Source organism: Micromonospora sp. NPDC000089 (assembly GCF_042899365.1).
GTDB lineage: Bacteria > Actinomycetota > Actinomycetes > Mycobacteriales > Micromonosporaceae > Micromonospora.
The window spans coordinates 55,723-112,164 of sequence record NZ_JBIAZT010000016.1 but is presented as its reverse complement, the minus strand read 5'-3'; the positions used below and the strand labels follow the sequence as shown (position 1 = coordinate 112,164).

The following is a 56,442-nucleotide window of genomic DNA, read 5'->3' as shown; positions in this document are numbered from 1 at the left end:
CGCTGTCTCCTCGGTCGGCGCGGCCCGGTGGCCGCGGCTGAACCTGGGACGGAGCCGGCCGGCCGGTCTCGACATCCTCGCCCCGGCGTTCTCGAGAAATTCTGCCGTGACCCGGGTCTCCGTTCCGGGCGACGCCGCCGTCAGCGCCCGGCGGCGGTCACTGCCCGGCGGGTTCCGCGTGCCGGCGCAGGATCCTGGTGGCCGTACCGGTCAGCGGCCGGCCCGGTTCGGTGGCGTCGACCAGCCGCTGGTGGGCCGGGCCGGCCGGGACGTGGTCCAGGTTCATCAGCAGACCGACCGCCCGCTGGATCAGATCCCGGCTGCGCCGTCGGCGTACTGGGCCCGGTCGACGGCCTCGCCGGCCTCGCTGCGAGGACGAGCAGCTCGTCGGTCAGGTCGCGCGACGACGGGTCGGGCAGGGCCGAGGACATCGGAGATCTCCTTGCCCGGGGTGCCCACGTCGGGCAGGGTCAGGCACCCCCGACTGCCTTGGCCACCAGGGCCGCGGCCACGTCGCGGACCTTGCGGTTGGAGTCCTGGGAGATCTTGGACAGCAGCGTGAACGCCTGGTCCGGCGAGCACCGCCGCTGCCCCATGATGATCCCCTTGGCCTGCTCGATCACCGCCCGGCCGCGCATCGCCTCCTGCATCTGCCCCGCCAAGGTGGCGGCGCTGTCGTACAGGTGGGCGTTGGCCAGGGCCACCGCCGCGTACGCCGCGAAGCCGTCCGCGGCGGCGACCGCCGCCGCGTCGAAGGCGTGCGGCACGTCGCCGTAGATGTTCAGCGCCCCCACCACCGACTGCTGGATGGGCAGCCCGATCGACAGCGAGCTGGCCACCCCCGCGGCCCGGGCTCGCTGCGCCCAGACCGGCCAGCGCTCCTCGGCGGCCATGTCGGGCACCGAGATGTGGTCACCGCTGGCGGAGGCGTCCAGGCACGGGCCGTGCTGCTGCTCGTACTGCCACTCGTCGAGTCGGAGGGCGAGCTCCCCGGTCGAGGTCACCGTGCGGGCCGCACGGCCCCGGATCAGGGTCACCGACACGTCCCGGGCGCCGGGAATGCTCCGGTTGGCCAGCTCGGCCACCCGCTGCAACATGCCCTCCAGGTTGGTCTCGTCCAGCCTGATCCGGCCGAGCTCGACGAAGGCGTCGGCAGGATCGACGGTCGAGGAAGACCCAGGAATCATGGCCGCTGCGGTACCCAGCCGTCCGCCCGCTCACACACCTCGGCCGAACGGGCCGCGGAAAGGGGAACAGACATGACGCCTCCGCGGAGTGGTCGGCTCGTGGCCACCCGTCCGGTCACGGACGGTGGACCACCCGGAGGGCGCATGTCTTGACCCTGATGGCTACCCGTACGTACCCCACGCGCCGCCACCCGTCCGACGGGACGCTGATTGCCGACCCGAACGGTCGACCGGCGGTCATAGCTCCCGTCCCCCGGCAGCGGCCTGCGTAGGTTCGGGAGGTCAGCAGGCAGCCGAGCGGACGAGGGGGCGGCCGGGCAGCGGTGGTAACGCGGACTCATCGCCCGTCGCCCGGGCTGCTGGTCAACCTGGTCGCTTCGGCCGGTCTGCTGGTGGCGGTGAGCGTGGCCACCCGGAACCGTCCCGCGGCGCGGTGGGAGCAGGACCTGTTCGGCCTGCTCAACCACCTTCCCTCGGGCGTGACGTCACCGCTGTTCCTGCTCATGCAGGCCGGCTCCTACCCGGCGGTGTACGTCGCCACGGCAGCGGCCGTGATCGCCCGCAGGGTCGGTACGGCGTGGCGGCTGCTGCTGGCCGGCAACCTCGCGTACTGGCTCGCGCTGGTCGTCAAGATCGCGGTGGCCCGGCAGCGGCCGGCGGCGCTGCTCACCGACGTGGTGTTGCGGGACACCGTCAGCGGGCGGTACGGATACCCCTCGGGGCACGTCGCGGTCGCCACCGCCCTGGCGCTCGTCGTGGCGCGGGCCGGCGGCGGTCGGTGGCGCCGCGCGGCCTGGGTGCTGATCGGCGGGGTCGCCGTCGCGCGGATCCACGTCGGTGCGCACCTGCCGGTCGACGTGGTCGGTGGGTTCCTCGTCGGTTGGCTCGCGGTCTGCCTGACCCGTCTCGTGGTCGGCGAGGTCGGTCCGCAACGGTCGGCGCCCGCCCTACGGCTGGCGTTGCGCCGCCGGGGGATCGAGGTGGCCCGGCTGGAGCCGGTTCGCGGCGACGCCCGCGGGTCGCAGCCGTGGCAGGCGGTCACCACCGACGGGCGGCGGCTGTTCGTGAAGGTCACCGGCGGCCAGCAACGCGACGCCGACTGGGCCTACAAGCTCTACCGGCGGCTGCGGTACCGCAACGTCGCCGACGCACCGCCGTATCTGAGCGCCCGGCAACAGAGCGAGCACGAGGTCTGCCTGACCCTGCTGGCGCAACGTGCCGGGGCCCGGGTGCCGGACGTGGTGACGACCGCGGTCCTGGCCGGTGGCGAGGCGGTCCTCGTGCAGGAGTTCGTGGCCGCCGTCGCGCTGCAGGACCTGGTGGGGCCGCTACCGATCTCCGCCGTGCGGGACGCCTGGGAACAGGTGGCGCTGCTGCACCGGGCCGGCATCGCGCACCGCGATCTGCGCGCCGCGAACGTGCTCGTCGGCGGGGATCGCGCGTACCTGGTGGACTTCGGCTTCGGTATCGACGACGCCCGGGACGACCAGCTGGCCCGCGACGTCGTCGAGCTGATGGTCGCGCTGTCCACCCGGGTCGACCCCGCCGGCGTGGTCGCCGAGGCGGTGCGGTGCCTGGGGCCCGAGGCGGTCGCGGACTGCGTACCGTTCCTGCAACCGCCGGTGCTCTCCCGCGCCGGCCGCGGCGCCGTGCACGCCGATCACGACATGCTGGCGCGCCTGCGCGCCGAGATCATGCGACGTTGCCCGCACCGCGAGCTGCCCGCGGCCAAGGTGGTCCGGATCGGCCCCCGCGGCGTCGCGGAACTACTGGTCCTGGGCGTGGTCGTGCACCTGGTGCTCGCGCAGCTCGGCGAGGTGCGCGTCGCGGCGCGGCTCCTGCTGCACGCCAACCCGATCGCGCTCGCGGCCACCCTGCTCGGCTCAGCGCTCACCTACCTGCTCAGCGGTGTCGTGCTGCGGTTGGCCACGGCCAACCGGGTTCCGCTGCGCGAGGCCACCCTGGTGCAGGTGGCCGCCTCGTTCGCCAACCGGCTGGCACCCGGCAGCCTCGGCGGCGCCGCGCTCAGTCTGCGCTACCTGCATCAGAAGGGTCTCAGCACCGCCGCGGCGGCCACCGCCGTCGCCGTGGCCCGTACCGCCGGAGTGGTGTCGGTCGTGGTGCTCCTGCCGGTGCTGCTGCCCTTCGCCAGGCAGCCCGCCCAGGTCATCGCCCACGACGCGGCCAGGGCGTTACCGATTCTGCTGGCCGTCATCGCCGCGGTGCTGCTCCTGGCGGCCGCCCTCGCCGCGCCCGGCCTGCGGCGCCGGGGCCGCGCGGCGGCCGGCGAGGTCGTCGCCGCCTTACGGGCGTCGACCCGCCAGAAAGGCCTTCGGCGGCTCGTCGCCGCCTCCGAGGCGCTCACTCTCACCTACGCGCTGTGCCTCTACGTCGCGCTCCTCGCCGCCGGCCTGCCGTTCGACCTGGCGGTCGTGCCGCCGGTGGTGCTGGTCAGCGTCGTCGGTGAGGGAGTGGCCACCGCCGCGCCCACCCCGGGTGGGCTGGGCGCCACCGAGGCCGCGCTCGTGTCCGGCCTGGTGCTCTACGGGGTGCCGCTGGACACCGCCATCGCCGGCGTGCTGATCTACCGCCTCGCGACCTTCTGGCTGCCGATTCCGCCGGGCTACCTGGCCCTGCAGGTGATGAACCGGCGCCGGCTGTTGTGACGCAGCCCCCTGCTTCTGCGCCTCGTGAGCGCAGCCGTCCTGGCCGCCGACCCGGCCTAGGCTGGGGAGATGATCCGCGAAGAGCTGCTGCGGCTGCGGGTGGACGCGGAGGCCGAGGCGGCGACGCTCGCCCGCGACCTGGAGGCGCTGTTCGCCGCATCCCGGGACTCGAACGCCGACGACGAGCACGACCCCGAGGGCGCCACCATCGGCTTCGAACGTGCCCAGCTGATCGCGCTGCTGGGCGCCGCACGGGCGCGGATCGCCGACGTGGACGACGCGCTGCGCCGGGTGGAGGCGGCGACCTACGGGGTGTGTGAACGGTGCCGGCAGCCGATCGCCGAGGAGCGACTCGCCATCCGGCCGTTCGCCCGCTGCTGCGTCGCCTGCGCGTAGGGCGCCCGTCACATCATATGCAACGCAACGTCGCGTTGCGTTAGGCTGTTCGGCATGACCGCGCACCGCTCCGGCTCGGCCGGCGCCACCATCGTCCGTGACCCCGCTGACCAGACCGACGCCACCGCGGCAAACCCCGCGGCCGGGGGCCAGCCACCGACACTGCCGCCCACCGCGGCGGCCCGGCTCGACGCGGTACGCGCGACCGGTCCCGTCTTCACCCCCACCTCGCCGCTGACCGGCCGGCCCACCGCGGCCGTACCGTCGAGTGGCCCGGCCGACGTGGCGGCCGCGTTCGCCGACGCGGCCGACGCCCAGCGGGCCTGGGCGGCGCTGCCGGTCGCCCACCGGGCGGCCGTGCTGCTGCGCCTGCACGACCTGGTCCTCGACCGGCAGGCCGAGGGGCTGGACCTGATCCAGCTGGAGTCGGGCAAGGCCCGCCGGCACGCCGTCGAGGAGGTCCTCGACGTGGCGATCAACGCCCGCCACTACGCGCGTCGCACCGCCCGGCTGCTGCGTCCGCGCCGACGCTCCGGCGCGCTGCCGGTGCTCACCCGCACCCGTGAACTGCGGTCCCCGGTGGGCGTGGTCGGCGTCGTCTCACCCTGGAACTACCCGCTGTCGCTGGCCGCCGCCGAGGTGCTGCCGGCCCTGATGGCTGGCAACGCGGTGGTGCACCGGCCCGATCCGGCCACCATGCTGACCGCCCTGTGGCTGCGCGCGCTCGCCGTCGAGGCCGGCCTGCCCGCCGCGCTCTGGCAGGTCGTCGCCGGGGAGGGTGCGGAGGTCGGCCCCGAGATCACCGCCCGCGCGGACCTGGTCTGCTTCACCGGCTCCACCCGGGTCGGTCGCGAGGTCGCCGCGCAGGCCGCCCGCCGGCTGGTCCCCGCGTCGCTGGAGCTGGGCGGCAAGAACCCGCTGCTGGTGCTCGACGACGCCGACCTGGACCAGGCGGTGGAGGGCGCGATCCGGGCCTGCTTCGCCAGCGCCGGGCAGCTCTGCGTCTCGATCGAGCGGGTCTACGTGGCCGACCGGCTGCACGACGAGTTCCTCCGTCGGTTCGTGGCCCGGACGGCCACCCTGCGGCTGGGCGTCGGCGGCGACTTCGAAGCCGACCTGGGTTCGCTGGCCTCGGAGCGCCAGCTCGCCACGGTCACCGCGCACCTGGCGGACGCCGTCGGTCACGGCGCCACCCTGCACACCGGCGGCCGGCACCGCTCCGACATCGGCCCGTACGTGGTCGAGCCGGCCGTGCTCACCGGCGTCACCCCCGACATGACGATGTACGCCGAGGAGACCTTCGGCCCGGTCGTCGCCGTCTACCGCTTCCACACCGACGACGAGGCCGTCGCCCTCGCCAACGACACCGTGTACGGGCTGAACGCCAGTGTGTTCAGCGGATCCGGCGCGCGGGGCGAGGCGGTCGCCGCCCGGATCGACGCCGGCAGCGTGAACGTCAACGACGGCTACTCGGCGGTCTGGGGCAGCATCGACGCGCCGATGGGCGGCTGGAAGGACTCCGGGCTGGGCGGCCGGCACGGCGACGAGGGGCTGCTCCGGTTCACCCGGGTCAAGACCGTCGCCCGGCAGCGCGGGCTCGCCCTCGCCCCGGCGTACCACCGCCCGGGCGCGGCGACCGCGGCCTGGACCCGGCGGATGACCGCGGCGCTGCGGCTGCTGCGCCGCACTGGTCGGTGAGCGCCGCCGAGCCGGCCGGCGGCGCGCGGTCCGGTCGCGGCCCGCGCGGCGCGGCGGCCATCCACGCCGCCGTGCTCGGCCTGCTGGCCGACGAGGGGTACGCCCGGCTGACCGTCGAGGGCGTGGCCCGCCGCTCGGGGATCAACAAGACCACTCTCTACCGCTGGTGGCCGTCCAAGCCGGCGCTGGTGGCGGCCACCTTCCGGCACGCCGTCGCGCGGGACCTGCCGGTGCCGGACACCGGCTCGCTCCGCGGCGACCTGGTGGCCCTGGTGCGGTCGAAGGCGTCCTTCCTCGGCGAGGGGCCCGGCCGGCTCGCCGCCGACGTGCTCGCGCACACCGGCGCCGATCCCGAGCTGGCTGGCCTCGCGGACGAGGTGCTCGGCCAGCACTGCGCGCACGTCGCCGAGGTGACCGCCCGGGCCCGCGCCCGGGGCGAGCTGACCGGCCCGGTGGACGACCATCTCCTGGCCGACCTGCTGCTCGGGCCGGTGTGGTTGCGGGCCGTGGTGACCCGGCGTCCGCTGTCGGAGGCCGACGCGGACGCGCTGGTCGACACCCTCCTGGGCGGGCTGGCCCCGCCCCGCGTCGGCTGAGGGCGACCCACGCTCCGCAGTGGTCTAGCCGGTGAGACCCATCCGCTCGGCCGCCCGGTCCGCGGCCTCGGGCCCGGCGAGCTGACGCAGCAGCAGGAGACCGTCGACGAGCACTATGGCGGCCTCCGCCTCGGCGCGTCGATCGGCGGGATCACCGGTCAGCAGTGCCTCGGCCCACCCGATCCACTCCTCGACCAGGCGCGGCACGACCGTCCGGTACGGGGCGCGGCCGCCGGCCGCCAGCCCGTTGGCCTCGAGGAACAGGGCGAAGACGGGGTCGGCGGCCGGTCGACTGAGCACCGGCCAGGCGGCCCGCGCGAGCGCCCGGTGGTCGGGTACTGGTGCGGTGAAGGCGGGCGCGAGCGTCTCACGCAGCCGGCCACCCAATGCCAGCAGGACGTTCGTGGCCAGGTCGTCCACGGTCGGGAAGTAGTAGACGACGACGCGGTCGCTGGCGCCGAGACGCCGGGCCACCTGACCGAAGGAGAGCCGGCTCAACCCTTCGGCGAAGGCGGCGTCGAGCGCCCCCTCGAGGATCTCCTCCCGGGAGTACTTGTGGCCCACGGCTTGATCATACCGAGCACCAACGCTATTTTGTAGTGACCACTACAAAAGCGCGTCGTTCGGAGGTCGTCATGTCATCCCTGACCGCGGCGGAGGCCGCAGAGCTGTTCCGCCGACCCCCGCAACGCCTCCTCGACGTCGGGGCGGGCGAGGTCGCCTACCGACGGGTGGGCGAGGGCCCGGACGTGCTCTTCGTCCACGGTTGGCCGGTCAGCGGGGCGACCTACCGGACGTTGCTGCCCCACCTGGCGGCGCACGTCACCTGCCACCTCGTGGACCTGCCCGGTGCCGGGTCCAGCCGGTTCGACGCCACGACCCCGCTCAGCATCGCCCAGCACATCCGCACCGTCCGTGCGCTGCCGGACCTGCTCGGGCTGACCGATCTGGCGGTGGTGGCGCACGACAGCGGCGGGCTGATCGCCCGCCACGCGCTCGCCGCCGACCCACGGGTACGGGCCATGGCGCTGCTGAACACCGAACAGTCGGCCGGGCTGAACCGACGGTTCCGCGCCTTCCTCGCTGCTGGACGCCTACCCGGTTTCGCGGCGGGCCTGGGCTGGGCGCTCAGATCGCCATGGATCCGGCGGCAGCCGCTGGTGCTCGGCGGCGCGTTCGCCGACCATCGGCTCCTCGACGGCGAGTTCGACGAGTTCTTCATCCGCCCGCTGCACGAGATCCCGGCGCGACGGCAGGCGGCGGTGCGCGTGCTGCGCAGCTTCGAGCCCCGGCTCGTCCACGAACTCGCCGGCCTGCACGCGCGCATCGACGTTCCCGTCCGGCTGATCTGGGGTGACCGTGACCCGTTCTTCCCGCTGGGCTGGGCCGAGCAGATGGTCGACACCTTCCCGCGAGCCGACCTGGTGACCATTCCGGGCGCCGGCCTGTTCGTGCACGAGGAGCGCCCGCGGGACGTCGCGACCGCGCTCCTCCCGACCGTCACCGGGTGACCAGACCGATCACCGGGACGGAGCCGAACTGACGGTGAGAGGTCCACCAATGTCGTCGTGGCGCCGGGGTGCGGGACGACGTCCCCGGCACCGCTCGATCAGGACGGCCCCTGATGTCGGGGCCGTCCTGATCGTGGTCACTGATACGAGTCGTCGGACAGTGCCTGGTTTTCTGCTCTCGCAGGCGAGAGGTGGTCTCCGACGGCCGAAACGTGATCTTCGAGAAACGGCAGTAGGGTGCGCAATGTGGAGCTGGAGATGCGCCATCTACGCTACTTTCTCACCCTGACCGAGGAGCACAGCTTCACTCGGGCCGCGAAATCCCTGGGTATCGCACAGTCGGCCCTGAGTACACAGATCCGACGTATCGAGCGGCATCTCGACGTCGAACTCATCCGGCGCGGTGGACGGCGTATGGAACTCACCGCCGCTGGCGAGGAGCTGGCCCGGCAGGCACGTGTCGTACTCGCCGCCGTTCGCGGGGCCGAGGAGGCCGTACGGGCGGAGGCGGGCCTGCTGCTGCTTCGCATGGCGTGCTACCGCACCGCCTGGTGGCCACACGAGTTGGCCCGCATCGTCCAGGAACGGGATCGGAACCTCCGGGTACGCGCCGGGACCGTCGACACCGACGACGCGGTACGGCAGCTCGCCAGCGGTGGGTTCGACCTGTGCGTCGGTGCCGACTTTCCGGCGCTGCCGCTGGCTCCGCCGGAGCCGCTGCGGTTCCGGGAGCTGATCCGCGAGCCGGTGTGGGTGGCGCTACCGGCGGCTCACCCGTACGCGCAGGCCGACCACGTACCGCTCACCGCGCTGGCCAGCGACGACTGGCTGGTGCAACCGACCGGCTCGTACCTGCGCCGCGCCACCGAGCAGCTGTGCCAGGACGCCGGTTTCGCACCCAGGGTGGTCGCCTGCGGTGACTCCTGGGAGCTGTCGAAGCTGTTGGAGCAGGGGCGTGGGGTGACCCTGTGCTCGCCGTTGGCGTCGGCCGGCGACGGTTTCGTCATCCGTCCGGGACGACCGCCTACCTGGCGGCGGATCTTTGTGGCGTGGCGTTCGGAGACGGTCACACCGTCGACCGTGGATGCCGTGTGTGCCGCGGTACACGAGCTGCACGCCCGCCACGCGGTCCAGGTGCCGGAATACCCGCGGAGCGACGGCGAGCCCGGCGGCCACTGAGCCGCGTCGCGTCCGAGCCGGCAGGGGGACCCATCACATCCGAGTCCGGGTGCACCCGATCGAACAGATGTTGGACGAGCCCCGCCGAAGCCCCCGATGCTGATCCTGCTCGCCGGTCGACAACGAGGGCCGGTGAAACCGGCCGCCCGAGCAGCGGCATCGCCATTTCACCGGTGCCATCGGGCGGCATTCTGACTCAGCTCTTCGAAACGATGACTTCCGCATGAAGGTGTACAAGGTCGTGACCGAACGCGACCGGTTCTTTCTGGGCAAGTACGACGCCGAGAAGATGGAGGAGGTGCTGAATGTCTACGCCCAGGAGGGCTGGACCCTGATCAATGCGCTGTCCGCCGAGAACGGCTGGAAGAGCTTCTCCACGCAGCTCATGCTCATCTTCGAGCGGGACGCCTGACGCACCGGTCAGGACGACCGAGCCTGCGGCCGCAGCGTCATCGTGTGACAGCAGGCCGCCCGGCCTTGCGTCATGATCCGCGCTGGCGCGGCTGGTCGTTCGTAGCGCCGCCCCCGCCGACGTGGACGACACCAGCAGAACCGGGGGTTGCCCCCGGCACGGATGTGGGGGAAAGCCGCCTTCTACCACCTACGTAGCGCTCATAGCGTGAGGTCGATGAAGGGCCGCCGCAGGGGTGGCCCTGGTCTTCCTCAGGAGTCGCTCATGGCACGGAGCTTGCGTACCGCCCTGATCGCTTCGCTGGTCGTCGGCTGCGTCACCGTCGCGTCCGCGGCACCCTCGTACGCCTCCCGCGACGCCGCACCGCCGGCCCGGCCGGACGCCCACGGGCCGGCCCGGCTGAGCCTGCCGGCGCCGACCGGGCGGTATCCGGTGGGCACGGTCGACCTGCATCTGATCGACCGCTCCCGCACCGACCCGTGGCTGTCCACCCCGACCCCGCGCGAGCTGATGGTCAGCCTCTGGTACCCGGCCACCGACGTGGGCCGCTTCCCGCGGGCGCCGCACATGCTCCCCGGCGCGGCGGCCCACTTCGGCAGCGCCGACGGCGTCGGGGCCAGCCTGTACCACGTACCGGCGGGCGCGGTGGACTTCGCCGCGACCCGGACCGCCGGCCACCGGGGCGCGCCGGTGGCCCGGCGCGGGCGGCCGTTCCCGGTGGTGCTGTACTCACCCGGTGCCGGCGACCCGCGGACCTGGGGCACCACCGCGGTGCAGGACCTGGCCAGCCGCGGGTACGTGGTGGTGACCATCGACCACACCTACGACGCGTCCGAGGTGGAGTTCCCGGACGGCCGGGTGCTCGGCACCCGGTTGCTGGAGGCGTTCGGGCAGGCGCAGCAGCCCGACGACTTCCAGCGGGTGGGGGCCAAGGTGTTCGACACCCGGGTCGCGGACACCCGCTTCGTGCTCGACCAACTGGCGGCGCTCGACCACGGCACGAATCCGGACGCGGAGGGCAGGCCGCTGCCCAGCGGCGTCGCCGGCACCCTGGATCTCGACCGGACCGGCATGTTCGGCGTCTCCGCGGGCGGGCTGACCGCCCTCCAGGCGATGAGCGACGACTCCCGGATCAGGGCCGCGATCGACCTGGGCGGCAGCATCGAGTCGCCGATCATCCCGGATCCCGTCGCGCTGTGGCCGGTGGCGCGGCGCGGCCTGGACCGGCCGTTCATGTTCGCGGGCGACCAGCTCACCGACCACCAGCAGACGCCGTCCTGGCGGATGCTGTGGGACAACAGCACCGGCTGGCACGTCGATCTGCGTCTCACCGGCGCGAAGGGTGAAAACTCCTACAAGGACGCCGTGCCGCTGCTCCCGCAGATCGCCCGGCAGCTCGGCCTGCCCGACAGCTTCGTCACCGAGGCCCTCGGCAGCATCGATCCGGCCCGGGCCGTCCGCACCGACGAGACCCTGGTCGCCGCCTTCTTCGACCGGTGGCTGCGAGGCCGGGACGGTCACCTGCTGGACGGTCCGTCGCCGCGCCTGCGGGACGTCACCTTCGTCCCCTGAGGCCAGAGCTCGTCCGCCGGCCGGCAGCCACCTCGGCTGCCGGCCGGCCAGTACGCGCGACGGTGCATCCGGGCCGCGTGTGGTCAGCCGCCGAGGTGGCGCAGGACGGCCAGGACCCGGCGGTTGTCGCCGTCCGAGGCGGGCAGCCCGAGCTTGGCGAAGATGTTCGCCACGTGCTTCTCCACCACGCCGGCGGTGATCACCAGCGCCGCGGCTATCCCCGCGTTGGACCGGCCCTCGGCCATCAACGAGAGCACCTCGCGCTCCCGTGGGGTCAGCGACGTCAGCCCGAGCGTGTCCCGCCCGGCCCGCATCAGGTGGCCGACCACCTCCGGATCCAGCGCGGTGCCGCCGGACGCCACCCGGGTCAGCGCCGCCACGAAGTCGGCGACGTCGGCGACCCGGTCCTTGAGCAGGTAACCGACGCCGCCGGGCCGGTCGGCCAGCAGGCGGGTCGCGTAGCGGGTCTCCACGTACTGCGAGAACACCAGCACCCCTACCCCGGGATGGTCGCGTCGGATGTCGATCGCCGCCCGCAGCCCCTCGTCGGTGTGCGTCGGCGGCATCCGGATGTCGACCACGGCGACGTCCGGCGCGAAGGTGGCGACCGCGGACCGCAACATGTCCGCCTCGCCCACCGCGGCGCACACCTCGAAACCACGGTCGGTGAGCAGCCGGACCAGCCCCTCACGCATCATCGCGGCGTCCTCCGCGATCACCACCCGCATGCCGTCGCCTCCGTTCACACCCGTGTGGGCAGCTCGATCTCGACCCGGGTCGGCCCGCCGGCTGGGCTGCGCACGCGCAGTCGACCGTCCACCACCGCGATCCGGCGAGCCAGGCCGGTCAGGCCGGGGCCGTCCGGGTCCGCCCCGCCGGCGCCGTCGTCCGTGACGATCAGCGACAGGCGGCCGCCGGACCCGAGGACGCTGAGCCCGAGCCTGGTCGCCCGGCTGTGCTTCGCCGCGTTCGCGAGCAGCTCGGCGGCGCAGAAGTACGCGATGGTCTCGATCGCGGGCGCCGGACGGTCGGGCAGCTCGACGGTCACGGCGACCGGGACCGCGCTGCTCGTGGCGAGCGTCGCGAGCGCGTCGCCGAGACCGTTGTCCAGCACCGGCGGGTGGATCCCGCGTACCAGGTCGCGCAGGTCGGTGAGGGCGGCCTTCGCACCCTGGTGGGCGAGCGCGACCAGTTCGCGGGCCTGCGCCAGATCCGGTGCCGGGCCGTCGAGCTTCTCGGTCGCCATGCCGAGGTGCATGGCCAGGGTGGCCAGCCGGACCTGGGCGCCGTCGTGCAGGTCCCGTTCCAGCCGGCGCATCATGGTGGCCGCGTCGTCGATCGCCTGCGCCCGGCTGACCTGCAGTTCGCGTACCCGCTCGGCGAGCCGGCGCGGGCCGAGCAGCCACCGCATCGCGGCCAGGTCCGCGGTCGTGCCGGCGCGCATCAGCCACGGCGCGGCCAGCAGCATGGCGAGACCGGCAGCGGCGATGACGAAGGTGCCGGCGAACGTCCGCGCGTCGACCGCGCCGAACGGGGTCAGCGCCCGCACCGGGTCGAGGGTGGTGCCGGGCGGGTGGTTGCGGAACAGCGGCCACCACAGCGGGTAGCTGAGGTTAACCGGACCGAACAGGTAGCAGAACGCGCCGTAGCCCTGCGGCACGGCCAGCGGCACCTTCAGCAGCCCGTACCCGACGGCCCGCCAGCCCGGCCCGTCGGCTACCAGCGCGCCGATCCGCCGGGACGGTCGGGGTGGCGGGGCGGCCACCTGCGCGCCGAGCAGCCGCTCCGCGAGCCGACGGTGCACGGCTCCCATCATCCGCCCAATCGGGGCGGCCAGCACCACCAGGAGCACGACGGTGAGCGGGAACAGCACCAGGAACACCGGCGCGACGGTCGGCGCCGGGTCCCGGGACATGGCGCCGGTCAGCCGGAGGTAGAGGGCCCCCAGCCCGGGCACGATCGCCGGTACCACCAGGACGGCGACCGCGCTGAGCACACCGACCACGCAGAACACGGCCTGGCGCAGGGCCGCGGTGGTGAACGGGGCGCGCAGCGCGGTCATCGGTCCATTCTCATCGGTCACGCATCGGCGTCGGGTACGCGTCGTCGGTCACACGTCGCGGTGGCGCAGCAGCAGGGCTCCGCAGAGGATCGCCACCGCCGCGTATCCGCACATCAGCAGCGCGCTGATCCAGCCGGCGAACAGCCCGGGTATCGGTGCGGTCACCGTGACCGAGTTGAGCATCATCAACAGGGGAACGAACCGGCCGACCGCGATGCCGTCCTCGCCGAAGAGCCCGACCGCGAACGGCGGCACGAAGACCAGCCCGAACAAGAGGCCGATCGCGGCGCCAGAGTGCCGTACCACCGCCCCGATGCCGACCCCGATCAGCGCGGTGGCGGCCAGGTAGACACCGGTCAGCAGGACCGCGCGCAGGTTCGCGGGGTCGCCGAGGGGAGCGGTCGGGATCGCCGTGCCGACGATCGCGAGCTGCCCACCCAGATAGCCGGCGAAGCTCCCGGCCAGGCCGACGGCGAGCGCCGCGCCCGCGCACACCGCGGCCTTCGCCGCCAGGACGGTCCGCCGCCGCGGTACGGCGGCGAACGTCGAGCGGATCATCCCGGTGCCGTACTCGCCGGTCACCACCAGCGCGCCGAGCGCCCCGAGCAGGAGTTGGGCCAGGATGGCCCCGCTGAGGCTGTTGTTCAGGATCTGGGCGGCGGTGGCGACCGGGGTGTGCGACCGGTAGCCGACTCCCACCCCGACCCCGGTCGCGCCCATCGCCACCACCGTCGCGGACGTGAGCCACCACGTCGACCGGACGCTGCGCAGCTTGATCCACTCCATCCGGGCCACCTGCCGGAATCCGTAGCCGTTCATGAGACCTCCGTTCCGCGGTAGTCGACGGCCTGCGAGGTGAGCCGGAAGAACGCGTCCTCCAGGGTGTCGTGGCGGCCCGCCAGCTCGGCGACGGTGGTCTCGGCCAGCAGCCGACCCCGGCCGATGACCACCAGCCGGTCCGCGGTCAGTGCCATCTCGGTGATCAGGTGGCTGGACACGAACACCGTCCGGCCCTCGGCGGCGAGCCGGCGCAACAGGTCGCGGATCCAGCGGATGCCCTCCGGGTCCAGCCCGTTCACCGGCTCGTCCAGCAGGAGGACACCCGGGTCACCGAGCAGCGCCACCGCGACGCCGAGCCGCTGGCGCATGCCGAGCGAGTACGTACCGGCCCGACGCGTGGCCGCGTCGGACAGGCCGACCACGCGTAGCACCTGCTCGACCCGGCGGGCCGGGAGGTCGTTGCTCGCCGCCAGCGCGGCCAGGTGCGCCCGGCCGCTACGGCCGGGGTGGAACGCGCCGGCGTCGAGAAGCGCGCCGACCGTCCGCAACGGCCAGTTCAGGTCCGCGTACCGGACGCCGCCGATCAGTGCCTCGCCATGATCGGGAGCGTCCAGTCCGAGGATCATCCGCATGGTGGTCGACTTGCCGGATCCGTTCGGGCCGAGGAAGCCGGTCACCACCCCCGGCCGGACCCGGACGCTCAGCTCGTCCACGGCGGTCCGGCCCCCGTAGCGTTTCGTCAACTCGCGTAGTTCGATCACGACATCGACGTTAGGCAGCGCCGCTGTCGCCCAGAAGCCGGAAACCACCCGACTCCGCCTGGTGGTTTTCCCCCAGCGCCGCCGACCGATTCGGGCTCACCGCCCTGCGTGACGAAGTTCCCGGCCCACAGGAAGCCCGGCGTGCGGCTGGACGGACCCACTGGGCTCCTCCCGCCGCAAGCCCCGCACCCGCTCGACGATTGTTCTTCTCGAAGGGTGGGGTGCTCACTGGTCGGGGGACCAGGTGCCCAGGGCGGCGATGGCGGCTTCGATGAGGCGGGGATCGGTCGGAGCGCGCTCGATCGTGCTGCGGTAGTAGATCGGCCCGATGACCATGGCGGCGGCGTCCCGGCTGGCCAGCGTGAGGGTGATCTCGCCGCGCGCCTGGGCGTCGTCGAGGGCGGCCGCGAGACGGTCCGCGAGGATGTCGGCGAACTGCGCCCGTCGGGCGTCCATGTTCTGGTCCCATAGGGCGGTGTTGGCCAGAGTTGTGGACACGGCGCGCACGTCGTCGAGATCGAGTTGTCGGGCGATCGCGGTCAGTTCCAGTCGAAGCCACGCCCGGGTGGGAACGGTGGGCTTGTCCAGGAACGGCATCGGGACGGTGGCCATCGCCTCGACGAGGAGAAGTTCGGCTCTGGGCCAGTGGCGATAGACCGTCGCGCGTCCCACTCCCGCGCGGCCGGCGACCTGCACGTGCGTCACCACGGCCGGGCCGCCCTCCAGCAGCAGCTGACGGGCGGCCTTCAAGATCGCTTCCCGGCTTCGCAGGAATCGGGGGTCTGTTTCGCTGGCCACGAGGCGATCTTACGAGACAACTTGACTCGAAAAGCCGGGGAGCGCATCCTTCATCTATGAGACAGTCTGCATCACAGAAGACGACGATAGTCGTCCTCGGAGCGACGGGTGCCAGCGGACGGCAGGTGGTGTCCACGGCGCTGCAACGCGGGCACGACGTGATCGCGCCGGTCCGCCGGCCCGGAACGATCCCACCGGCGGCGGGCCTTGTCGAAGTGACCTGGCCCGACGTCACGGACGTCGCGGCCCTCATGCACGCCCTGCCGGGAGCTCACGTGGTGATCAGCACTCTGGGCGGAGCGGACAAGGGGCCGACGACGGTCTGCACCGACGGCATCCGCTCTGCGGTCACAGCGATGAAGGCAACCGGGGTGACCCGACTGATCGCGGTCAGTGCCCATGGCGTCCTGGAGACGCACGACCGCTCGCTGTACTCCTTGGCGGTGTGGGCGAATGTCGCCGAGCGGATGCGCGACAAGGAGACGATGGAGCCGCTCATCACCGCCTCCGGTCTGACCTGGACGATTGTGCGGCCACCGAAGCTGTCAGACCACGACGCGACCGGAAAATACCGCACCGGCACCGACCTGCCCATGCGGCTGTGGAGTTCCGTCGGACGCGCCGATCTCGCCACGTTCCTGGTCGACGAGGCCGAGACTCCGCAGTACCCCTGCGCCTACCCGCGGATCGCCCGATGAACGCCGACATCCCCGAACTCACAGACAAGGTCGCCGTCGTCACCGGCGCGACCGGTGGCATGGGCCAGATCATCGCCGCCGACCTCATCCGCGCAGGTGCGCACGTGGTCGCCATTGCCAGAAACCCCGCTCGCGCGGACGCCCTGCGAGCACACCTCGACTCGCGGGCGACAACCCGGCTCGACGTGATCGCCGCAGACCTGTCCCAGCGCGCGGACGTCGTGACCGCGGCGAACACCATCCTGGACCGTCACCACAAGATCCACATTCTGGTCAACAACGCGGGCGCCCACTTCCCCGAACACCGCGTCTCGGCAGACGGCATCGAGATGCACATCGCCCTCGACTACCTCGCCGCCTACGGGCTCACCACCCTCCTGCACGTCCCGCTACGACACGGCCGGGCCCGCGTGGTGAACGTCGCCAGCGACACGCTCAACGACACCCGGCAGATCAAGCTCGCCGGCAGACCTCGCTCCGTAACCCTCGACCTGGCGGCCATCGACAACCTCGCGGAACTCAACCCCGCTGCGGGATTCACGCCGTTCGAGGCATACGCACGCGCCAAGCTCATGACCGTCACCGCCGGCTACGCACTCGCCCGCAACCTCGCCGCCGACGGAGTGACCATCAACGCCGTGCACCCCGGGATCGTCGCCACCGACATCATCGACACCCTCGTGCCCCCGCTGCTACGCCCCGTGCGCGCACTGATCCGACGAAGCCTGCTCACCCCCACCGAAGGAGCGAACAGCACGACACGCATCGCAACCGACCCTCGTCTCTCAGGTGTCACCGGCCGATACTTCAACCGCGACGCGGAATCAAGCACCCCGCCGGTATCCCACGACCCCACCACTCAGCAGAGGCTCCTCACCCTGAGCCAGACCCACTTCACCAACTGACGGCAGAAGGCGCGCCACCAAGGCTGAACATCCAACAAGGGCCTGACCGCTCCAGATCCGCATCCACACCAACACCAGCGTGAATTCGCGATAGCACCCGCCAAGGGAGGTGCTACACCTACAGCGGTCCACGGCTCCTGCTCCCGCCGCAGCGCGGGAACCGGGAGATCCGGGTCACTGCCCGGATGGTGCCGGGAAGCCGGTGGGCTGCAGGGACGCGCACGCCTGCTGGGCTTGCCGCCAGGTGGTGTCGTCGACGCCGGGCGGCTTCGGCAACTCCCCGCCGGGCAGGCCGGACGGCATCCCGCCGGGCGCAGCCGTCGGCATCCCGGCACCGGGCGCCCCGGACGGCAGGCCGGAGGCACCCGGGGCCGGCACGCCCGAGGGAAGGCCCGACGGCGCCCCCGGCATGCCTACTCCATGCTCTGACAGGCAGGACAGGTAGGCATCGCCTGGCGAACCGGCGCCGGAACTGCCGTTGCCGTGCCCGGTGTCACCGGTACCGCTGCCGCAGCCGGCGATACCGGCGAGGCCGAGGACGAGAACAGCCGGAATCGTCAGTCGCCATGCGCTGCGCATCAGTTCTTCTCCCTGCTCAGGTCGTAGACGGTCTGTCCGCCGAGGGTGGTCGCGCTGAAGGTGTCCTGGACCCACCGGGTGATCTCGGCCGCGGTGCCGGTGCCGCCCATCGGCCCGGCACCGCCCGTGAACGGGCCGGCGCCGGGGACGGCTGCGCCTGCGGGAGCGGTGCCGCCGGACGGACTCCCGCCGCCGGGTCCGCCACCGATGCCGCGGGCCGCGACGAACCAGCGCACCTTCCCGTCGGCCACGTACCGCTGGAAAGCGGCGAGGGTGGGCACCGGGTCGCCGCCGCTGAACCCGCCGATCCCCATCACCGGCCGTCCGGCGGCCAGTTGCAGAGCGGCGGCCTCGCTGGTGGTCACGGTCGCCGCGGCCCAGGTCGTGTCGGTGTCCCGCAGCAGGCGGGCGACCTCGCCGTCGACGGCGCCGCCCATGCCCGGCATTCCGGCCGGGTTGCCGCCGGGCAGCTCGGGCATGCCGGCCGGAAGGTTCATCCCGGGCGGCAGCCGAAGCCCGCCGGGAAGGCCGCCGGCCCGGTCGGTCGCCGGCCCGGCGCTCGGGATCGGCCCGCCGGCGCTGGACGACGTGGTCGGCAACGCGTATGCGACGCTGCCGAGCAGACCGGTGACCAGCGCCGCAACCACACCGATCGCGGCGACCCGAGTCAGCCGGCGAACGGGGACGACCAGCGCCGCGGCAGCGACGACGGCCGCCACGACCAGCACCACCCGCAGCGCCGGATGCCACTCGGGCGTCCGGTTCAGCAGCACGAATCCCCACGCCCCCGTGGCCACCACCATGGCGACCAGCCCCAACCGACCCGGCAGGCCGGCCCGCCGCGCCCACAGCTCGCGAGCGCCGATCCCGACCAGGGCGGCGATCGCCGGTGCCAGCGCCACCGTGTAGTACTCGTGGAAGATGCCGGACATGAAGCTGAACACCGCGCCGGTGACCAGCAGCCAGCCGCCCCACAGCAGCAGCGAGGCACGAAGGCGATCGGTGCGCGGTGCCCGCAGGGTCAGCGCGAGACCCACCAGCAGCGCGATCAGCGCGGCCGGCAGCAGCCAGGAGACCTGGCCGCCGATGGCGTCGTCGAAGAGCCGGGTCACACCGGTGCCGCCACCGAAGCCGGCCATGCCCCCGCCCGGTAGTTCCACCCCTGGGGGCAGGTCCAGCCCGGCCGGCGGGGCCATGCCGCCCGGGGCGCCGCTCGCGTCGGGGTTGCCGTCGCCGCCGAAGATGCGGCCGAAACCGTTGTAGCCGAAGGTCAGCCCGAGGACGCTGTTGTCGGTCGATCCGCCGACGTACGGTCGTCGGGACGTCGGCCACAGCTCGACCGCGGCCACCCACCAGCCCGCCGCGATCAGCAGTGCGCCGCCGGCGGCCAGCAGGTGGCCGACCCGCCGCCACCCGCCGATCGGCGCCGCCACCAGGTAGACCAGCGCCAGTGCCGGCAACACCAGGAACGCCTGGAGCATCTTGGTCAGGAAGCCGAACCCGAGGGCGCCGCCGGCGAGCATCAACCAGCGGACGTCGCCGCGCTCGACCGCGCGGGTGGTGGCGTACGCGGCGAGCACGAGCAGCAGCACCAGCAGCGTGTCCGGGTTGTTGTAGCGGAACATCAGCACCGCCACCGGGGTCACCGCCAGCGCCGCCCCGGCCAGCAGCCCGGCGGCCGGGCCGTGCCAACGACGCACCGTCGAATACAGCAGGGCGACCGAGGCCACCCCGGCCAGTGCCTGCGGCAGCAGCATGCTGAACTCGCTGAACCCGAGCAGCCGCCCGGACAACGCCATCAGCCACAGCGACGCGGGCGGCTTGTCGACGGTGATGAAGTTCGCCGCGTCCACCGAGCCGAAGAAGAGGGCCTTCCAGTCCTGCGTACCGGAGAGCACCGCGCCCGCGTAGTAGGTGTTGGCCCAGCCGCGGCCGGTCAGGTTATACAGGTAGAGCGCGGTGGTCGCCGCCAGCAGGACGACCAGGGCGGGCCGGGCCCAGGCCGGGTCGCCCGGCCGGCCGTGCAGCAGTCGGCGCGGCCGGCTGGCTGCGGGATGGGCGGCGATCGGCGTTGCCATGGTGGGAACTCCCGTAGGTCGAGGATCGAGGTCGGTCATCGGGTGGGCCGGAAGACCCAGGAGCGGAACAGCAGGAAGCGCAGCACGGTGGCCGCCAGGTTGGCGGCGGTCAGCACCCCCAGCTCGACCAGGCGCGGCGTGCTGCCGCTGCCCATCGCCCCGAGCAGCGCCAGCGAGCCGCTGGTCAGGGCCAGGCCGAGGGCGAAGACGAGCAGGCCCTGCACGTGGTGGCCGGCGGCGCCCCGGGTGCCGCGTACGCCGAAGGTGACCCGGCGGTTCAGCGCGGTGTTGCCGACGGCGGTGACGAGCAGCGCCACCAGGTTCGCCGGCTGGGCCGGCACGACCGTCCGCAGCAGCGCGTAGAGCAGCAGGTACGCCAGCGTCGAGGCGACACCGATCGCGGCGAACCGGACCAGTTGCCGGCCCAGGCCGGCCGGCACCCCCGGGGCGAGCGGTTGCCGCCCCAGGTCGTGCCGCAGTTCGGAGATCGGCAGTCGGCCCGTGGCGAGCGCCCGGGCCAACCGCCCGATGCCGCGCAGGTCGTCCAGGGCGGTGCGGATCACGTCGACCCGGCTGTCCGGGTCGTCGACCCAGTCCACCGGCACCTCGTGGATGCGCAGCCCGGCCCGCTGGGCGAGCACCAGCAGCTCGGTGTCGAAGAACCAGCCGGTGTCCTCGACCAGCGGCAGCAGCCGCCGCGCGACGTCCGCCCGGATCGCCTTGAACCCACACTGGGCGTCGGAGAACCGGACGCCGAGGGTGCCGCGCAGGATGAGGTTGTAGCTGCGCGAGATGAACTCCCGTTTCGGGCCGCGAACCACCCGCGAGCCGCGCGCCAGCCGGGTGCCGATCGCCACGTCCGAGTGACCGGTCAGCAGCGGCGCGACCAGCGGAAACAGCCCCGCCAGATCGGTGGAGAGATCCACGTCCAGGTAGGCGAGCACGGCCGCGTCGGATTCCCCCCAGACCGCCCGCAGAGCCCGGCCGCGGCCCTTCTGCTCCAGCCGTACCGCCCGGACGCCGGGTAGTTCGGCGACCAGCCGGGCGGCCACGGCGGGGGTGGCGTCGACGCTGGCGTTGTCGGCGATGGTGATCCGGAAGGGGTACGGGAAGCTGTCGGTCAGGTACCGGTGCAGCCGGCGTACGCAGGGCTCGAGGTCGATCTCCTCGTTGTGGACGGGGATCACCACGTCCAGCGCCGTCACCAGGAGGTCGATCTGCCGGGGCCGTCGGCCGGTCGAGGGCGTCACGTGCATGGGGCCAAGCCTCGGACCGGGTTCTGAGAGAGCTCCCAGGCGGGGGTAAGAAATGTCTAAGAATGCTGGCCGGCACCCCGGGGGCTGTTCCTATGGTGGAGCCCGTGACGTCCCGTTACCGGGTCCTGGTGGCCGACGACGACCAGGCCGTACGCGACTCGCTGGAGCGGGCGCTGCGCTTCGAGGGGTACGCCGTCGAGCTGGCCCGCGACGGCGTCGACGCGCTGGCCCGGGTGACCAGCGACGCCCCCGACCTGGTGGTGCTGGACGTGATGATGCCCCGGATGAACGGGCTGGAGGCAAGTCGCCGGCTCCGCGCGGCCGGCAACCGGACCCCGATGCTGATGCTCACCGCCCGGGACGCCGTCGGCGACCGGGTCGCCGGGCTGGACGCCGGCGCCGACGACTACCTGGCGAAGCCGTTCGCGCTCCAGGAACTGCTGGCCCGGGTACGGGCACTGCTGCGGCGCACCGCCGGGTCCCAGGGGCAGCCGGAGGAGGCCACCCTCGGCGCGCTGCGGCTGGATCGCCGCTCCCGTCAGGTGTTCTGGGGCGGCACTCCCGTCGAGCTGACCCGCACCGAGTTCAGCCTGCTGCAGTCGCTGATCGACCACGCCGGGCAGGTGCTCACCCGGCAGCAGCTTTTCGAGCTCGTCTGGGGTTACGACCTGGACCGCAGCTCCAACAGCCTGGACGTGTACATCGGCTACCTGCGGCGCAAGCTCGAGGCCGCCGGCGCACCCCGGCTCGTGCACACGGTCTGGGGCGTCGGCTTCGTGCTGCGCGAACCACGGTGACCCGGCGACGACGCCGCTCGCTGCGGACCCGACTGACCCTGATCACCGCCGGGGCGGTGACCGCGACCGCCCTGCTGGTCTGCGCACTGGCCTTCGCGGCCCTCTCGCACACCCTGCTGCGCCAGGTCGACCAGGAACTGACCGCCCTGTCCCGGGGGCCGGCGGGCAGCATCGACCCCGCCACCATCCCCGGGATTCCCGCCAATCCCCTGGACGGGCCCGACCTGGTGCGGATCCAGGGCCGCCAGCCCGACGGCCGGACGTTCGCCGGGCCCCCCGGGAGCACGCCACTGCCGTTCGGCGCGCGGGAGCAGGCGGTGGCCGACGGCCGGTCGTCGTCCGCCCGCTACACGCTGAACAGCCCGCAGGGCCGCTTCCGGGTGCTCGTGATCCGGGGCCCGGACGGCGCCACGATCCAACTCGCCCGGTCGCTGGCCGGCAGGGACGCCACGCTGCGACAGGTGGGGGCGCTGATGCTCGCCCTGGTGCTGGGCGCGGCGATGCTGGCGGGACTGGCCGGACGGCTGACGGCCACCGCCGGCCTCGCCCCGGTGCACCGGCTCACCGGCGCGGCCACCCGGATCGCCGACACCCAGGACCTGGCCCATCCGATCCCGGTCGACGGCGACGACGAGGTCGCCCGGCTGGGCCAGGCGTTCAACCGGATGCTGGCCGCGCTGGGCCGCTCCCGGCGGGCTCAGCGGGAGCTGATCGAGGACGCGGCGCACGAGCTGCGTACGCCGATGGCGAGTCTTCGGACGAACGTGGAGCTGCTGATCCACGCGGGTGAGCGGCTCAGCGGGCAGGACCGTACGGCACTGCTGCGCGACCTGGACCGGCAGAGCGTCGAGTTGTCCGAGCTGGTGGGTGACGTGGTGGCGCTGGCCCGCTCGGCAGGGGTGGACGAGACGGCGGCGCCACTCGACCTGGCCGAGGTGGCGAGCGGCGCCGTCGCCCGGGCCCGGGCGCGCACCCCGTACGCGCGGATCGCGCTGTCGGCCCGGCCGGTGAGCGTGCTGGGTCGGGCCGGCGCGCTGGAGCGGGCGTTGGTCAACCTGCTGGACAACGCGGTGAAGTTCGGCCCGGACGACCAGCTGGTGGAGGTCGGTGTGAGCGTCGACCCGGACGGGTACGCCGTGGTGACCGTGGCGGACCGGGCACCGGGCGTGCCGCCGGAGGAGCGTGAACGGATCTTCGGCCGGTTCCACCGCCTCGACGCCTCGCGCAGCGTGCCCGGCTCCGGCCTCGGGTTGGCCATCGTCGCGCAGACCGCGGCCGGCCACGGCGGGACCGCGACGGTGCGACCGCGCGGCGGCGGCGGCAACGTCTTCACGCTCCGGCTGCCCGCCACGAACCCGGGGCGGGCAGCCGTTTCCCGCGACGACCGACGGTGACCAGGGTGGTCCACGCGGGCCCGGGGACGGGTCAGGCGGTGGGCGCGAGGACGACGGTCTTGCCCGGCAGCTCACCCGCGCCGGCCCGGGCGTGCAGCGCGGGCAGGTCGGCCAGCGCCACCCGCTGGGCGACCTCGACGCGCAACTCACCGGTGCTCACCCGCGCGGCCAGGTCGGCGAGTTGGTCGGCGTCGCTGCGGACGAACAGGTCGATGCCGCGTACGCCGCGCTCCTCGTCGGAGGGGGCGGGCATCCAGACGGTGGTGTTGACCAGGGTGCCGCCGTCGCGGACCAGCGTGACCAGCGCGGCCAGCTGTTCCGGGGTGATCGGTGCGAGGTTCAGCACCAGGTCGACCGGCTCGGTCACCGCCGCGGTCACGTCGGTGGTGGTGTGGTCGATCACCTCGTCGGCGCCGGCGTTCCTGACCCGCTCGGCGCTGCGGGGGCCGGCCGTGGCGATCACCCGGGCACCGACCTCCCTGGCCAGCTGCACCGCGTATCCGCCGACCGCCCCGCCGGCGCCGTTGATCAGCACCCGCTGACCGGCGGTCAGCTTGCCGTGGTCGAACAGCGCCTGCCACGCGGTCAGGCCCACCAGCGGAAACGCCGCCGCGTCGGCCAACGGGATGTTCCTGGGTGCCCCCGTCAGGATCTCCGCCGGAGCGATCACGTACTCCGCGGCCGCCCCGGCCGCCGTCATCGGCAGGAAGCCGATGACCTGGTCGCCGACCGCGACGTCGGCCACTCCGGCACCGAGCGCGTCGACCGTGCCGGCGACATCGAGGCCGGGGGTGTGCGGCAGCTCGACCGGGATCGGGCCCTGCATGAAGCCCGCGCGGATGTTGCCGTCGACACCGTTGAACGACGTCGCGGCGACCCGGATCCGAACTTGACCGGCGCCGGGGGTGGGCCGCTCCACGTCCTCGTAGCGCAGGACCTCGGGACCGCCGAACTCGTGGAAACGTACTGCCTTCATTGCCGAACCTGCTTCCGGTGGGTGTCGTCGTGACGTCACCCAACTTCGCAGGATCCGGCGCGGTCAGCCTGGGCCGGCCTGGCCCACCTTGATGATGGCCGGCTCCTCGACGACACCGACGATCTCCGCGAGCCGCGCCGCGTCGGCCGAGCCCGGCGCCGCGGTGAGCATCAGCGCCGCCAGGTCGTCGCCCGGGATGGCCAGCATGCTGCCGACCAGCGTGACGGAGGCGCCGTCCGGATGAATGAAATCCGCGCTGCTCTCGTAGGCCGCCACCGGTCTCGGCGCGCGCCACAGGGTGTCGAACAGGCGGCTCCGGCTCCGCATCTCGTCCACCAGCGCGGCGAGCGACCGGTCGGCGGGGTAGCGCAACTGCGCGCTCCTCAGCTGGGCGGCGAGGATCGCCTGGTGATCGGTCGCGTCGTCCACGGACTGCTTGAACCCGTCGAACGGGTCACAGAACGTACGCCAGGCGATGTTCCAGTCCCACGGGTCCCCGGTGAGCTCCCAGTGCCCCAGCGCCAGGAACGCACTGTTCACGGCGACCAGGTTCATCGCCGCGTCGGAGACGAACATCGGGGTGTCGGTGAACCGCTCCAGCAGCCGCAGCGCGCCCGGACCGATCTCGGTCGGCACCTGCCCGTCCGCGGCGGCGTACCCGGCCAGTGCGCAGAGCCGCTCGTACTCCGCCCGCCCGATCCGTAGCGCGCGGGCGATGGCGTTCACCACCCCGGCCGACGGATGGCTGCGCCCCTGCTCCAGCCGGCGTACGTAGTCCGCGGACATCCCCGCGAGCTCGCCCAGCTCCTCCCGCCGCAACCCCTGCACCCGCCGACGGCCGATCGGTAGCCCGACAGTCGCAGGAGCCGTACTCTCCCGCAACTGGCGTACGGCGGCGCCGAACTCGTGACGTTCCACGGCTCAAGTGTGCCCCGGCCGGTCCGGGCAGCGCGACGAAGGAGATCACCGCCACCGCGGGCGGTTGGTCACTCGGCCCCCGCGTCGAACGCCTTGCGGGCGTGTTCGATCTGCGGCAGGTGGGTGTCGGCCCACTCGAGGAGGGTGTCGACCGGGGCCCGCAGGGTCTTTCCCAACCGGCTGATCCGGTACTCCACCGCGACCGGGCGGGTCGCCACCACCTGGCGTTCGATGATCCCGTTGCGCTCGAGTCGTCGCAGCGTCGCCGTGAGGGACTTCTGGGTCACCGCTGGAACCGCCCGGCGCAGCTCGTTGAACCGGCACGGGCGCTCGCAGAGCTCGTTGAGGACGCTGAGCGACCACTTGTCCAACACCTGGTCGAGCAGTTCGCGGTGCGGCGCGTCGATACGCAGTTCGCCGGCACGGGGGGTGGTGGTATCGGGCATGAAACCAGGTCTCCTTGAAGTGTCCTCCGTCGACTAGGTATCAATGGTAAACCGAGTTGGTTCCCCTGGAGGAGAAACGATGCCTGTCACCCGCTTCAGCCCCCCCGGCCTTCAGCCGCACACCCCCTACGAGCACGTGGCGGTGGCCACCGGGTCGCGTCACATCCACGTCAGCGGTCAGATCGCCCGACGGGGCGACGGCACGCCGGTCGCGCCGGGCGACCTGACCGGGCAGGTCGCGCAGGCGCTGCGCAACACCGGCCGGGCCCTCGCCGGAGCCGACGCGTCGTTCGAGGACGTGGTCCGGTTGACCTTCTACGTGACCGACTGGGCGCCCGACAAGATCGGGCCGTTCATGGCCGGGATCGAGTCGGTCGTCGAGGAGCTCGGCCTGCCCCAGCCTCTTCCGCCGGCGTCCCTGATCGGAGTGGACCATCTCTTCGAGCCCGACGTGCTCGTCGAGCTGGAAGCGACCGCGATCGCCCAGTGAGTGTTTCCTCCCGACGCCGTTAGATGTCGAGGTCTTCCGGTCGGTGGCCGAAGAACCCACCGACCGGAGGGCCGCGCCGTCACCGGCTCGCATCCGGGTCAGGGCGTGGCGATGACCGGATGCACCTCGAGCCCGGTCACCGCGCCGGCCGTGGCTGCGACGGCGCTGGCCGGGGCGGTCGGTCGGCTTCCGGACGCCGCAACCGGCGCCCCCGGGTCCGTTCTTGTCATCGCGCCTCCACGGAGAACAGTGTCGCCTGTTCCGGGGTCAGTAGCGGGGCGGGCAGGCCGACCTCGGCCAGGACCCGGCCGGACATCGTCACGCTGCCGGAGCGCAACCAGGCCGGCGCGGCGTCCTGCACCACGCGGGCGGCCGGCCCGACCGGCAGCGGGCGTACGGAGTAGTGCCGGTCGGGGTCGAGGCCGCCGAAACGGATCGGATCGGGCAGCGCGGAGTCCGCCGCCTGCAGGGCGACGAGCGCGAAGATTCCGGTACGACGGTCGGCGTCGACCACACCATGGACGAACTGGGCTGCGCCGTCGCCACCTGAGCGCACCACCACCCCGCCGTGCAGCAGGGGGCGCAGCCGCTTGTACGCGGCCACCCAGTCGGCGACCGCCGCGCGCTCCGCCGCGGTCGCGCGGGTGAGATCCCATTCGATGCCGGCGCTGCCGAACAGCGCGGTCACGAAACGGAACCCGAGTGCGGACGTCCGCCCGGTGAGCTCCGCGGTGGGTGCGCCCAGATGGCCGCCGAGGAACTCGGGCGGAACCAGCACGCCGGTCCAGCGTTGGATCCGCTGCCGTTCCAGCGGATCGTTGTTGTCGGAGGTCCACACCCGATCCACCAGCTCCAGGATTCCCAGGTCGATCCGGGCGCCGCCGGAGGCGCAGCTCTCGATCTCGAGCGAGGGAAAGGCCGTACGGAGCTCCACCAGTAGTCGGTACAGGGCCTTCGTCTGCCGGTGTGCCGCCCCGGCCTGCAACAGGTCGCGGTTGTGGTCCCACTTCAGAAACGCGATCGGGTACTCGGTGAGCAGTGCGGTCAGCCGGTCCAGCACATGGGCGTACGCGCCAGGCTGGCCCAGGTCGAGGACCCGCTGATACCGCCAGGTCGGCCCGCCCACCCCGCCCAGGACCCAGTCCGGGTGGTCCCGGGCGAGTGCCGAGTCGGGGCTGACCATCTCGGGCTCGACCCACAGCCCGAAGTCCATGCCCCGCTGGTGTACCCGGTCGATCAGTGCGTGCAGGCCCTTCGGCCAGCGCTGTTCGTCGACGTACCAGTCGCCGAGCGCTCGACGGTCGTCGGTGCGCCCGCTGAACCAGCCGTCGTCGAGGACGAACCGTTCGACCCCGACCTCGGCGGCCGTGTCGACGAGCCGGTCGAGGGTGTCCCGGTCGTGGTCGAAATAGACCGCCTCCCAGGTGTTGAGCACGACCGGGCGGGGCGCCCGGGGTGGCCGTCGGGAACGGATCCACGGGTGCAGCCGCGCCGACAGGCCGTCGATGCCGGCGTCGGAGAAGACCGCTACGGTCCAGGGCGTGGTGTAGTGCTCCCCCAGCCGCAGGCTGAGCTCACCCGGTGCGAGCAGTTCTCCGGCGCCCAGCGCGCCGTACCCCAACGCGTGCCGTTCTGCCCACAGCCGCTTGTCGCCGCTCCAGGCCAGGTGCGTCGCCCACACCCGGCCGGCGCGGAAGTCGAAGCCCGGGGTGCCGGCCATCATCAGGTACGGGTCGTCGTGGCCGGGCCGACCGTGCCGGGTCTCGCGGCTCCATACCCCGTGCCGCAGGGTCGTGCGCTGCGGCTGCCGCTCGTACGCCCACAGCCCACTGAAGTCGAGCAGCTCCCGCGCCTCCCGGGGCATCGGCAGCAGCACGTCGAGCCCGGAGAGCTGGAAGGTGCCCGAACCGGTGTGCCGCAGGTGGTGGCGGATCCGCAGCACGCCGTGCTCGCTGAGCTCGACCTCGGTGGTGACCTGGATCCGCCCGTCGGTGGCGGCGAGGTCGAGTAGCACGCGCTCCGGCCCGTCGTGCCGTACGCCGAGCAGGCGGAAGCCGGAGACCGGGGTGCCGTCGTCCGGCCACCAGCCGGCGATCGCCGGTCGGCCGCTCCAGCCCTCGTCGAGGGTGGGGAGCATCGACAGCCGCAGCGGCTCGTCGAGCGAGCTGGGCGCGACGGCGGGCCCCGCGGCGTCGGCGAGCGTGGCCAGGTCACCATCCCCGAGGGCGCCGAGGTCGGGCCCCCAGTGCAGGACGACGGGGGCCCCCGGGCCGCGGGCGTCCAGCACGAAGCTGGTGCCCGCGGCCCGTAGCTGGATGATCACCAGGTCACTCCTTGACCGGAATGGCCTGTGACTTGAGCGTCTGGATCGTCGAGGCTTGTGCGGCCGCGAGGGCGTCGTTCAGGGTGCCTCTGCCGGAGACCGCGTTCTTGAAGCCGTCGGAGGCGTTGGCGTAGGTGGCGGTCATCGTCGGTCCCCAGGTGAAGTCGGGGGCGACCTGGGTCGAGGCCTGGGCGAAGACGTCGTAGATCTTCTGGTTGCCGTAGAACGCCACGCCCCGCTTCAACCCCGGCAGCGCGGCGCCGGCCACGGTGGCCGGGTACAGGTTGGCCTTCTCGTTGAGCTGGCTCAGCCCTTCCTCGGAGGTGTTGAGCCACAGCGCGAACTGGGCCGCCTCGTAGGGGTGCTTCGAGCTCTTGAACACCGCGGTGGACGAGCCGCCCCAGTTGCCGGCCTTCTTCTCGCCGGCGGTCCACTGTGGCATCGGAGCGACCCTCCACTTGCCGGCCGTCTTGGGTGCGCCGGAGGCGATCGAGTTGGCGCCCCACACCGCCGACACCCAGGTCCAGGCCTTGTCCGTGTTGTAGGCGTTGTCCCACTCCGGGGTCCACGGTGGCACCGTCGAGACCTGCTTCTTGGTGATCAGGTCCTGCCAGTAGTCGGCGACCTTCTTGGTGTTGGGGTCGTTCAAGCTCACCGACCACTGCTTGTCGTCGTTGGCGAACCAGTGGCCACCGGCCTGCCAGGCGAGCCCGGCGAACTGGTTGATGTCGCTCTGCGAGAAGTTGGTGATGTAGCCGCCGGCCGTCTTGATCTTCGCGGCCGCCGCGGCGTACTCGTCCCAGGTGGTCGGCACGGCGATGCCGGCCTTCTCGAACAGATCCGCGCGGTAGAACATCGCCATCGGGCCGGTGTCCTGCGGCACGCCGAACACGTGTCCCTGCTCGCCGAAGCTGACCTGGTTCCAGGTCCAGTCCACGAACTGGTCCTTGGCCTTGGCCACGATGTCACAGCCGCCGAGGTCGGTCAGGCCGTCCTGAACTCGGAAGCTGGGCATCGCGTCGTACTCGATCTGGCCGAGGTCCGGGGCGTTGCCGGCCTTGAGCTGGTTGAAGAAGTTCTGGTAGGTGCCGGCGTTGCCGCTCGGGCCGGTCTGCACCTTGACCTGGATGTTCGGGTTCTTGTCGTTCCAGACCTTGACCACCTTCTCGATGTCCGGGATCCACGAGGTGTAGGTCAGGGTCACCGGGCCCGACGAGGGCTGGCACGAAGGGGCGGCGGCGGTGCCCGCGTCGGAGCCGCTGTCTCCCGAGGAGCAGGCGGCCAGCAGCAAGGCAGAGGTCAGCAGCACACTGACCGATCTGAGAGGTGCGCGCATGGCGTTTCCTTTGCGATGGACGGGAACGGGTCGAATCACTTGACCGCTCCGGCGCCGAGACCACTGCGCCAGAAGCGTTGGAGGAAGAGAAAGGCGATCACCAGGGGTGTGATCGACACCAGCGCGCCGACGATCACCAGACTCCGCAGCTCGGGGATGCCGGAGACCTGGCTGTTCCAGGAGTACAGCCCGAGGGTCACCGGGAAGAGCCGCTCGTTGCTGAGCATCACCAGCGGCAACAGGAAGTTGTTCCAGACCGCCACGAACTGGAAGAGAAAGATCGTCACCAGCGCCGGAAGCATCAGCCGCATCGACACGGTGAAGAAGCTGCGCACTTCACCGGAACCGTCGATCCGGGCCGCTTCGAGCAGCTCCTCGGGCACGCTGGCGGCGGCGTAGATGCGGGCCAGGTAGACCCCGAACGGATTGACCACGCTGGGCAGGAAGACCGACCAGAAGGTGTTCGTCGCATCGACCTTGCTGAACAGCAGGAACAGCGGCAGGGCGAGCGTGCTGGCCGGCACGAGCACCCCGCCCAGGATCACGTTGAACAGCGCCTCGCGGCCGGGGAACCGGTACTTGGCGATGGCGTAACCGCACATCGCGGCGAGCAGCGTGCCCAGCAGCGCGGCGCCCCCGGTGTAGAGCAGGCTGTTGAGCATCCAGCGCAGGAACACACCGTCGCGGTAGGCCAGCAGCTCACGGATGTTCGCGCCCAGGTCGAAGTCCGCGAACCAGAGCGCGTTGGTGCCGGTGATCTGCTCACGGCTCTTGGACGAACCGACGAACAGCCACCAGATCGGCACCAGGAAGTAGACGGTGCAGACGCCCATGACGATCATCGCCGCGGTGCGGGAGAGCAGGCTCTCCCGGACCTTGATTCCCGAGGTGCTCATCGCTCACTCCGCCGCTGGCTGAACTTGAGGAAGGTGAAGGACAACGCGAAGGTCGCCAGGGCCAGGACGACGGAGAAAGCCGCTGCGAGATCGAAGTTCGGGATCGAGGAGGTGGAGTAGACGGTGAGGTTGGGCGTGTAGGTGCTCGACACCGCCGAACTGAAGCTGCGGAACACCTGCGGTTCGGCGATCAGTTGCAGCGTGCCGATGATGGAGAAGACTGCGGTCAGCGCGATCGCCGGCATCACCAGCGGGATCTTCACCGACCAGGCGGTGCGGAACGGCCCGGCGCCGTCGATCCGGGCCGCCTCGTAGACCTCCGAGGGGATCGACAGCAGCGCCGAGTAGATGATCAGCATGTTGTAGCCGACGTAGACCCAGGTCACGACGTTGGCCATGGCCCAGAGCACGAGGTCGGCGCTGAGGAAGTCGATGTTGCGGGTGAGGGCGGTGAACGGGGAGAGGTTCGGCGAGTACAGGTAGCCCCACATGATCGCGGCGACCACTCCGGGCACCGCGTACGGGACGAAGAACGCGAGCCGGAAGAAGGAGCGTCCCCTGACCAGGCCGGAGTCGAGCAGCAGCGCCAGCAACAGGGCCAGGCCCAGCATGATCGGCACCTGCACGACGCCGAACGCGAGCACTCGGCCGACGGACGCCCAGAACGGACCGTCGGAGAACACCCGTTCGTACTGGGTGAGACCGCCGAACACCTCGCGGGCCGGCCCGAAGGTGCCGGTGCGCTCGAGCTTGTGGAGCGACTGCACCACCGCGTACCCGATCGGGATCAGGTAGAAGAGGATGAACAGCACCCCGAAGGGCGCCACGAAGAACAACACTGCGCGGGTGTGCCGGGACCGGCGCGGATTGCGGGACCCGATCGTGGGTGGGCCCGCTCCGGCTGTCCTGGCTTCGGTCACGGTCATGAGACCGGTTCCTCTCTGACGACGCGTACGGCTCCGGCCCCGACCTTGAGCAGGCCGGGCACGGCCTCCCCGGTGAGCAGGTCGCGGCCGGTGACCGGGTGCTCGATGTCCTGCCTGCCATGGTTGATGACGAAGACGTACGTGCGGCCGTCCCCGGTACGTCTGACCACCTCGACCGAGCCGTCGGTCTCGGGTCCGGTCGCCCGGACTCCGGCGGCCCGGCCGGCGGATCGCAGCAGGTCCCGCAGGCCGTCGTCGTCCAGCGCGGTGGCCACGTACCACGAGGCGCCCTGTCCGTAGCTGTTCCGGGTGACCGCCGGCACGCCCGGCAGGGGCCCGTCGGCGTAGCTGTCGACGGTCACCGCGGTGGTGGCCCGCAGCCGCTCGGTCCAGAGCGATGCCGTCGCTCCCCCGGTCAGGGTGACCCGATCGCCGGGCAACAGCGGGACGAACTCCTCGGTGACCACACCGAGCATCTCCCGGAAGGCGCCCGGGTAGCCGCCGCGCCGGACCTTGTCGGCGGCGTCGACGATGCCGCTGTAGAAGGTGACGACGGCGTGCCCGCCGCCGGCCACGTAGCCGTTGATCGCGGCCGCGTCCTCGTCCGACACCAGGTGCAGGCAGGGAACGACCACCAGGCCGTACCGGCTCAGGTCGGTGCCGGGCGCCACCACGTCGGTGGTGTGACCGAGCCCGCGCAGCGCCCGGTACGTGGCGTGCACCTGATCCAGGTAGCGCACGTCCTTGGAGGGGCGGGCCTCGGTGTCGGTGGCCCACCAGGCCTGCCAGTCGAACAGGATCGCCACGTCGGCCCGTACCGTCGTGCCCGCGACCTCGGCCAACGCGCCCAGGGTCGAGGACAGGTCGAGCACCTGGCGCCAGGTGGCGGTGTCGGTGCCCGCGTGCGGCACCATCGCGGAGTGGAACTTCTCGGCGCCCTGCGTCGAGGCGCGCCACTGGAAGAAGCAGACGGAGTCGGCGCCGCGGGCCACGTGGGTGAGTGAGTTGCGCACCAGCTGGCCCGGCTCCTTGGCCAGGTTGTACGGCTGCCAGTTGACCGCGCCGGTGGAGTGTTCCATGAGGATCCAGGGTCTTCCACCGGCCAGGCCGCGGGTCAGGTCGGCGGCGAAGGACAGCTCCGCGTCCGGGTCGCCCAGGCGGTGATCGAGATAGTGGTCGTTGGCGATGACGTCCATCTCGGGCGCCCAGCTCCAGTAGTCCAGCGCCCGGATGTGCGCGGTGACCATGAAGTTGGTGGTGATCGGCGCGCGGGTGTGTCGGCGCAGCACGGCCGCTTCGGCGCGGTAGTGGTCCAGCAGCTCGTCCGAGCTGAACCGGTGGAAGTCCAACAGCTGGCCGGGGTTGCGCAGCGACAGCGCCAGCTTCGGCGGCAGGATCTCGGCGAAGTCGCTGTACCGCTGGCTCCAGAACGACGTCCCCCACGCCTCGTTGAGCGCCTCGATGCTGCCGTAGCGGCGGCGCAGCCAGGCCCGGAACGCGCTGGCGCTGGCATCGTCGTAGCAGAGCGCGTTGTGGCAGCCCAGCTCGTTGGAGACGTGCCAGAGCGCGACGGCCGGATGCGCGCCGTAACGGACAGCGACCTGTTCGACCAGCGCGAGGGCGTGCTCCCGATAGATCGGCGAGCTGGGACACCAGGCCTGGCGGCCGCCGGGGAACCGGGTACTGCCGTCGACCGCCTCGGGCAGGATCTCCGGATGCCGGGTGGTGAGCCACGGCGGCGGCGACGAGGTCCCGGTGCCGAGGTTGACCCGGATGCCGTTGTCGTGCAGCAGGGCAACGATGCTGTCGAGGCCGCGGAAGTCGTACTCGCCGGGTCGGGGCTCGATGCTGGACCAGCCGAAGATGTTCACGGCCACCAGGTCGACGCCCGCCGAACGCATCAGTGCGACGTCCTCGGCCCAGATGTCGGGTGGCCACTGCTCGAAGTTGTAGTCGCAACCGAGGCTGATGCCGGCCAGGCCTTCCATCGAGTTCCCTCACTGCCAGACGCATGTGTGTTCGTGCACACATTGCGTGACGATGACGACACGACGTCGAATGTGTGAACGTGCCCACATTAAGCACGGCCCTCCGGCCAGGTCAATAGACCAGATCTACACTCCCAACGTGGCCCAGCCGGACAAGCCCAGACGCGCCACGATCCACGACGTCGCCGCGGTGGCTGGAGTCTCGCGAGGCACGGTCAACCGGGTGCTGAACGGTGGCTATGTCTCCGCACCGGCCCGCGCCGCGGTCGAGGCCGCGATCGCCCAGGTCGGCTACGTGCCGAACACCGCCGCCCGCAACCTCGTGATGCGCCGTTCCCAGGCCGTCGGCTTCCTGGCGCTCGAGCCACACTCACTACTGCTGGACGACCCCAACATCGGCGCGATCATGCTGGGTGCCAACGAGATCCTCTCGGAGGCCGACCACCAGATGGTCAACCTGGTCGTCGACTCCGCCCGGGACACCGAACGGGTGGCTCGCTACCTCAGCGGGGGCTTCGTCGACGGCGCGATCATCGTCTCCGCCCGGACCCACGACCCGATCACCCGGGTGATAGCCCAGCTCGGCCTGCCGGCCGCCTTCGTCGGGCACCCGCCGGACCTGCACCGCAGCATCCCGTTCGTCGGCATCGACAACGCGGGCTCGGCTCGCATGATCACCGAACGCCTGGCGGCGACGGGCCGGCGACACATCGCCATGATCGCAGCGGCCCTGGACCGCGACTCGGGCGCTGACCGCCTCGCCGGCTTCCGGGACGCTCTCGGCGACCGCTTCGACCCGCGCCTGGTCGTCGAGGTGCCACTCTACGACTACATGTCCGGCGTCAGGGGCATGCGGGAACTGCTGCTCCGTGAACCGCGTATCGACGGGCTGTTCGCCGCCTCCGACGCCGTAGCGGCAGGAGCACTCGCCCAGCTGCGCGACTCGGGCCGCAGCGTGCCGGTCGACGTCGGGATCGTGGGCTTCGACGACAGCTCCTGGGCGCTGCGCACCCAACCTCCCCTGTCGACAGTCCACCAGCCGGCCCGGGAGATCGGCCGCCACGCGGCGGATCTGGTCCTGCGTCAACTGCGCGGCGAGCGGCCCGCACCCAAGCTGCTGCCCACCCCGATCGTCTGGCGCGACTCGGCCTGACCACGACGTCGCCAGAAGTCGACGCTGGTCAGGGGTGGTCGAGCCCGACCCGGCGGTGGGCGCTCCGGAATGCCCCGGGCGACTGCCCGCACCCCGCCGTGAAGCTGGCGTAGAGCCGACTGACCGACCCGAAGCCGGCCGCATGTGCCACCGTGGCGATGGGATCGTCGGTGGTGACGAGCAGGCGCTGCGCCTCGGCCACCCGGCACTGTTCGAGATAGCGACCGATCGTGACGCCGGTGACGTTCCGGAACACCCGCATCGCATAGCGCGGATGGAGATGGACGGCGGCGGCGACGTCGGCTATGCCGATGCGCTCGGCGAAGTGATTGACCACGAAGTGAGCCATCGTCGTGGCCTGATCGAGGGCGCTCTCGTCGCTGGAACGCACGCCCGGCGGCGGATCGAGCCGGGACCCGTGCAGCAGGCGGCGGAGATAGGCCTCGATCTCCAGCAGGGCGGCGGTTCGCAGCTCGCCGTCGGTCCCCGCCACCTCCGCCGACCATTGGGGGAACTGGTGCGTCGTCGCCCCGCCGACGGCCACGACCGGCCAGCCACGCAGGGAGGGGCCGAGCACCGCCTGGGCGAGACCCCACGAAGAGACCGTCGTCAGCGGCAGGTTGAGCCAGCGGACCCGCGCGTCGGCTGTCGCCGTCACGAGCTGGTGCGGGATGGCCGCCCAGAAGAGGACCGTCGCGCCTCGCTCCAGCTCGACGTATCGGCCGCCGAACAGGTACGCCACGGCTCCCTCGACCACGATGTTGATCTCAAGGTCCTGATGTCGGTGCGCCCGGCTCATGAGCGCCGGTTCGCCCTCCCAGCAGGCGAGGCCGATGTCCTGGTCGTGGGGGGGAAGGGTCATGTGCACATCCGGGAGGAGGAGGTGATTCAGGGCGAAGACCGGCCCTCGCCCCGAACATACGCTGGGCCCACAGCGACTTATCGCCGCAGCCCCGAGGAGAGTTCCATGCCAGTCCGCCTGACCGACGACGAGATTCGCGAGTTCGACGAGAACGGGTTTCTGGTCCTGCGCGGGCGCATCGACGGCCCGCTGCTCGATCGCCTCCAGGCCGCCGCCGACCAGTGGATCGGCGACGGACAGGGCGCCGCAGGAGACCGCCCGAGGAACCCCGACTACCTGTACGCCGAGCGGCCCACCGGACCGTCCCTTTTCCGCGTCGACTACCTGCACGACAAGGCGAACAGCGCCTCACTCGAGCTCCTGGGCGCACCAGCACTGCTGGGCATCGCGGAGAGCCTGGCGGGCCCGGCGTTCGTGCCGACGTACGAGTCGCTGGTCTTCAAGCAGGAGGGCGACGGCGCGCCCATCGCCTGGCACCAGGACGCCGTCCACCCCCGCCGGCATCGCATCTTCAACATCGATGTCTACCTGGATCACTCCCGACGCGACGAGGGCGCCTTGCGAGTGGTGCCGGGCAGCCAACGCCGACCCGCGGACATCTGCGCCCTCACCGACGCGTACGGCTGGGACCTGCCCGGCGCCGTGGCGGTCGAGCTCGAGCCGGGCGACGTGCTGGTGCACGACGTCATGTTGGTGCACGGCTCGGCGCCGGTCACCGGCAACCGACTGCGACGAACCCTGTACTACGAGTTCCGGGCGGCCGAGCAGATCCTCGACGAGGGCCCGTGGGACGCCGAGTGGGTACGACGACGCCTGCGGCTCGTGCCGCTCGGCCTGGCCGAATTCGCCCGGCGAAACCCCGGAACGCCCGGCTTCGATTGGCAGGTACCCGACCACCTGCGCCCCGAGTCGTCCGGGGACGCGCCGACCGAACTCCGGATCGTGCACGAGTCACACACCCCGGGCTCCTACTGCAGCGCGGGCGACGTACCGGCCGCGGTGTGACTGCCCGGCTGGACATCGGGTCAGTCCGCCACGGCGTCGTCCTGGCTGCCGAAGCCGTGGCGGGCTCCCAGCGGCTGCCTCCCGCCGGAGACCGAACCGCGCCTGCCGCTGGCGGCGAGCGTGCCGAGCAGCGCAAGCGCCTCGGCTGTGCGGCTCGGCGCGGTAGCAACATCCTGCGGTACGGCGATCGGCCGCGCAGGACGTGCTGTGCTGGTTCTGTCCCGAACGTGCTGGTCATGCGCCGAACATCCGAGCACCCGCGGAGCGCCATCACGGCTGGCAGCGATGTCTGATCGCGACGCCAGGGGAAGCAGCTCGGTCCGGGTCAGCCGCGGTCCGGGTCAGCGGTGACGGCGCGCAACTGTGGGTGGCTCCGGCGTAGCTGGTCCTCCAGCCCTTGACGGAGCGTGCGTCGGGCGGCGGGGCAGCCGTGGCAGGCGCCGGCGAGCTTGACGGTGACGGTGCCGTCGCGCACGTCGAGGAGCTCGATGTGGCCGCCGTGGGAGCGGGCGAGGTCGCCGACGGGCCCGTCGAGCAACTCCTGGGCGGCGTCACGCAGCGGCCCGTCGTCCGGCTCGCCGCAGTTCTCGGCCGGGGTCCAGTGGGTCGGATCGGCGAGGGCAGCGTGTAGCGCCGTGCGGACCCGGGCGCCGTCGCGGGACCACTGCCGACCCGGACGCAGTGTGGTGACGATCGCGGCGGGTTCGACGCGGACCTGGGCGAGGGTGCCGTCGTCGCGCAGGGCGGCGAGCGGGGCGGGCAGGGTGGCGGCGGTGCCGGTGAAGGGCAGCACCCCGGCGGGGGTGATCCAGCGCAGTTGCTCGGCGTGACCCGGGACCGGTTGGGGATGGATGGGAATCATGGCCTCATCCCGTCAGCAGCGCCGTGATCGTCCTGGCCAGGTAGGCCATGATCCAGGCCAGCGCGGTCAGGTAGCTGAACGCGATCAGGGGCCATCTCCAGCCGCCGGTTTCGCGGCGGATGATGCCGACGGTGGCCATGCACTGCAACGCGAAGGCGAAGTAGACCAGCAGCGCTGCGATGGTCGGCGGGGTGAACAGCGGCTGCCCAGCGTGCGGTCCGTCGGTGTAGGTCATCGCCTTGAGCGCCTTCGACGGCTCGTCGGGGTTCTCCGCGGCGGCGACCTGACCGAGGGTGGCGACGAATGTCTCCCGCGCCGACTGTGCCGACAGCACGCCGATGTTGATCCGCCAGTCGAAGCCGAGCGGGTCGAAGACCGGCGCGACGAGGTGGCCCAGGCTGGCGGCGTAACTGTGGTCGGCCACGTAGGCGGAGACCGCGGTGTCGTTGCCTGGGTCGACGCCGTGGGCGCGCAGGTCGGCGGTCGAGTGCAGGGGGAGGTTCAGCAGCAGCCAGAGGCTGACGGTGGTGACCGCGATGATGGTGGTGCACTTGCGCAGGAACGACTTCGCCGAATCGCCGACCGCGATCAGCACCGAGCGGGCCGAGGGGATCCGGTACGGGGGCATCTCCATGTAGAACGGCAGGAGCGGGCCGGTGCGGTCGCCGAGTTTCTTGAACACCCAGGCGGCGGTCATGGCCGAGACCGCGCCGAGCAGGTACATGCCGAACATGACCAGGCCCTGCGCTCCGAACGGCCCCCAGCGGGCGGCCGGGTCCACGAGCAGGCCGATCAGCAGCACGTACACCGGCAGCCGCGCCGAGCAGGTCATCAGCGGCGCCGCCATCATGGTGGCCAGGCGGTCCTTGGCCGACGGCAGGGTGCGGGTAGCCATGATGCCCGGGATCGCGCAGGCGAAGGACGACAGCAGGGCCACGAAGGCCCGGCCTTCCAGGCCGGCGCGGGCCATCACCCGGTCCATCAGGAACGCGGCGCGGGACATGTAGCCGATGCCCTCGAGCAGGGAGATCAGCAGGAACAGCAGCATGATCTGCGGCACGAACACGAGCACCGCGCCGATGCCGCCGATGACCGCGTCGCCCAGCAGCCCGGCCAGCCACGGGTTGTCGACGTGGGTGGCCACCAGCCCGGACAGCCACCCGAAGAACGTCTCCACGTAGCCCTGCAGGGGTGCGGCCAGGGTGAACACGGTCTGGAAGAAGAGCATCATCACGGCGAGGAACACGATGGTGCCCCACAGCGGGTGCAGCAACACCGCGTCGACGCGCTGGGTGACGCGGTGCCGACCCGGGGCGCGGTAGCCGGCGAAGCTCAGCACCGACTCCGCCCACGCGTCCACCTCGGCCGGGTCGTCCGGCGGCGGAATGGCCGGTGTCGACCATGTCGGCCACCGCTCGATCTGCTCGCGGAGCTGGTCGATGCCCTGCCCGCGGTTGCCGAGCACCCGCACCACCGGCACGCCCAGCGCCTGCTGCAACGCCGCCAGGTCCAATTGGCCCTGCCGTACGGTCATCTCGTCGGTGAACGTCACCACCAGGCAGGTGGGCAGACCGCGGCGCAGCACCTGGGCGACGAACCGCAGCGAGCGGCGCAGCGTGGTGGCGTCCACCACGACCAGCAGCGCGTCCGGCGGTGCCTCGCCGTCGAGGCGGCCGTCGAGCACGTCGACCATGATCTGCTCGTCCGGGCTGATCGGGTCGAGGCTGTAGGTGCCCGGCAGGTCCTCGATCAGGTACCGGCGGTCACCCGCCTGCATGGTGCCGACGAACCGGGACACCGTCACACCGGGGTAGTTGCCCGTCTTGGCGTGCAGGCCGGTCAGCGCGTTGAAGATGCTCGTCTTGCCGGCGTTCGGGCTGCCCGCCAGGGCCAAGCGGGGCAATGCCGTGTCTACGGCGCCACGGGCGGCCTCAGCGTGGCATCCCGAGTCACTCACCGCGCGTCCCGGATCAGCACGTGCGCGGCCTGCGCGCGGCGCAGGCACAGGTCGTAGTCCTTGACCCGGTACACCACCGGATCCCGCAGGGGCGCGCGGCGGACGACCTGCACCGGCGTCCCGGCGGTGAACCCGAGGTCCGCCAACCGGCGGGCCGTCGCAGGGGGTGCCCCGTCGGCCAGTCCCACGATCGTGGCGCGACTGCCCGGTGGCAGGTCTGCGAGCCGACCCGGCTCCACGGCACACACCGCGGTGCCGGTTCGTGCGACAGCAGGACGTCTCAGCAGCACCAGCTCACCATAAGGTAAGGCTCGCCTCACCTGCCAGGGTGTGTGACGAACTCCGGCCGTCCGACCACGGCCGCGTACCGTGCGATTGTGCTGGTTGCGGCCGTTCTGGTCCGCCTGGTGCCGGTCGGATCCGTCGCGGTGGCCGTGCGAGGGCACGCCGGTGCCCTGGCTCACCCGTCCGCCCACGCGTCCGCGCGATGATCGGGGTGATGCGAGGTGCGGGTGCCGATGTTCCGGAAGGGGGTGGGCAGGGGTGCGGGTGCTGGTCGTCGAGGACGAGACCGCCCTGGCGCAGGTGCTGCGCGCCGGCCTGACGGACGAGGGTTTCGCCGTGGATGTGCACCACACGGGGACCGACGGGCTGTGGGCGGCCACCGAGAACCCGTACGACGTGATCGTGCTGGACATCATGCTGCCCGGTCTCAACGGGTACGAGGTGTGCCGGCGACTGCGGTCACAGGGCGTGTGGACGCCGGTGTTGATGTTGACCGCGAAGGACGGCGAGTACGACCAGGCGGACGCGTTCAACCTCGGGGCCGACGACTACCTGGTCAAGCCGTTCTCGTTCGTGGTGCTGGTGGCTCGGCTGCGGGCTCTGGTGCGCCGGGGGGCGCCCGCCCGGCCGGTCGTGCTGACCGCCGGGGACCTGAGCGTGGATCCGGCGCGACGGCAGGTCAGTCGGGCCGGTCAGGCCGTTCGGGTCACTGCGCGGGAGTTCGCGCTGCTGGAGTTCCTGATGCGTCACCGTGGTGACGTGGTGTCCAAACGGCAGATCATCGACAACGTCTGGGACGCCCACTTCGACGGCGACCCCAATATCGTCGAGGTGTACGTCGGCTACCTCCGCCGCAAGATCGACCAGCCGTTCGGGCGCCGGGCCATCCAGACCGAGCGGGGCATGGGCTACCGCCTGGCAGCCGACGGCGGCTGAGCGTGGCCATCGGGCGGATCCGCCGGCATCTGGGCGTACGGCTGCGTTCGGCGCTGGCCGCCGCCACGGTCGTGGCGGCGGCCTTCGCCGTCGGCGCGGCGGCGTTCGTCTACCTCGCTCGCGCGGATCTGGCCGGCAACGTGGACGCCGCCGCGCGGCAACGGGCGGCCGAGGTGGTCTCGGCGGTCGCCGCCGGCGATCGGGACGCACTCGCCCAGACGCTGAAGCCCAGCCCGGGAGAGCAGACATTGGTGCAGGTCCTCGACCCGTCCGGAAGGGTCGAGGCAGCCTCGGCCGCGCTCGGCGACGCCGCGCCGCTGTCCCCGCTACGGCCCCGGCCCGGTCAACTGCTGCGCGAGCAGCGGCTGCTGCCGTTCGCCGACGAGGACCCCTTCCGAATCGCCGCCGAAGGGGTGGCCACCAGCTCAGGCACCCGCACAGTGCTGGTCGCGCAGTCACTGCGGCCGGTCAACGAGAGCACCGAGGCGGCCGCGGCGATCCTGGCCGCCGGGCTGGCGCCCATGCTGCTGGTGGTCGGCGCGGCGGTGTTCTGGTTCGTCGGACGGTCCCTGCGCCCGGTCGAGGCCATCCGGCGCCGGGTCTCCGGCATCACCGCCCGGGACCTGCACGCCCGCGTGCCCGTACCGACCGCCCGAGATGAGGTCGCGGCCCTCGCAGAGACGATGAACGGCATGCTGGAGCGGCTGGAGACCGCCGCGGCGAGCCAGCGCCGGTTCGTCGCCGACGCCAGCCACGAACTGCGCAGCCCCCTGGCCACCCTGCGCGCCGGCCTCGACCGCCTGGCCGTGACACCCTCGCCCGACGGCCACCGCGACCTGGTCGATCTGCTGCGCCAGGAGACCAGCCGGCTCGGCGATCTCGTCGCGGACCTGCTGCTGCTCGCACGCATCGACGAACGCGGTGCCACCCGCCGCCACGACGACGTCGACCTCGACGACCTGGCCTACACCGAACGGGACCGGCTCGCCGCGCACCGCCCGGACCTCACCGTCCGCGCCCACCTCACCCCGGTACGGGTGGCCGGGGACGCCCACGACCTCGGCCGCGCGCTGCGGAACTTGGCTGACAACGCCGCCCGTCACGCCCGTAGCCAGGTGACGCTGCGCGTGTCGGTGCGCGACGGGTGGGGGTGCGTGGAGGTCACCGACGACGGACCCGGCGTCCCGGAAGCGGACCGTGAGCGCATCTTCGACCGGTTCGTCCGTCTCGACGACAGCCGCACCCGCCCGGAAGGCGGCAGCGGCCTGGGCCTCGCCATCACCCGCGAGGTCGTCACGGCCCACGGCGGCCAGGTGCAGGTGCTGCCCGGACCGGGCATGACCGTCCGGATCCGGCTGCCCCACCACGTCGCTTCCGAAGATCACTGAACCCCCGCTTCGGCGATTTCAGGCTCCTCTCAGGTGGCTGGCGGCACCCTTGGCCTGATGGGCGCCTGCATGAACCGGAACCCGTCAGCCACGGGGGAGCGATGAACTATCACCTGTTCCAGATCGTCAACGCCGTAGCCGGTCGCAGCGACCCCGTCGACGACGTCTTCGAATGGTCGGCGAGGTGGCTGATCTACGTCCTTGCTGCCACGGCGGCCGTACCTGTCCTGGCCCATCTGCGGCACCGGCGCGCCGCCTTGGTGCGCGTCGTCGTCTCCCTCGGGCTGGCCTTCGCCGTCGGGCAAGCCATCGCCGCGCTCAGCACCGAGGTACGGCCGTTCCAGACCCACCCCGTGCACCAGTTGATCCCGCACGCCGCCGGAGCGTCGCTGCCCAGCGACCACGCCACCGCGGCGTTCGCGGTGGCTTTCGCCGTCGGGGCGTTTCTGTCCCGCCGGTGGGGGGTAGCGCTGAGCGTGCTCGCCACCATCATCGGTTTTGCCCGTGTCTGGACCGGAGTGCACTACCCCGGCGACATCCTCGCCGGTGCGCTCGTCGCCGCCGGGGCGGTCACCGCCGTCGACATCGGTGGACGCGTATGCGACCGCCTGTTCAGCCGCCGCCACTCCGACCCCACCGCCTGAGATCCCCCGCCCCCTCGCTCCGGAGGTCCCCGCCATGTCCACGCCTCAAGCGCTGCTCGCCGTGGGCCCCAGCTTCATCGACCCGGAATGGCTGATCTCCACCTTCGGGCTGATCGGAATCCTCGCGATCATCTTCGCCGAATCCGGGCTGCTCATCGGGTTCTTCCTTCCCGGCGACTCGCTGCTGTTCACCGCCGGACTCCTCGTCGCCGACGGCCGCTACCTGCACCAGCCCCTCTGGCTGGTCTGCCTGCTCGTCGCCGTCGCCGCCATCGTCGGCGACCAGGTCGGCTACCTTTTCGGCAAGCGCGTCGGCCCGAGCCTGTTCCGGCGCCCCAACTCCCGGCTGTTCAAACAGGAGAACGTACAACAGGCCAACGCCTTCTTCGCACGCTACGGCGCCCGCTCGATCGTGCTGGCCCGCTTCGTGCCGATCGTGCGAACCTTCACCCCCATCATCGCCGGAGTCAGCCGCATGCACTACCGCACCTTCCTCACCTACAACGTCCTCGGCGGCGTCCTGTGGGGAACCGGTGTCACCGTGCTCGGCTACTTCCTCGGGCAGATCAGCTTCGTCAAGTCGAACATCGAGTTCATCCTCATCGCCATCGTGCTCATCTCCGTCCTGCCCATCGGCATCCAACTCCTGCGCTCCCGCCGCCACTCGGCGACCACCGCCGATGCGACGGTGTCCAGCGGCGCACCCGGTACCGACTGAACGACCCGTCGGCGCTGGGCGACACCCCAGCGCCGACCTGCAACTGGCCGCCGGATCGTCCTCACCTGCGGGTTGATGGCCCCGGGGGACTTCCCATCCGCCCGCCGCCTCGCACGAGCGATCCCGGATGGTCGATCACCTGACGCCGTCGAACTGGTTCAGGGTCGTCATCAGGGCATCGACCGCTGAGGCGCAGTCGGCCTGCACCGGATTCGACGCCCTCAGAGCGGTCAGGACCGCATCGATCTGGTCGTCGAGTTGGTGCCATCTCGCGGAATCGCGCGGCTTGAGCCCCGCCTCGGCGTCGTCCCACGCCACCTCGAGATCCTTCGCCCGGGCCTTCCCGCCCGCCAGGTCGTTTCTGGCGACCTTCTCCTTGACGTCCGTGACGATCACCGCGAATTTACCGAGGTTGCCCAGCTTCGTCGTCGGATGAGCTTGCCGCGGGAGGGCTGCCGGGGCACCGGCCCGGCTACCGGGCTGCGCGGTCGTCACGGGGGCAGACTCGGCGGTCGGCGTCGTGTCCGCGGCCGGCCGCAACGCCCACCCGACCAGCGCGACAGCTACGACGGCCGCGCCGGCCCAGATGTAGTCCTGCCCCTGGCCGCCGCGCGGCCCCGCGCCCTTGACAGCCACACCGTGACGACTGACCAGAACCTGTTCACGGATGACGAGGGCCAAGATCGTGCCGATGAAAAGCAGACTGGTCACGCTCGCGCCCAGCCCCAGACCGCCGAAATCCTTGTCCTGCGTCAGCAGGTCACCGAGCGAGGCGCCGAGCGGGCGGGTGAGCACGTAGGCGATCCAGAACGTCAGCACCTGTCCGGCGCCCAGCCGGTAGGCGACCCACGTCGCCGCAATCAGGGCCCCGAAAATCAGCACCCCGTTGCGGAAGCCCAGGCTGAGCGCTTCGGTAGCGAGGTCGCCAGCGGCGGTGCCGAGTGCGAACGTGGTGAGGATCGCGCCCCAGTAGAACGCCTCGCGGCGCGGAGTGTCGATGGAAGTGATCGCGAGAGTATGTTCCTGCCGATACCACACAGCGAACACGACCGCGAGGACAACTGCGAAAACAGCGGTACTGAGATACAGGCTCACAGCCAGCGTGTCAGTGAAGAAGTCGGTCAACTGCGTACCGACGATGCTCACCAACACCACACACAACCAGTAGATCCATGGCGTGTAGGCACGGGTCCGGAACTGGATGACAAGCGCGACGACGAGCGCCGCGAACATGACGGCGTCGGTGACGGCAGGCCCCAGGCCGACGTTCACGGCGAGGTAGTCCGCGAACGTCTCTCCGATCGTCGTCGACAACACCTTGATGACCCAGAACGTCACGGTAATCGCCGGGACTTTGGTCAACCAGCCGCGCGTACCTACCAGCCGGTCAGTGGCAACAGACACAATTCTTCCCCTTCGGCAAGGACTCTGACGAGAGCATGGGCCGCCGACCCTGAAATCCTGCTGAAGACCGCGTCTCCCGATCCCCGTACCTCGGCCCGTACCGTCTCGCCGACCCGGACGCACCGCTGCTGCGCACCGCCTTCGACCAGACCGCCAACGCCAACGGGCTGCCCCGGTCCGCGGCCGCGATGCAGCGGCCAGGTCGGCGAGCAGGTAGAAGCCGAGGGTGCGGGCCTGCTCGGTGGGGAACGCGGCGAGGAGTTCCTCGGCGCCGCCGAGGTCACCGCGCTACTTGGCGGCGATGACTCCGGCGGCAGGTCGGAGCAGTTCGGTGGCGGTGTGGGTGGCTGTGGTCACCCGGATCAGGTCTTCGGTCTGGTGGCGCGGGCGGCATCGAACTGGGCGGTCACGTCGGCCCAGTTGACCAGGTTCCACAGCCGGTCGACGTAGTCGGGGCGCCCGCCGCCTGCCGCCCGCCGCCCGCCGCCCGCCGCCCGCAAGAAGATCAAGCCAGCGCCCGCAAGAACCGGCCCGACAGCGGCCCCAACGCCAGCAACCCGGCGCCGACGAAACCGAGAACAGGTGCTCCGAGCTCACCGAAGCGCAAGCAGGCCGCAAAGCCGCAGGTCACATCCCGACAAACCCGCGAGAAGGCCGTCTCCGGGGGGGGACTGCACCCACATCGCACCCACGTGACACCCACCATCTACACCGACCGGACAGCAAAAAGGGCCTGACCTGCGTCTCCGCAGATCAGGCCCCTCATGATCTTGTGCGCCCGAAGGGACTCGAACCCCTAACCTTCTGATCCGTAGCCGAACCCGTCAGATGCTCCCTACGCTGCGTAACCGCCACTTCGTGCGTATCGCTGAGTGCTGCTGCGCGCCGAAACAAGTGGCTTAGTATCTGCTGGTCAGGGCGATGCCACCCGCAGAGTGCGACATCCTCCAATGTGAGGAGCGGCCTCGCAGGCCGCGTGGGCTGATTTAGTTCCAACCGTGCTGGTCATACGCCGAACATCCGAGCACCAACGGAGCACCATCACGGCTGGTAACCACCGGCAGCGGGCCACGTCCTTCTACAGCCATATTTGGCGCGACGAGGCCCTCCGAGCACCGAGCCACCCAGGTCGACGAAGGGTGGCTCAGACATGTCCTCGCTGGCAGTGGCGCCAGGCTGGTCTCAGGGCACTCCTCCCCCGCTCGCTACTCCTGCCGCCAGGACCGCCGGCTGAGGTAGCGCCGTTGCCGCGCGAGACTGCGCGGCGTCCCGGGCTTCGGCGCCTTGGGAGCGATAGGCGGCTTGCTCGCTCCGCGTCGCTTGCGCGGCGGATAGGTACGCCCCGGCCCGCCGCCCGACATCGGGCGGACAGGATCGCCGGGCCGAACGGCACCGCACACAGACTTTTCCAAGATTCACTCCTCCGACATGAGCAACTGCGCCAAGGATCCCCTCAGACGGGGTTCCCTGCTTGTGGTGATCTTTGCCGACAAAAGTCTGCCACAGCGACCGGCCCGGACGAATCGGAGCGTGAGCGCAGCGTGAGCAGTAAGCCAGAGGGGATGAGAAGCTTCCCTGGCGCAGTGACGTGAGTGCCCTGCTCACAATGAACCGGTGGGAGGGAAACATGCAGTTCGAGCTCTTGGGAGACTTTCACGCCTTCGAGGGCGACCGACGCATTCAGATCAGGTCCATGCAGGTCCGCGCCCTCCTGGCAACCCTTCTGCTCGCGCCCGGGCAACGCGCATCGCACGAGTACATCGCGGACCGCCTCTGGCCAAAGGGCGACTACAATCCGACCAGGGTGCGTTCGTGCTGCCGAAAGCTGCGCAGTTACTTCCCGGACGCCATGCCTGACAGCAATGAGCGGCGCTATTGCAGCCTCCGTGTCGACCGGACTGTTGTTGACTACTTCCGATTCGAGGACAACCTCGAACTGGCCCGACTTCGGCAAGGCGCGGACCGGATCGGCACCTTGCGCGACGCCCTCGCCGAATGGCGAGGCGAGCCCCTGGGCGAAATCACTGGCGCGGACCTGAGCGACGAGAGGCAGCGCCTCGATCAGAGCCGCCTGCGCGCCACCTTCCTCCTCCTCGATGAGCTGTTGAAGGTCGATACGTCGGGCTTCAACCGTGAGCTGCGGCCAGCACTGCGTCGGTGGCCAGCGGATCAACCGCTTCTCAGCCTCGAACTACGGTTCCTTGCCAGCACAGACGGCCCGTCGCGGGTCCGCCAGCGATACCAGGAGTGGACGAGACTGCACGGTGCCCCGGACGCCAAGCTGGAGAGGTACGTCGACCAGCTGACCCGCCGTTCCGTCACCAAGCCGGCGCAACCTGGCGTACCGCGCCAGCTTCCGCCCCACCGGGCACCCCTTGCGGGACGGCAGGCAGAGCTCAGCGCTTTGTCGGAGGCGTTGCTGGCGGATGCCCTGGCGAACACCGGGCTGGCTGTGGTCACCGGGATGGCCGGCGTCGGGAAGACGCAGCTCGCGCAACACTGGGCGGCTTCGGTGGAGGGCGACTTCCCAGACGGCACGCTCTACGTGGATCTCAACGGCTACACGGCCAACGGGTCTCCGGAGCAGCCGGCCCAGCTCCTGGCCCGGATCCTCAACGACCTCGGCGTCCGGCCCCGCACCCCAACTGTCGATGGGATGAGCACGGAATACCGCACGGAGCTCGCGCGCCGCAAGACCATCGTGCTGCTCGACAACGCCCGTGACGTCCATCAGGTGCGGCCGCTGCTGCCCGGCACCGGCTCGTCGGTAGCCGTCGTGACGAGCCGGGACCGTCTCATGCAGATGATCGTCCGCGAGCACGCTCATGAGGTCAGGCTCGGCCCGCTCGGTCACGAGGACGCGGTCGCCCTGCTGACCAGCAAACTCGGTGCCGCGCGGATGCGGGCCGGTGCCGAGCACATCAGCGAGATCGTCGCGCTGTGCGGCGGGCTACCGCTCGCACTCTCGATCGTCGCGGCCCAGGCCCGCTCGAGACCCCCCGAGGCCCTCGAGGAGATCACGGCGGCGCTGCGGGAAGAGGGGACACGCCTGGACTCGCTCGGACACCGATCCGCCGAGCTGAACGTGCGGGCGGCCCTGAGCAGCTCCTACGGCACTCTCAGCGCACCGGCGGCCGAGCTCTTCGCCCGGCTCGCGATCCACCCCGGCCCCACCATCAGCCGTCGGGCAGTCGGCTGTCTCGCCGAAGACACGCCGGCCGTGGCGATCGACGAGTTGATCGAGGCCAGCCTGCTGGATGAGCCGGCGGTCGGCCGGTTTGCCTTCCATGACCTCGTACGGATCTTCGCCGCCGACCGAACCGCCGCGATGCGGCCGGAGGACTACGACCGCGTCGACCGCCGGGTCTCGGATTTCCTCCTGCGCAACACCTGGGCCTGCGACCGGGTGCTCGCCCCGGATCGCGGGCTGCCCATCGCCGGTCCGGACGACATCGATGTCGTCGCGCCGGCCTCTTCGCGAGAGGCGATGGCTTGGCTGCACGCGGAATATGCCACCGTCACGGCGGCGATCAGACGGGCCCATGCCCGGCAGGAGGACCGGTACACGTGGCTGTTGAGCATGTCGCTGGTGACCTACCAGTGGCGCACCCACCGGTATGCCGACGCCGAGCGCTACCTGTCGTACGCGGCGGTCGCTGCCGGCCGCGTCGCCGGCCCTGCCGACCAGGCCATGGTGTACCGCATGTTGGCCGGCTCCCGCCGTGGGCTCGGCGACCTGGAGCACGCGAAGGCTGACCTGCGGCGAGCGATCTCGCTCAGTGAGGCAGCGGGCCACCCGCTCAGCGTCGCTCACAGCCGGCACTCGCTCGGACTGCTGCATCGGGAGAGCGGCGAGCCGCAGACGGCCACTGAGTTGTTCGAGTCGGCGCTGTCTGCGTATCGCCGGCTCGGCGACGTCCTGGGCGAAGCCGGCACCCTCCGGGGACTCGGCACGGTGCGGTTCGACCTCGGTGACCACGAGGGCGCGCTGCGGCGCGGCCAGGAGGCACTGCGGCTCTTCCTAACGACCGCCGACGTCAACAGCCAGGCGAGCACCTTCATGGATCTCGGGCGCGTGCACACCGCCCGCCGGGACGGACACAGCGCGCTGGACAGCTTTGCGTCGGCTGCCGACCGGTACGCCTGGTTGACGTATCCCCGCCGGGAGGCGACGGCGCTTCTGGAGATGTCCGAGGTGCTGAACACGTTGAACCGTGTCCCGGAGGCCCGCACCGCGCTTCGGGAGGCGGTCGACCTCCTTCGAGAACTGGACCCGGTCGCCGCCGACGAGGCAGAGTCCCGGCTCGCCGCGCTCTCGGAGTCGCCGCGATGAGGCTGGGACGGCGCTCAGCGCGTATCCGACGGCACGCGGTACCAGGCGGCGGGGTCGGGCCGGGGCGCCTTCGGGTGCGGTGGGGTGCCGGAAGTGGGGAGCAACGGCCGCAGCGTGGCCAGGATGTCGGACACCGACTTGGGACGGTCTGCCGGATCGAAGGCGGCCATCGCCGTGCCCAGCGTCCGCAGCACGGCCGGCATCCCGGTCAACGAGCCCGGCGGGAACTGTTCGGTCTGCTCCTCCGGCCGCCCGCTGTGTTCCTGGTAGGGCAACCGCAACGCGCTCATTTCGAACAGCATTGCGCCGAGACTGTAGACATCGACCTGGGGCTGGTGGTGCTGCCGGTGATACTGCTCCGGCGCGGCGTAGCCCGGCGTGCCACAACCGGTGTACTCCTCGTCCTCACAGGTCGAGACGATGCCGAAGTCGAACAGCCAGATCCGTCCGTCGTGGCCGACCATGATGTTGTCGGGCTTTATGTCGTGGTGCACGATCCCCCGGCCGTGAACCTCGGAAAGGATCTCGCAGAGCTGCGCGAGCACCGAGACAACGGTCTCCGTGTAGAGCGGTCGACTCCGCTCGATCAGCTCGCGCAGCAGGATTCCGTCGACGAAATCCATCGCCAGGTAGGCCCTCTCCCCATGCGACCCGCGTCGGATGTGGGCCGGCACCCCTGGAATGCCACGCAACGTATCGCCGAGGCCGCCCTCGTCGACGATCAGTTCGCCACCCCGCGCGAAGGTGGCGGTTGACTCGAACCCGCGGGGCGGCTGGAGCTTAATTGCCACCTCTCGCTCGCTTTCCATGTCCCAAGCCCGATAGACCTCGGCCGAAGCACCCTCGCCCGCCAGACGGACGACGCGGAACCGGTCGTCGATGACAACGCCACCCCGAAGCACTGACACCCCTGTGAGGAATGAGAACGACATGAGTCACGTGCAGATGTCGGGAATCCCGACCGCCGCGACCGCCGGCATCAAAGTATCGCTGGGCATGTTGGCCTCGAGTGCCCACCGATGTCCCGCCCATGATGCCATGGCGGCACGCCGAGTCCGGTCAGCCGCCGGTTCGGCGAGGCGCAAGGTCGAGGCACTGGAGAGCTTCGCCCAGGGACCGTTCATGGCGATCCTCGACATGGTCGAGGGCGAGGGAGTCGACGTCGACGAGGCGTTCCGGGAGCTGGACCGGCGAATTGCCGCAGGGCGGAACCGGCCCATTCACGAGGGCGTCCGCGCGTGGACGGCCCACGCCGTCCGTACCTACCTGCGAGCCTTCGGCCAAACGGACGACGCCATGGTCCCGGTGCTGCAGAAGTGGGAGTACCGACGGCACCTGTCACGGCGCGACGATCGCGGTGCCACCGATTACGCGATCACGGCATGGGGGCGCTGCTACACCTCAGCCGATGGGCGGACGCGGGAGCTGCGCCTCATCAAGAATCGCCTGGGGGCCGCAAAGCGGACGGTTGCCGAGATATCCGTGGCGGCCCTGGTCGTCGCCGCCGGTGAACCCGGCCCGCCTCCGGAACGCGTCCGCATCCTGCAGGTCGCACTTGTCGACGGCGCAGTGGAGACGCTTTTCGACGACAACGTCGAGTCGGCTCTGAGGCTTTACCGAGCCCAGGGAAAGGCCACGTTGGGTGAGCTGGTCGACAACGTCGAGTACCGACCCGGAGGCACCTGTGCCGGCTGCGCGCTCGCGCCCCGCTGCCCGGCGCTCCCCCGGGCACCGGGCCTCCTGGGGATCGCGGATCGAAGCCGGCCGCGCCGCACCTGGTCGGCTACCAACGCCCGCCAGTACCGCGACTGCCCGGCCCGGGAGTACCTGCGACGCCAGTGGCTGCCGATCGACACCGACATCGAGTACGGTCCGGCGGCCGAGCGTGGCCGCGCGGTGCACGCGTACCTCGAACGCCGGCACGCCGCCCTGCCCACCGCGCCTTGCACCACCGACGTGCCGCGCACGTGGGAGAACGTCGGCCGTCGGCTGTCGGAAGAGGATCTGGCACTGGGCCGCAAGCTTATCCGGCACCACGCGGAGGTCTGCCCGCTTCAGCACGTGCACGACGCCTCAGACGTACGCGTCGAACCTGACCTGGTGTTCGACGACGCCGATGCCGACCTCGTCGTCCTCGTGAAGCCCGACCTGCTCTACAAGGAGCACGGCACCTGGGTGTGGCGTGAGACGAAGACCGTCGGCAGCGACCGCCGACGGAACCGCGACCCGCTGGTGGAATACCCGCAGCTGGCCCTGGCCGTAGCGCTGATCGGTGCCGGACGTTTGGGTGGCGGGCATGGTCGGGTCGAGTTGGAGACGCTGCGTCCCGGCGGACCGGACTTGGTCATCATCGACCCGTTCACCGCCGAGGTCCGCGCAGCCGCGAGCCGTGCCCTCACGGATCACGTCCGCGCCTGGCACGCCGACGACCGGTTCCTGCCGTCCCCTGGCCCGCAGTGCGCACGGTGCGAGGTCGCCCGCTGGTGCCCGTCAGGCCCAGGCACCCCCGTCGGGACGGGGCCGATCATGCCGGGACGGGCGCGGTGATCCATGCGGACCTGCACGGGCGCGCTAATCTTACAATTCTGCCCCAGCTCGCCCGCGGCCTCATCGATCTGGGCGATGCCGCCCGGCGGGGCTCACTGGACCTTCCCTATCCACCGTCGATACAGCGCGTGCTGGACCGGATCGTGCTCGCCTGCCTGCGCGAGGGGCGCACACCACCGTCCAGCGTCCCCGAACTCATCGGCTGGTGCACTGCTCCCCTGGGTGCCCGCTGGCCGTCCTCCGCCCTGCCGGGGTTCCTCAGTGCCGAGGTGACCCTGCTCGATCTGCGGCGACGCCTTCCGACCCGCTCGTGCGCGGAACTCGCCGCATACGGGTCGGGCAACTCCGCCGAACAGAGTGTCGTGCGCAAGCTGGACGAGCTCGCGCAGGCCGCCTCCACGCCGGCGCTCTTCACGCAGTGCCGGGACTTCCTGATCGACCGGGTCGCCGTCACCAATGACGACACACGGGGCACGTCCTGGAAGCCCCAGATCTGGAAGCTCGTACAGGATCTTTACCGACCTCCGGTATCGGCTTACGCCCACGGCGGACTGACCACCTGCCCGACGTGCGGTCTTCTCGCCACGGTGGAGCACGGGCGCATCGCCTGGTGCGAAGGCGAGATCTGCGAACGGGGGCCAACTCCGGGCCCGGATTACAAGAAGGGCAAGGTGCGGGTGCTCGATTTCCCGCTGCGCCTGTTTCTGTCACTGCCAGGGCGGACGGAGCGAGCGGTCATGCGATGGCTCTCGGAGCGCGGCGTGACTGGAACGCTTCTTCCCGGCGAGCTCGGCGCGTACCAGCTCAGCGAGCCAGTCCTTGGCCGGAGCAACGTGCAGGTGTTCGACAGGGTGGAGCCACTGCTGCTGGCCGCCCAGCTGAGCGGACGCTCCGATCTGCTGGCCGTTATCCCCGATCACCTGGCGCGGGCGCGCCCCGCACTCCTGAAGTCGGTGCGTGACGCGCTGCCCCCGGAACTCGACGTCGTGGTGACCACACAAACTGCCGCATCGGAAGGAGCACCGCAGCATGCGTAGCACGGCGCAAGGGTTCGCCCCGGTCATCCAGGCACTGCGTCAGACGGGCGAGCTGCGGTCGAGAGAGTTGCTCAGGCTCTGCGAGGTGGAACTGGGGCTTCGTCTCCAGCAACACCTGGCCCCGGAATCCCCCGCCACGGACGCCTGGGTGCTGTTCAGCGGATACCCCTTCGCCCACGCCCGAGGGCTGGTCGCAGATCAACAGGGTGAGCAGATGCTCCGCGTTGCCCGCTATAGCCTCTGGACACTTCGCCGCAAGACCGCCTGGGAGGAGGCACTGCGCTCGTACGACCAGATTGATCCCTCCCTACGCGGCTACGACGTGCCGGACATCTCGCGCCCGACGACCGAGCGACTGCCTGCCTTCGCGCCGGACCGCTGGGACACCTACGACCTCCTACTGAGGTGTGCGCCACCGTTCAGGCGCACGGAAATGCCGGTGGCGGGGGACGGCCCGGCCGAGTTCCCCGTCGGCCGCCACTCGGTGACCATCCGGCTGTCCGGAACGGGGAACATGCCGGCTCCGACAGCACACGACCTCGACCTTCTTCCGGCAGGTGGTGGCGCGCCGATCTGCCTGCGCTGGCGGGACCTGCTGGAGACCGCAGCGGAGATGGACGAAGTTCTGTCCCAGAACTGGGTGGACAGGCTGTCGCGTACGCACCTGTTCACCAGTTCCGGTGGAGCATTCGCGCCGGACGAGGAGTTCTCCGTCGCCGGGGTGCAGCACCTGCTCGGCATTGTCGGTGCCGGAAAGAGCACGTTGCGCGACGTGATCACCGTGTACCTCGTGAACCGGCACGGTTTCTGCATCACAGTGGTTGTGGGTGACGTGGCCGAGTCGCTCAAGCTGGTGAGCCTCTACAACACCTACCTGACGGCGGGGCGCACTGCCGCCCCGATCATCGGCGCGTCTGGTCGGGAACGGCACGCGCAGCGGCTGCACCGCCGGCTGGCCAGCCGGGGAGAGCAGAACATCCTGAGTCACACCGACCCGAGCTTCACTTATCTGAGCACGTCCTGTGCGATCAATGCGCTGCTCCCCGAGGATGACGACATACTTCCCTACGGTGCCGCGCCGTGCGCCCGGCTTCAGGGGCAGTCCCGACGAGAGCGACGCGAAGAGGAGAGCGGCCGGTCCGGAAAGAGGCATGCCTGCCCATACTGGTCGGGGTGCCCCCGCCACCATGGCGCCCGGGAACTCGTGGACGCCCACGTCTGGGTCGCCACGCCGCCGAGCCTGATCGACGCTGCGGTACCCCGCGTGCAGAACGCCGAGCACCTGCACTACCTCGAGTTAGCCTGCCGACGCAGTGACCTCGTCATCGTGGACGAGGCGGACCGGGTCCAGATGCAGCTGGACCGGATGTTCGCGCCGGCTACGAAACTGGTCGCCGGAGTAGGCGACCGTTCCCTGCTCGACGAGCTCAACGCTCACAAGATCCGTGAGCTGGCCGACGGGGAGCGTCTGCAACTTTCGAACCGCGACGTCGAGGTCTGGAACGCCGCCGTCAACACGATCACGGCAGCGACGGATCGCCTGTACGCGATGCTGGTTGGTGACCACGCACTACGCACCTGGGTGCGGATCGGATACTTCAACGCCTGGACACTCCAGCTCCAACTCCTCGACGAACGCTACCCGGAGGCTGGCGAGCCGGACCGCGTGGAGCTTGAGCAACGGCTCGACGAGTTCCGGGACAACCCCCTCGGGGACCGGCGCCCGGAGTTGCGCAGAGGCTTGGTCGACCTGGTCACCGAGCTGCTGCACACGAGCTACCAGGAACACACCCGCCTGCGGCTCGTCGCGTTCGTGGTCGATCTGTTCAACCTGCCGCCATTCCTCGCCGACAAGCAGTGCGTTTTCGAGAAGGCGTCTGAAGCGCCGCGCCGGAAGAGGGCGAAGCCGCCGCAGAGCCCGGACGACTGGTTGTCCGAATGGACACGCCGCTTCGAATTCACGCTGCTGCTCGCCGCACTGGAATCGAAGCTGTCACTGATGAACGCCATGTGGCCTCGCGTTGAGGCGACACTGAAGCTCGGCTTCAACGAGATGTATCGCAGCCCCTTGTCCTACGGGCCGATCATTCCGGAAGCGCCCATGGGCAATGTTCTCGGCTTCCAGTTCCTGGTGAACGGCCCGGACTCGGGCGGTGTCCGCAGCGGCGAGCTCCGGTACTTCCGGTGCAACGGCATTGGCCGGGAACTGCTGCACGCGATGCCCGACATCCCACTGGCCGACGGCAGGCCGCCGACGAACGTACTCCTCATGTCCGGCAGTAGCTGGGCCGGGAAATCCAGTCGTTACCACCTCCGATTTCCGGTCGGCGTGCTCCTCAAGCCGGACCCCGAAGAGTTCGAGGCCCTGGTGGCCGGCACGGAGATCCGGCTTGAGCTGCTCGGGGAGGACGCTCCGCAGCTCCGCGTGTCCGGCGCGAGACCGGAGGCGCGAACACAGATTCTCACTCAGATGGCGCTCCGGCTCGGTGAGACGCAAGACGGGGAAGCCAGCATGCTGGAGAAGGAGTTGCTGAGGCTACCGGAGGCTCGCCGTCACCTGCTGCTCCTGGTTGGCAGTTACGACGAGGCCGGGGCCGTCGCCGACACCCTGCACACGCTCGGAAACCGGTGGCGGGGCCGGGTGCTGCGCCTGGTGGCCGACGACTTCGATGAAGAGTTCGCCACGGATCCCTTCGACGACGACGACCAACACGCCGGGATTCTGCGTCGTGGCGACGTGGACACCCTGAGAAACACATCCGCGGAGGTCCTCGTCGCACCGTTGCTCGCCGTCGAACGGGGACACAACATCCTTAACAGCGACGGCCAGGCCGCGATCGGCACCGTCTACTTCCTCGCGCGGCCGAATCCGCGTCCGGACGACATCGGCCTCGCGGTCCACGCCGTCAACGACTGGATGATCAGGTCAATCGACTCCGGCGAGTTCGACGACTGGGTACGCAGCGCCGCCACGCTTAGCGCCGGAGCGCGGGAGGTACGCCGGCAGGCAAGGCAGACGTGGTACCGGGTGCTACGTCGTTCCCTGGCGTGGAGCCGACTCAAGGAGGACCGGCCGGCGGTCACCTGGGACATGCTCGTACTGATCTGGCAGGTCATCGGCCGTCTCGTCCGCGGCGGCGTGCACGCCCGAGTGGTCTTCGTCGACGCCGCGTTCATGCCGAACCTGTGGGATGGGACAAAGCTGCCGGACACTGCCGAAACCAGCCTCTTGTACAGCATCGCCGAGGTGCTGGCGCCGTACTTCCTTTCGGACAGCGAGGTCTCACCGCTCGACCGGGACATTGTCCAGTCGCTGTACCGGCCTCTCTGGGACGCCCTTGACCGGTTCCTCCCGCCAACTGAGGAGAAGAACGAAACGTGTACACGCTGATTCGCCCCACCGCCTACGAGCCCGATCCTGCGGCCGGCCCCTGGCTGGAGCAGTACAACGTCATCCGGTTCGCCGAGCGCTGGCGCACAGGCCTCGAAGAGGTGTATCGCCTCGGCTGGAAGCGCAGGCAGAACCATGTCGGACTGCCGTTGCGCCAACTCAACGGGCTGTTCCGCGCGGTTGCCCCGGGCGTGACGGCGACCGGGCGCGGTGCTGGAAGCGACGCCACAGTACCGTGGATTTACGCGCGCGAGCCGGTACCCGCCGACGTGATCCGGCCCGCGATCTCCTCCTGG

The 56,442-nt window shown here is 71.1% G+C and carries 51 protein-coding genes (2 of these 51 cut by a window edge); 24 read left to right on the top strand and 27 right to left on the bottom strand.

What is annotated here, in order from left to right; all coding sequences use genetic code 11:
• The 3 genes from ACFY3U_RS23915 to ACFY3U_RS23905 form a co-directional block, all read right to left on the bottom strand.
• Nucleotide 1, bottom strand: partial view of a YciI family protein gene (locus tag ACFY3U_RS23915; RefSeq protein ID WP_387205539.1) — a 1-nt sliver only. It extends 404 nt beyond the left edge of the window; just 1 of its 405 coding nucleotides falls inside the window; only part of the start codon is in view: it crosses the left edge, with 1 base visible at nt 1; its stop codon lies off the left edge, out of view.
• A gap of 156 nt (nt 2-157) precedes the next feature.
• The gene (locus tag ACFY3U_RS23910) at nt 158-286 is read right to left on the bottom strand and encodes a hypothetical protein (RefSeq protein WP_387205537.1); all 129 of its coding nucleotides are present in this window, start codon (nt 284-286) and stop codon (nt 158-160) included.
• Between the two features lie 184 nt (nt 287-470).
• Nucleotides 471-1,187, bottom strand: coding sequence for a GAF and ANTAR domain-containing protein (locus tag ACFY3U_RS23905; RefSeq protein WP_387205535.1), 717 nt, complete (start codon nt 1,185-1,187; stop codon nt 471-473).
• A gap of 323 nt (nt 1,188-1,510) precedes the next feature.
• Here ACFY3U_RS23905 and ACFY3U_RS23900 point away from each other — a divergent pair, with 323 nt between their 5' ends.
• From ACFY3U_RS23900 to ACFY3U_RS23885, 4 genes are all read left to right on the top strand, one after another.
• Entirely contained in the window at nt 1,511-3,853 is a 2,343-nt protein-coding gene (locus ACFY3U_RS23900) for a lysylphosphatidylglycerol synthase domain-containing protein (protein WP_387205533.1), read from the top strand.
• A 69-nt stretch (nt 3,854-3,922) separates the two neighbouring features.
• Complete coding sequence (locus tag ACFY3U_RS23895) at nt 3,923-4,249, top strand: TraR/DksA family transcriptional regulator (protein WP_387205531.1); 327 nt, start codon at nt 3,923-3,925, stop codon at nt 4,247-4,249.
• Between the two features lie 54 nt (nt 4,250-4,303).
• Nucleotides 4,304-5,947, top strand: a complete 1,644-nt coding sequence (locus tag ACFY3U_RS23890) for a succinic semialdehyde dehydrogenase (protein WP_387205529.1) — start codon at nt 4,304-4,306, stop codon at nt 5,945-5,947.
• A complete protein-coding gene (locus tag ACFY3U_RS23885) occupies nt 5,944-6,543 on the top strand; it encodes a TetR/AcrR family transcriptional regulator (RefSeq protein WP_387205527.1) in 600 nt (199 codons plus the stop codon). The genes ACFY3U_RS23890 and ACFY3U_RS23885 overlap by 4 nt, the downstream gene beginning before the upstream one ends.
• Nucleotides 6,544-6,567: 24 nt before the next feature.
• Here the strand turns inward: ACFY3U_RS23885 and ACFY3U_RS23880 are convergent, their stop codons facing one another.
• Complete coding sequence (locus ACFY3U_RS23880; protein WP_387205525.1) at nt 6,568-7,107, bottom strand: hypothetical protein; 540 nt, start codon at nt 7,105-7,107, stop codon at nt 6,568-6,570.
• Between the two features lie 71 nt (nt 7,108-7,178).
• On the opposite strand from ACFY3U_RS23880, the gene ACFY3U_RS23875 reads away from it, so the two are divergent.
• The 4 genes from ACFY3U_RS23875 to ACFY3U_RS23860 all read left to right on the top strand — a co-directional run bounded on the left by ACFY3U_RS23875 (nt 7,179) and on the right by ACFY3U_RS23860 (nt 11,217).
• The gene (locus ACFY3U_RS23875; protein ID WP_387205523.1) at nt 7,179-8,054 is read left to right on the top strand and encodes an alpha/beta fold hydrolase; all 876 of its coding nucleotides are present in this window, start codon (nt 7,179-7,181) and stop codon (nt 8,052-8,054) included.
• A gap of 258 nt (nt 8,055-8,312) precedes the next feature.
• On the top strand, nt 8,313-9,233 hold the full coding sequence (locus tag ACFY3U_RS23870) for a LysR family transcriptional regulator (RefSeq protein ID WP_387205521.1): 921 nt from the start codon (nt 8,313-8,315) through the stop codon (nt 9,231-9,233).
• A 223-nt stretch (nt 9,234-9,456) separates the two neighbouring features.
• The gene (locus tag ACFY3U_RS23865; RefSeq protein ID WP_387205519.1) at nt 9,457-9,645 is read left to right on the top strand and encodes a DUF4177 domain-containing protein; all 189 of its coding nucleotides are present in this window, start codon (nt 9,457-9,459) and stop codon (nt 9,643-9,645) included.
• A gap of 264 nt (nt 9,646-9,909) precedes the next feature.
• Entirely contained in the window at nt 9,910-11,217 is a 1,308-nt protein-coding gene (locus tag ACFY3U_RS23860) for a hypothetical protein (RefSeq protein ID WP_387205517.1), read from the top strand.
• 83 nt (nt 11,218-11,300) lie between these two features.
• On the opposite strand, the gene ACFY3U_RS23855 is transcribed toward ACFY3U_RS23860, so the two are convergent.
• From ACFY3U_RS23855 to ACFY3U_RS23835, 5 genes are all read right to left on the bottom strand, one after another.
• Nucleotides 11,301-11,945: a LuxR C-terminal-related transcriptional regulator gene (locus ACFY3U_RS23855; RefSeq protein ID WP_387205515.1), complete on the bottom strand. Its 645-nt coding sequence runs from the start codon at nt 11,943-11,945 to the stop codon at nt 11,301-11,303.
• A 14-nt stretch (nt 11,946-11,959) separates the two neighbouring features.
• Complete coding sequence (locus ACFY3U_RS23850; RefSeq protein WP_387205514.1) at nt 11,960-13,279, bottom strand: sensor domain-containing protein; 1,320 nt, start codon at nt 13,277-13,279, stop codon at nt 11,960-11,962.
• A 48-nt stretch (nt 13,280-13,327) separates the two neighbouring features.
• A complete protein-coding gene (locus ACFY3U_RS23845; protein ID WP_387205512.1) occupies nt 13,328-14,098 on the bottom strand; it encodes an ABC transporter permease in 771 nt (256 codons plus the stop codon).
• Nucleotides 14,095-14,820, bottom strand: coding sequence for an ABC transporter ATP-binding protein (locus tag ACFY3U_RS23840; RefSeq protein ID WP_387205510.1), 726 nt, complete (start codon nt 14,818-14,820; stop codon nt 14,095-14,097). The genes ACFY3U_RS23845 and ACFY3U_RS23840 overlap by 4 nt, the downstream gene beginning before the upstream one ends.
• 225 nt (nt 14,821-15,045) lie before the next feature.
• Nucleotides 15,046-15,618, bottom strand: coding sequence for a TetR/AcrR family transcriptional regulator (locus ACFY3U_RS23835; protein WP_387205508.1), 573 nt, complete (start codon nt 15,616-15,618; stop codon nt 15,046-15,048).
• A 56-nt stretch (nt 15,619-15,674) separates the two neighbouring features.
• Here ACFY3U_RS23835 and ACFY3U_RS23830 point away from each other — a divergent pair, with 56 nt between their 5' ends.
• Nucleotides 15,675-16,316 (top strand): NAD(P)-dependent oxidoreductase, encoded by a 642-nt coding sequence (locus ACFY3U_RS23830; protein ID WP_387205506.1) that lies wholly within the window; start codon nt 15,675-15,677, stop codon nt 16,314-16,316.
• Entirely contained in the window at nt 16,313-17,221 is a 909-nt protein-coding gene (locus ACFY3U_RS23825; protein ID WP_387205505.1) for an SDR family NAD(P)-dependent oxidoreductase, read from the top strand. Before ACFY3U_RS23830 ends, ACFY3U_RS23825 begins: the two co-directional genes overlap by 4 nt.
• A 174-nt stretch (nt 17,222-17,395) precedes the next feature.
• On the opposite strand, the gene ACFY3U_RS23820 is transcribed toward ACFY3U_RS23825, so the two are convergent.
• The 3 genes from ACFY3U_RS23820 to ACFY3U_RS23810 are packed head-to-tail and all read right to left on the bottom strand — an operon-like array spanning nt 17,396 to nt 21,134.
• Complete coding sequence (locus tag ACFY3U_RS23820) at nt 17,396-17,800, bottom strand: hypothetical protein (protein ID WP_387205503.1); 405 nt, start codon at nt 17,798-17,800, stop codon at nt 17,396-17,398.
• Nucleotides 17,800-19,878 (bottom strand): ArnT family glycosyltransferase, encoded by a 2,079-nt coding sequence (locus ACFY3U_RS23815; protein ID WP_387205501.1) that lies wholly within the window; start codon nt 19,876-19,878, stop codon nt 17,800-17,802. The genes ACFY3U_RS23820 and ACFY3U_RS23815 overlap by 1 nt, the downstream gene beginning before the upstream one ends.
• 35 nt (nt 19,879-19,913) lie before the next feature.
• Nucleotides 19,914-21,134 carry a glycosyltransferase gene (locus ACFY3U_RS23810; protein WP_387205499.1) on the bottom strand — a complete coding sequence of 407 codons (1,221 nt, stop codon included), beginning with the start codon at nt 21,132-21,134 and terminating at the stop codon, nt 19,914-19,916.
• A gap of 92 nt (nt 21,135-21,226) precedes the next feature.
• On the opposite strand from ACFY3U_RS23810, the gene ACFY3U_RS23805 reads away from it, so the two are divergent.
• Both ACFY3U_RS23805 and ACFY3U_RS23800 read left to right on the top strand, forming a co-directional pair.
• A complete protein-coding gene (locus ACFY3U_RS23805) occupies nt 21,227-21,931 on the top strand; it encodes a response regulator transcription factor (RefSeq protein WP_387205497.1) in 705 nt (234 codons plus the stop codon).
• Nucleotides 21,928-23,325 carry an ATP-binding protein gene (locus tag ACFY3U_RS23800; RefSeq protein WP_387205495.1) on the top strand — a complete coding sequence of 466 codons (1,398 nt, stop codon included), beginning with the start codon at nt 21,928-21,930 and terminating at the stop codon, nt 23,323-23,325. Before ACFY3U_RS23805 ends, ACFY3U_RS23800 begins: the two co-directional genes overlap by 4 nt.
• Nucleotides 23,326-23,356: 31 nt before the next feature.
• On the opposite strand, the gene ACFY3U_RS23795 is transcribed toward ACFY3U_RS23800, so the two are convergent.
• From ACFY3U_RS23795 to ACFY3U_RS23785, 3 genes are all read right to left on the bottom strand, one after another.
• Nucleotides 23,357-24,301, bottom strand: coding sequence for an NADP-dependent oxidoreductase (locus ACFY3U_RS23795; RefSeq protein WP_387205493.1), 945 nt, complete (start codon nt 24,299-24,301; stop codon nt 23,357-23,359).
• A gap of 63 nt (nt 24,302-24,364) precedes the next feature.
• The gene (locus tag ACFY3U_RS23790) at nt 24,365-25,219 is read right to left on the bottom strand and encodes a helix-turn-helix domain-containing protein (RefSeq protein ID WP_387205491.1); all 855 of its coding nucleotides are present in this window, start codon (nt 25,217-25,219) and stop codon (nt 24,365-24,367) included.
• Nucleotides 25,220-25,287: 68 nt separating this feature from the next.
• Entirely contained in the window at nt 25,288-25,665 is a 378-nt protein-coding gene (locus tag ACFY3U_RS23785; protein WP_387205489.1) for a winged helix-turn-helix transcriptional regulator, read from the bottom strand.
• Between the two features lie 79 nt (nt 25,666-25,744).
• Here ACFY3U_RS23785 and ACFY3U_RS23780 point away from each other — a divergent pair, with 79 nt between their 5' ends.
• Complete coding sequence (locus tag ACFY3U_RS23780; protein ID WP_387205487.1) at nt 25,745-26,155, top strand: RidA family protein; 411 nt, start codon at nt 25,745-25,747, stop codon at nt 26,153-26,155.
• Between the two features lie 226 nt (nt 26,156-26,381).
• Here the strand turns inward: ACFY3U_RS23780 and ACFY3U_RS23775 are convergent, their stop codons facing one another.
• From ACFY3U_RS23775 to ACFY3U_RS23755, 5 genes are read right to left on the bottom strand one after another with little or no spacing between them, the layout of a single operon-like run.
• Entirely contained in the window at nt 26,382-28,478 is a 2,097-nt protein-coding gene (locus ACFY3U_RS23775) for an alpha-galactosidase (RefSeq protein WP_387205485.1), read from the bottom strand.
• Between the two features lie 4 nt (nt 28,479-28,482).
• Nucleotides 28,483-29,814, bottom strand: a complete 1,332-nt coding sequence (locus ACFY3U_RS23770) for an ABC transporter substrate-binding protein (RefSeq protein ID WP_387205483.1) — start codon at nt 29,812-29,814, stop codon at nt 28,483-28,485.
• A gap of 35 nt (nt 29,815-29,849) precedes the next feature.
• Nucleotides 29,850-30,710 (bottom strand): carbohydrate ABC transporter permease, encoded by an 861-nt coding sequence (locus ACFY3U_RS23765; RefSeq protein WP_387205481.1) that lies wholly within the window; start codon nt 30,708-30,710, stop codon nt 29,850-29,852.
• Nucleotides 30,707-31,636 carry a carbohydrate ABC transporter permease gene (locus ACFY3U_RS23760; protein WP_387205479.1) on the bottom strand — a complete coding sequence of 310 codons (930 nt, stop codon included), beginning with the start codon at nt 31,634-31,636 and terminating at the stop codon, nt 30,707-30,709. The genes ACFY3U_RS23765 and ACFY3U_RS23760 overlap by 4 nt, the downstream gene beginning before the upstream one ends.
• A complete protein-coding gene (locus ACFY3U_RS23755) occupies nt 31,633-33,624 on the bottom strand; it encodes a beta-galactosidase (RefSeq protein WP_387205477.1) in 1,992 nt (663 codons plus the stop codon). The genes ACFY3U_RS23760 and ACFY3U_RS23755 overlap by 4 nt, the downstream gene beginning before the upstream one ends.
• Before the next feature lie 139 nt (nt 33,625-33,763).
• Here ACFY3U_RS23755 and ACFY3U_RS23750 point away from each other — a divergent pair, with 139 nt between their 5' ends.
• Nucleotides 33,764-34,777 carry a LacI family DNA-binding transcriptional regulator gene (locus ACFY3U_RS23750; RefSeq protein ID WP_387205475.1) on the top strand — a complete coding sequence of 338 codons (1,014 nt, stop codon included), beginning with the start codon at nt 33,764-33,766 and terminating at the stop codon, nt 34,775-34,777.
• 28 nt (nt 34,778-34,805) lie between these two features.
• Here ACFY3U_RS23750 and ACFY3U_RS23745 read toward each other — a convergent pair whose 3' ends face one another.
• Nucleotides 34,806-35,639 (bottom strand): helix-turn-helix domain-containing protein, encoded by an 834-nt coding sequence (locus tag ACFY3U_RS23745; protein WP_387205473.1) that lies wholly within the window; start codon nt 35,637-35,639, stop codon nt 34,806-34,808.
• A 105-nt stretch (nt 35,640-35,744) separates the two neighbouring features.
• Between ACFY3U_RS23745 and ACFY3U_RS23740 the strand changes: the two genes are divergently transcribed.
• A complete protein-coding gene (locus tag ACFY3U_RS23740) occupies nt 35,745-36,644 on the top strand; it encodes a phytanoyl-CoA dioxygenase family protein (protein WP_387205471.1) in 900 nt (299 codons plus the stop codon).
• Nucleotides 36,645-36,969: 325 nt separating this feature from the next.
• On the opposite strand, the gene ACFY3U_RS23735 is transcribed toward ACFY3U_RS23740, so the two are convergent.
• From ACFY3U_RS23735 to ACFY3U_RS23725, 3 genes are read right to left on the bottom strand one after another with little or no spacing between them, the layout of a single operon-like run.
• Nucleotides 36,970-37,506, bottom strand: a complete 537-nt coding sequence (locus ACFY3U_RS23735) for a NifU family protein (protein WP_387205469.1) — start codon at nt 37,504-37,506, stop codon at nt 36,970-36,972.
• Between the two features lie 4 nt (nt 37,507-37,510).
• Entirely contained in the window at nt 37,511-39,463 is a 1,953-nt protein-coding gene (locus ACFY3U_RS23730; RefSeq protein WP_387205467.1) for a ferrous iron transporter B, read from the bottom strand.
• Nucleotides 39,460-39,753, bottom strand: coding sequence for a ferrous iron transport protein A (locus tag ACFY3U_RS23725; protein WP_387205465.1), 294 nt, complete (start codon nt 39,751-39,753; stop codon nt 39,460-39,462). Before ACFY3U_RS23725 ends, ACFY3U_RS23730 begins: the two co-directional genes overlap by 4 nt.
• A gap of 253 nt (nt 39,754-40,006) precedes the next feature.
• Between ACFY3U_RS23725 and ACFY3U_RS23720 the strand changes: the two genes are divergently transcribed.
• From ACFY3U_RS23720 to ACFY3U_RS23705, 4 genes are all read left to right on the top strand, one after another.
• The gene (locus ACFY3U_RS23720) at nt 40,007-40,684 is read left to right on the top strand and encodes a response regulator transcription factor (RefSeq protein ID WP_387205463.1); all 678 of its coding nucleotides are present in this window, start codon (nt 40,007-40,009) and stop codon (nt 40,682-40,684) included.
• 2 nt (nt 40,685-40,686) lie between these two features.
• Complete coding sequence (locus ACFY3U_RS23715) at nt 40,687-42,072, top strand: sensor histidine kinase (RefSeq protein ID WP_387205461.1); 1,386 nt, start codon at nt 40,687-40,689, stop codon at nt 42,070-42,072.
• 101 nt (nt 42,073-42,173) lie between these two features.
• Nucleotides 42,174-42,716, top strand: coding sequence for a phosphatase PAP2 family protein (locus tag ACFY3U_RS23710; protein ID WP_387205459.1), 543 nt, complete (start codon nt 42,174-42,176; stop codon nt 42,714-42,716).
• Nucleotides 42,717-42,750: 34 nt separating this feature from the next.
• Complete coding sequence (locus ACFY3U_RS23705) at nt 42,751-43,434, top strand: DedA family protein (RefSeq protein WP_387205457.1); 684 nt, start codon at nt 42,751-42,753, stop codon at nt 43,432-43,434.
• A gap of 135 nt (nt 43,435-43,569) precedes the next feature.
• On the opposite strand, the gene ACFY3U_RS23700 is transcribed toward ACFY3U_RS23705, so the two are convergent.
• Both ACFY3U_RS23700 and ACFY3U_RS23695 read right to left on the bottom strand, forming a co-directional pair.
• The gene (locus ACFY3U_RS23700) at nt 43,570-44,838 is read right to left on the bottom strand and encodes a hypothetical protein (protein ID WP_387205455.1); all 1,269 of its coding nucleotides are present in this window, start codon (nt 44,836-44,838) and stop codon (nt 43,570-43,572) included.
• Between the two features lie 362 nt (nt 44,839-45,200).
• The gene (locus ACFY3U_RS23695) at nt 45,201-45,347 is read right to left on the bottom strand and encodes a hypothetical protein (protein WP_387205453.1); all 147 of its coding nucleotides are present in this window, start codon (nt 45,345-45,347) and stop codon (nt 45,201-45,203) included.
• A 1,118-nt stretch (nt 45,348-46,465) separates the two neighbouring features.
• On the opposite strand from ACFY3U_RS23695, the gene ACFY3U_RS23690 reads away from it, so the two are divergent.
• Nucleotides 46,466-49,171 carry an ATP-binding protein gene (locus ACFY3U_RS23690; protein ID WP_387205451.1) on the top strand — a complete coding sequence of 902 codons (2,706 nt, stop codon included), beginning with the start codon at nt 46,466-46,468 and terminating at the stop codon, nt 49,169-49,171.
• Between the two features lie 14 nt (nt 49,172-49,185).
• Here ACFY3U_RS23690 and ACFY3U_RS23685 read toward each other — a convergent pair whose 3' ends face one another.
• Nucleotides 49,186-50,103 (bottom strand): serine/threonine-protein kinase, encoded by a 918-nt coding sequence (locus tag ACFY3U_RS23685; protein WP_387205449.1) that lies wholly within the window; start codon nt 50,101-50,103, stop codon nt 49,186-49,188.
• Here ACFY3U_RS23685 and ACFY3U_RS23680 point away from each other — a divergent pair.
• The 4 genes in view from ACFY3U_RS23680 to ACFY3U_RS23665 are tightly spaced (each overlapping or abutting the next) and all read left to right on the top strand, a layout consistent with a single transcriptional unit that may run on beyond the window.
• The gene (locus ACFY3U_RS23680) at nt 50,102-51,718 is read left to right on the top strand and encodes a PD-(D/E)XK nuclease family protein (RefSeq protein ID WP_387205447.1); all 1,617 of its coding nucleotides are present in this window, start codon (nt 50,102-50,104) and stop codon (nt 51,716-51,718) included. The two genes, ACFY3U_RS23685 and ACFY3U_RS23680, sit on opposite strands and share 2 nt — an antisense overlap.
• The gene (locus ACFY3U_RS23675) at nt 51,715-52,755 is read left to right on the top strand and encodes a hypothetical protein (protein WP_387205445.1); all 1,041 of its coding nucleotides are present in this window, start codon (nt 51,715-51,717) and stop codon (nt 52,753-52,755) included. Before ACFY3U_RS23680 ends, ACFY3U_RS23675 begins: the two co-directional genes overlap by 4 nt.
• On the top strand, nt 52,748-56,146 hold the full coding sequence (locus ACFY3U_RS23670; RefSeq protein WP_387205443.1) for a signal recognition particle: 3,399 nt from the start codon (nt 52,748-52,750) through the stop codon (nt 56,144-56,146). Before ACFY3U_RS23675 ends, ACFY3U_RS23670 begins: the two co-directional genes overlap by 8 nt.
• A protein-coding gene (locus tag ACFY3U_RS23665) for a pPIWI_RE module domain-containing protein (protein WP_387205441.1) crosses the window boundary here: on the top strand, nt 56,134-56,442 show its 5' end (the start). Its footprint extends 2,397 nt past the window's final position; the window shows 309 of its 2,706 coding nt (coding positions 1-309); its start codon is at nt 56,134-56,136; the stop codon falls past the right edge of the window. The genes ACFY3U_RS23670 and ACFY3U_RS23665 overlap by 13 nt, the downstream gene beginning before the upstream one ends.

Bases quoted from the DNA above. Each gene is read 5' to 3' on its own strand.
- ACFY3U_RS23910 (WP_387205537.1), bottom strand. From the start codon at position 286: ATGAACCTGGACCACGTCCCGGCCGGCCCGGCCCACCAGCGGCTGGTC.
- ACFY3U_RS23905 (WP_387205535.1), bottom strand. From the start codon at position 1,187: ATGATTCCTGGGTCTTCCTCGACCGTCGATCCTGCCGACGCCTTCGTC.
- ACFY3U_RS23895 (WP_387205531.1), top strand. From the start codon at position 3,923: ATGATCCGCGAAGAGCTGCTGCGGCTGCGGGTGGACGCGGAGGCCGAG.
- ACFY3U_RS23890 (WP_387205529.1), top strand. From the start codon at position 4,304: ATGACCGCGCACCGCTCCGGCTCGGCCGGCGCCACCATCGTCCGTGAC.
- ACFY3U_RS23875 (WP_387205523.1), top strand. From the start codon at position 7,179: ATGTCATCCCTGACCGCGGCGGAGGCCGCAGAGCTGTTCCGCCGACCC.
- ACFY3U_RS23870 (WP_387205521.1), top strand. From the start codon at position 8,313: ATGCGCCATCTACGCTACTTTCTCACCCTGACCGAGGAGCACAGCTTC.
- ACFY3U_RS23865 (WP_387205519.1), top strand. From the start codon at position 9,457: ATGAAGGTGTACAAGGTCGTGACCGAACGCGACCGGTTCTTTCTGGGC.
- ACFY3U_RS23860 (WP_387205517.1), top strand. From the start codon at position 9,910: ATGGCACGGAGCTTGCGTACCGCCCTGATCGCTTCGCTGGTCGTCGGC.
- ACFY3U_RS23855 (WP_387205515.1), bottom strand. From the start codon at position 11,945: ATGCGGGTGGTGATCGCGGAGGACGCCGCGATGATGCGTGAGGGGCTG.
- ACFY3U_RS23850 (WP_387205514.1), bottom strand. From the start codon at position 13,279: ATGACCGCGCTGCGCGCCCCGTTCACCACCGCGGCCCTGCGCCAGGCC.
- ACFY3U_RS23845 (WP_387205512.1), bottom strand. From the start codon at position 14,098: ATGAACGGCTACGGATTCCGGCAGGTGGCCCGGATGGAGTGGATCAAG.
- ACFY3U_RS23830 (WP_387205506.1), top strand. From the start codon at position 15,675: ATGAGACAGTCTGCATCACAGAAGACGACGATAGTCGTCCTCGGAGCG.
- ACFY3U_RS23825 (WP_387205505.1), top strand. From the start codon at position 16,313: ATGAACGCCGACATCCCCGAACTCACAGACAAGGTCGCCGTCGTCACC.
- ACFY3U_RS23820 (WP_387205503.1), bottom strand. From the start codon at position 17,800: ATGCGCAGCGCATGGCGACTGACGATTCCGGCTGTTCTCGTCCTCGGC.
- ACFY3U_RS23815 (WP_387205501.1), bottom strand. From the start codon at position 19,878: ATGGCAACGCCGATCGCCGCCCATCCCGCAGCCAGCCGGCCGCGCCGA.
- ACFY3U_RS23810 (WP_387205499.1), bottom strand. From the start codon at position 21,134: ATGCACGTGACGCCCTCGACCGGCCGACGGCCCCGGCAGATCGACCTC.
- ACFY3U_RS23805 (WP_387205497.1), top strand. From the start codon at position 21,227: ATGGTGGAGCCCGTGACGTCCCGTTACCGGGTCCTGGTGGCCGACGAC.
- ACFY3U_RS23795 (WP_387205493.1), bottom strand. From the start codon at position 24,301: ATGAAGGCAGTACGTTTCCACGAGTTCGGCGGTCCCGAGGTCCTGCGC.
- ACFY3U_RS23785 (WP_387205489.1), bottom strand. From the start codon at position 25,665: ATGCCCGATACCACCACCCCCCGTGCCGGCGAACTGCGTATCGACGCG.
- ACFY3U_RS23780 (WP_387205487.1), top strand. From the start codon at position 25,745: ATGCCTGTCACCCGCTTCAGCCCCCCCGGCCTTCAGCCGCACACCCCC.
- ACFY3U_RS23770 (WP_387205483.1), bottom strand. From the start codon at position 29,814: ATGCGCGCACCTCTCAGATCGGTCAGTGTGCTGCTGACCTCTGCCTTG.
- ACFY3U_RS23765 (WP_387205481.1), bottom strand. From the start codon at position 30,710: ATGAGCACCTCGGGAATCAAGGTCCGGGAGAGCCTGCTCTCCCGCACC.
- ACFY3U_RS23760 (WP_387205479.1), bottom strand. From the start codon at position 31,636: ATGACCGTGACCGAAGCCAGGACAGCCGGAGCGGGCCCACCCACGATC.
- ACFY3U_RS23755 (WP_387205477.1), bottom strand. From the start codon at position 33,624: ATGGAAGGCCTGGCCGGCATCAGCCTCGGTTGCGACTACAACTTCGAG.
- ACFY3U_RS23745 (WP_387205473.1), bottom strand. From the start codon at position 35,639: ATGACCCTTCCCCCCCACGACCAGGACATCGGCCTCGCCTGCTGGGAG.
- ACFY3U_RS23740 (WP_387205471.1), top strand. From the start codon at position 35,745: ATGCCAGTCCGCCTGACCGACGACGAGATTCGCGAGTTCGACGAGAAC.
- ACFY3U_RS23735 (WP_387205469.1), bottom strand. From the start codon at position 37,506: ATGATTCCCATCCATCCCCAACCGGTCCCGGGTCACGCCGAGCAACTG.
- ACFY3U_RS23710 (WP_387205459.1), top strand. From the start codon at position 42,174: ATGAACTATCACCTGTTCCAGATCGTCAACGCCGTAGCCGGTCGCAGC.
- ACFY3U_RS23705 (WP_387205457.1), top strand. From the start codon at position 42,751: ATGTCCACGCCTCAAGCGCTGCTCGCCGTGGGCCCCAGCTTCATCGAC.
- ACFY3U_RS23690 (WP_387205451.1), top strand. From the start codon at position 46,466: ATGCAGTTCGAGCTCTTGGGAGACTTTCACGCCTTCGAGGGCGACCGA.
- ACFY3U_RS23680 (WP_387205447.1), top strand. From the start codon at position 50,102: ATGAGTCACGTGCAGATGTCGGGAATCCCGACCGCCGCGACCGCCGGC.
- ACFY3U_RS23685 (WP_387205449.1), bottom strand. From the start codon at position 50,103: ATGTCGTTCTCATTCCTCACAGGGGTGTCAGTGCTTCGGGGTGGCGTT.
- ACFY3U_RS23670 (WP_387205443.1), top strand. From the start codon at position 52,748: ATGCGTAGCACGGCGCAAGGGTTCGCCCCGGTCATCCAGGCACTGCGT.